Raw genomic sequence first — 45,461 nt, forward strand, 5'->3', positions numbered from 1 at the left:
CGCGGACGTCGGCATCAAGCACATATTGCCGGTGGACCCGAAGAAAATCGCCCTTGATCCTGCGATAGCGTTCCGGTGAAAGCATGTGCTTTAGCCGTATGAAGACGATCGGTGGCTGGGGCGCATCATGGTGCCCGGCCAGTGCCACGACCTGGCACCGGTAGAAGTTGATCGCATCGGTCAGGCATTGGACGTCGAACCAGAAGATGTCCTTCACACGGGCGATCGCGCCGACGCGCGCCCGCAAGACCTCGGCCGAGCGAAGCAATGCGCATTGCAGGATCGCGCCGCCGAGCGTGACAAAGACGACCCGCTTTCCCGCAAACAGGCTCGGCTCCCTTTCCACCAAAGTGCCGATCACCTGAGTGGCGATGCTTGAGCCCATGCTGTGGGAGCTGATGACGTATTCGTCGGCCGGCTCGCTGAGTGCCGCCCGCACGGACGCCAGGTTATCCTCAACCCACTGCTGGAAATAGGGTTTTTCCAGGCTGGCGACCGCGACGGCCAGCTCCCAATCGGAAAAAAGGTGCAGCGTATGCCACCGGTCCGACCAGGGAAGAAAGAGCCGGAAGAAGGCCATATGGGCAACGATTGCGCTTAGGATCAGAAGGGATGTGTCAAGCGCAAGCCAGTAGGGCGCGGTGACGATCAGCACGCTCAGAGCGAGCGCGATTGCCACCAGCAGGAATGGGAAGAGGAAGAACAACCCGAAGCGCCATGCATGCCTGAAGTAGGAAAAAGCACCACCTTCCCAGACGACGCGCGCGGCACTCGAATATCCCGCAACCATTCTGCGCAGCGTCGACCGGCCGTTCAGGCTTTTGACGATTTCGTCGTGATCGAATACATAGACGCGGCTCGACGTTTGCCAGTCGGCACCTTGACTGTCGACATCGAAGTAGCGGCTTTGCCCTTCGGTCTGTACCGGTCCCACCTCGACCTCGAAGTCCTGAAGCTTGGCGGTCTTCACCGCCGATCGCTTGTAGCGCGCCTGGTGCCTGACGGCATCCAAGGGCTCAAAGCCCGGAAAGTGCAGCACGATACGTTTCGTGACGCGCCCGGAGGGTTTGTCGTATGACAAGTGGATGATCTCTCGAAAGGCGCAAAACGCCCGCCCCTGCCTCCCCGAAAAGGAGGCGGAAGCGGGCGCTCGGTGAGCGCCGGGTGGTCCCAGCCTGCGGGAAGAGGTCGACAATCTCGGTGTCGAGAATATGGCCGAATGAAACGATACAACGGTGTTGGCAAGATTTTTTTGACGCAGCCGATCCGAAACGCGACCTTCCGCCGGTACTGCGGAGGCGCTGCCTGAAAACGCCACTATGCTCCAGCCTCTATGGGTTCTTTATGCCCCGCACCTGACTTCCCAAGCGATTTCCTACCTTGGTTCGAGCTAACAGGAGGCGGCGCGAACCCCGATGGCTCCGCCTTCTTAGCGCCGTTTTTCGATGGCTTGAGACGCGCCGTGCCGCCGGGAACATCGCCGGCATGCGGTACGTGTTATCTTTGCAATATGCGGCCTGGTTGCAGCGGTGGGTAGACGCCCATCGCGCCCCGCGTGGCAACGACGAGAGAAATGCATAGACGCCTCGGCACCGGTCCTCCCCGGTTCCGGAATGTCTCACGACGAGCAAGACAATGAAATTCACGAACGGGTTCAAGCCCAGCCCCAAGACCAGCCGCCGATTGCCGACGGAATACTTCATTCTGGCGGATATCGCATTTGAGGGCGCCGTGATCGGCTCCCTTGCCGGCAGGCCCATACGGGAAGCGGTAAGGGATGGCAGCGGCCTTTGCTATCGCTTCGTCGGCGTGGCTCCGCGGCTCGCGGGTGGCGGCTTTGACGTGTTGTCGCTTCGCTCCGGCGAGTGGATCGTGGAGCCCGGCCTTGTTTACGCAGCCGATACGGCCACATCAAAGAAAGAAGCGAATCTGGCCGCCTGAGCTGCACCGCCTCGCGGTCAGGAAGCCACCCAGTTCACGGCTCTTTTCCGGCAGGCGTCAAACATCTCCGCGATCTGACGCTGGCTTGTCTGCGGGCCACACGCCGCCCTCCCGCAATGTCCCTGTAATCTTGCCCCTTTAGCAGCGGATTGTCGCCGCCTCGACCCGAAATAACAATCGGGCATGCGGCAGGTCAAAGCACGACCGCAGGTTTTGTGCGTCCGGGTGGACGCCTGGCGATGCGGGACAAACCGGGATCCGTCATGTTCTTCAGCAAAGGGCGCCGCGCCCTCGCATGTTTTGCCGCTACCGCGCTGCTCCTCGCCGGCTGCGCTTCCGACACCATGAAAACCTATATCGGCCAGCCGGTCGAATCCGTCATCATCGACTACGGTCCGCCGACGAACATTCTTGATCTCAGTTGGAACGAACGGGCCTATCAATGGCGCAAGATCTCGACGAATGTCGTCTCCGGCACATCGAGTGGTGAAATCAAGGACACGCGCCGAGGAATGCGCTACGAGGAATACTCGACGCCGGGCTACGTCGAAGAGCAGGAATGCTTCTATACCTTCTACGCGCGCATGCAGCAGGGCCGCTGGTACATCACCAATTTCCGCCAGCCGAAGCTGGAATGCGAGTGATGGCTTCAACCTCACTGGCGAGGCGGATGGAATTCGTTGTAAGTATTTGAATTTGTGTATGTTTTCATTGAGTAACCTGCTCAGGAAGACCTGCAATCGGGAGAACTGGCATGCGCATCCTGCTGCTGGAAGACGAGCCGGAGATGGCCTCGGCCCTGAAGGCGGCGCTGGAGCGGCGTCAGGTGATCGTCGATCACGTTGCGACGCTGGCCGATGCCGAAGCCGTCGCCGAGCTCTGGCCCTATGACGTCGTCGTGCTCGATCGCCGTGTGCCGGATGGCGAGGGCCTGGACCTCATTCCGAAGCTGCGCGGCCTCGGTGTCGGCGCGCCCGTATTGATGCTGACGGCGTTGGGGTCGATCAACGACCGCGTCGCCGGGCTCGATGCCGGTGCCGACGACTATCTGTCCAAGCCGTTTGCCGTCGAAGAACTGATGGCCCGGCTGCGGGCGCTCGCCCGCCGCCCCGTCTCATTGAAAGCCGAGCAGACCAAGGTCGGACGCCTGATCTACGACTTCCATCACCGCGAAGCGGCCGTGGACGACAAGCCCCTCGATCTCCTGCGCAGAGAACGTCTTGCGCTCGAAGCCTTGATGCGTCGACCGGGCCGAACCGTGCTCAGGGCGACATTGGAGGAATCGGTCTACGCCATGGAAGACGAGATCGAATCCAATGCGCTCGACTCGCATCTTTCACGCCTGCGCCGGAAGCTCGATGATGTCGGTGCCGGCGTCGAGATCAGGGCCATCCGCAACCTCGGCTATCTCCTGCGCGCAACGACATGACGAAGGCTCGGCCCCGCTCGCTGCAATGGGTGCTCGTGCGCCGCCTCATCCTGCTGCAGGCGGCAACGCTGTTTGTCTTTATCGGCCTGCTTTTCGTGGCATTGTTCATCGTCCAGCCGCGCCTCCTCGTCGACAATGAAGCGGCGGTGGATGTTCTCGACCGCGCCGTCGGGCGCGATGCGAGCGGCGCGTTGATGGTGCGTGAGACCGAAGAGCTGCGCGAGCTACGCCAGGCCCACCCCAATCTCTGGTTCATCGTCCGCGACGACGCCGGTCAGTTTCTCCGACAGGGAAACGTTCCTCCTCCCTATGACGAAAGGGGCGGCGACCTGCTCCGACGTGTGGAGGGCGCGAAGCTGCTCTTCGATGATGGCGGAACGCTACCGGACGCGGTCCTCCACAACGCCGACACCGACGCCGGCCGCGTTCAGATCATCACCTCGACCGTTGCTTCGCGGCGCGACGATGGCCCGCTGGACGTGCAGATCAGCATCAATGTCGACATGGCACGCGACCTCGACGGCACGACGACCTGGACCGAGGTCGTACCGATGATTGCGCTGCTCATCCTCTGCTTCCTGCTGCCGATCGTTCTGGTCATGGGTGTGACCACATTGGTCACGGCACCGGCCGTCGTTCGGCGTTCCTTGGCGAGCCTCATATCGACCGCTGACCAGGCCGGCCGCATCGATATCGACAATCGCGCGGTTCAGCTCGAAACCGAACAGGTACCGACCGAGATCGCCCCCTTGGTGCGGGCCTTCAACAAGGCTCTGGCGCGGCTCGGCGAGGGATATGACCAGCGCAACCGCTTCCTCACCGACGCAGCGCACGAATTGCGCACCCCGATCGCGATCCTCAGAACCCGTGCCGAACTTCTGCAGGAAGCCCCGGAAAGCGCCCGCCTGAGGCTGGATATCGAGCGTCTGTCCCACCTCGCCCAACAGCTCCTCGACCGGCAGGTGCTCGAGCATGCCGGCGGCGCACTCGAAGTGGTAGACCTTGTTGCGCTCGCAAGAAACATCGCCGCCGACTTTGCGCCGTTGGCGTTCGAAGCAGGCTACGAGCTGGCGTTCGAAACCGAGGTGCCGGAGGCCCGTGTCAGCGCTCGGCCACGCCAGATCGAGCAGGCTGTCGCCAATCTCTTGCGCAACGCCATCGAACATGGCGGCGGCACCGGCACGATCACCGTGCAGGTAAATGCCGCGGGCGGGTTGGAAATCCAGGACGAGGGCCCCGGAATTCCTGTCGAGGAACGCGAGCGCGTATTCGAGCCTTTCTATCGCTTGCGTCCACGTTCCACCGGCGCCGGTTTGGGGCTCAATCTGGCACGGGAGATCGCCCGTCTGCATGGTGGCCGTGTCGACATCCTTGCCGGCCCGTGGCAGGGGGCCCGCGTCCGCTTGCACTTGCCGCTTCTCGACGGGAGCCACTTGGCGCACCAATCGGCGTGAATGCGGACGTAACTATCCCCTTTTCTCAAAAGCTATCGGCTTCCCCCTTATCAAGGCGCCGCCGATGCTCCACATTTGCAGCGATACATCGCGAACGTTCGCCGGAGGAACGGCTGAGCGTTCTACCAGCATGGAGAATTGCAAATGCAGATATCTTCGCAGCCCCCCTCCCCGTCGATCGAAGGAGAAAGCTGGCCGGCTCGGCGCCGGAGCGTGCTCGACTGGCTGATCATCGAAACCCGCAACGAGCGGTTTATCGACAATATCCTCGTTGACATGTGCGAAAGGCTACAGGCGGTCGGTGTCCCGGTTGCGCGCGCAACGTTGCATTTCCGGATCAACCACCCGCAGTGGCTGGGTGCCCGCATTCTGTGGCGCAAGGGCCTGGCGGAGGCCGAAATCGATCTCTACGACTATGGGACCCAAAACACCGCGCTCTACCTCAACAGCCCGCTCTATGTGATCAACAACGGCGGCACCGAGGTTCGCACGAACCTGGAAGCCCTGACGGAAGAGCAGTCTCAAAACTCCCTCTATGCCGACCTGAAGGCCGAAGGCCTGACCGAGTACATTGCCTGGCCGCTCGAACACACGCTGGGCAAACGCCATGTCGTGACCTTCACCACCGACCGAAAGGGCGGCTTCGAGGATGAGCACGTCGGCCTTCTCTCGGATCTTCTACCCGCCCTGGCGCTCGTCAGTGAAATCCGGCTGAAGAACCGGTTCGTGCGCACGCTGCTCGAAACCTATGTCGGCCCGCATGCCAGCGAGCAAATCCTCGCCGGCGCCACGACACGCGGCAGTGGCGTCACCGTCGGTGCCGCCATTTTGATCTGCGACCTGCGCGACTTCACGAAACTCTCCGACCTGTGGCCGCGCGACGACGTGATCGATCTGCTCAATGGCTATTTCGACGCCATGTCGGAGCCGATCGAACGGCACGGCGGCGAGATCCTCAAGTTCATGGGTGATGGGCTGCTGGCGATCTTTCCGCTCAGCAATGCCAATGCTGCCGAAAACCTGCTGCTGGCGATCCGTGAGGCGGAAGCGGCGATCGCTCTCCTCAACAAGGACAACGTCCAAAAAGGCCGTGAGCCCCTTGGCTACGGAATCGGCGTCCATGTCGGCGACGTGATGTACGGCAATATCGGCTCGCGCCGTCGGCTGGACTTTACGGTGATCGGCCCCGCGGTCAACATCGCCTCGCGGTTGGAGAGCCTGACCAAGGAAACGAAGCGGCCGGTGCTTCTGTCGCGGGCCTTCGTCGAACTGGCCGGTTGCGCATCCAGCATGGAGCATCTCGGCTCCTATCCGGTCAGGGGCATTGGCGAGCCGATCGAGGTCTTCGCCTTTTCCGGCAACGGCCCAGCCCCTGTCTTGCGCGTGGTTGGAGAATAGCCAGTTGTCCGCGGACAACTGGCATGTTGCCAGCCGGTAGCGGAGCGTTAGCCGGCTATCCGATCGGACTCGGCGCGAACTGAGCGACGAGTTCGTGGCGATCACCGGGATAGGTCAGCCGCACATGCGTGACCGGCGCACGACCGCTCCAGGTGCGGCGTTCGATGACCAGGCAGGCGGTGCCGGTCGAAATGTCGAGCGCCTGCGCCGCCAGTTTGTTCGCCGCAACGGCGCGAATGCGGTGTTCGGCCGTGCTCCACGGCACCTTGCCAAGCAGCCACGAACCGGGTGCGGCGGCCTCAAACAATTCCGCCTCCGCCTCGGGCACCGCCGCTAAGCTGATGAGGCGTTCTTCGAAGCAAAAGGGACGCCCACCGGCAAAATGCCGGCACGTTACATCCAGCAGCCTCGCCGATGTCGGAAGATCCAGGCGTTCGAAGTCCCGGCTCTCCACCTTGCGAACCTTTCGCTCGTCCAGCTGAAAACTATAGTCGAGCCCCAGAGATTGGACTTCGAGCTTGACGTCATGGATTTCCATGACCGCCGACTGTACCTGCGGAAACGTAACGTAGCTGCCCGACTTGCGTCGCCGCTCGATCAATCCGCGCTTGACCAATTCGGTCAGCGCCTTGTTCACGGTCATTCGCGAGCAGTCATACTGTTCAGTCAACTCGTGTTCGAATGGAATGCGGTGACCCGGCGGCCACTCCCCGGAGAGGATGCGTCCTTCCACATCCCCGAGGATACGCTGATGCAACGACAAGGGCTGTCCTTGGCTATTATCGTCGGGCTGATCGTTCGAAACGGTTCGGTCTTGCTTGGTGTCCATGACACCGAACTTAATCATTTCCCGGCGGTGAAACAGCCCTTCTCTCGCTGTTTCGCGCTTTTCCACCATGGCGGCGGATGCCGCGATACACCTGTGTTGACAGGTGTCAACAGCTGCAGCGGCAAACACCTCGCCGCCTGATGATCAATAAAGGAGATGCCAGGGCGTCAGGAACGCACGCGCCCATTCCTGATTGCGGTCAGACTCATCGCAGTCCGGCTTTTCAACCGGAGCCGTCCCGACCTCCACTCGCGATTGCCGTGTCGCCTTCGGTGGCGGCGGCGCCAGATAACCGAGGGTCATTCCACCAAGATAGAACATAGCGAACCTTCTCGCGTCACGTCTCTGATAAACACAATCGTGACACAATCCGCTCATCTGTCAATAGTCTATAAATTCTATACTCTATTAGAGCTTCTCGTCTCGACCGGAAAATGACCCGCCAAGCTGTGGCAACCTTCACCACGAAGTCGCAGTTGTCCGCGGACAACCGGCCGCGATCCCGGCTTCATTCGCAGCCAAATCAGGGCCTTGGGTATAGATCGCTATGCATTTGTAAAACCGAACCGAATCGGAGCATAGTGCATCTGCGCATATTGTTCCGATATGACGATTTTTGCGCAGTTTTCGGGGAACCCAATGTTGCAACAGAAAATTCAAGGTCACGACGAACAGGAGCATCTGCCGACGCTTCTGGCTGCCGATGCTTTGGAACTGGCGCATCAGCTGCAGCAGCATCAAAAGAAGATCTTCCCTCCGCAAGCCCAAAAGGCGATGCGCCTCTTCAGCCCTGCCGAAGCGGCCGCCTTCATTGGAATCGGTGAAGGCTACCTGAGGCAGGTGGCCTCAGAGGGCCACGGCCCGGCGCCCTTGTCAAACGGTCGGCGCATGTACGCCGTTGAGGACATCGAGCGCATCCGCCGCGTTCTCGACGAAGGCGGCAAATCCGGGAAATACGTCCCGCACCGCCGCGGCGACGAGAAGCTTCAAGTCATATCGGTCATGAATTTCAAGGGCGGGTCGGCGAAGACGACGACATCTGCCCACCTTGCCCAATATCTGGCCCTCCGCGGCTACCGGACGCTCGCGATCGACCTTGATCCGCAGGCTTCGCTTTCCGCCCTCTTCGGCCACCAGCCGGAATTGGACGTTGGTGAGGGCGAAACGCTTTACGGCGCGATCCGCTACGACGAGCCGCGACCGATCGCCGACATCGTCCGTTCGACCTACACGGCCAACCTTCACCTCATTCCCGGCAATCTCGAGCTCATGGAATTCGAGCATGAGACGCCAAAGGCAATGATGGTAGGTGGCGCTGCCGAAACCCTCTTCTTCGCGCGCATCGGCGACGTATTGGCGGAAATCGAGAGTTTCTACGATATCGTCGTCATCGACTGCCCGCCGCAACTCGGCTTCCTGACCATGTCGGCGCTCTGCGCCGCCACATCCGTTCTCATCACCGTGCATCCGCAGATGCTCGACGTCATGTCGATGTCGCAGTTCCTGTCGATGACGAGTGAGCTGATGAGTGTCGTCGAGAAGGCCGGAGGGCGCACAAGTTACGACTGGATGCGCTATCTCGGCACGCGTTTCGAGCCGAATGACGGTCCGCAGAGCCAGATGACCGGCTTTATGCGCGCCATTTTCGGCAACCGCATGCTGCAGAACGCGATGGTGAAGTCGACGGCTATCTCCGATGCCGGCGTGACGAAGCAGACACTCTACGAAGTCGAGCGCTCGCAATTCGTCCGCGGCACCTACGACCGCGCCATGGATTCGCTGAACCAGGTCAATGGCGAGATCGAAGAACTGATCCGTCAGGTTTGGGGGAGGAAGTAATCCATGGCCCGTAAGAATCTGATTGGAATTGCGGACGACACGGCCGGAAACGACGCTGAAGCGGCTCTCGAACGCCTGGCAACAGCCCGGCCGATCGCCGGCCTGAGTGTCGGGACGCGGCCAGCAAGCGCCGTCGGCGGCATTACGCGGTCCCTGTCGAATATCACCCAGAAAGTTGAGCGCGCCCAGGAATTGGAGCGCCAGCTTGCCGAAGGACTGACGATCGTCGATCTCGACCCTGCGCTCATCGACGCCTCTTTCGTCGTCGATCGTCTCGAGATCGGAGCAGATGCACAATCCGCTCTAGCAGAACAGATTCGCGAGCACGGACAACAGGTTCCAATCCTCGTGCGTCCGCATCCGGATGCCGAAGGGCGCTACCAGGTTGCCTACGGTCATCGCCGATTGGCAGCCGCACGCGAGCTTGGCAGCAAGGTCCGCGCGGTTGTCCGCGATCTCAGCGACGAACAGTTGGTCGTCTCTCAGGGGCAGGAGAACAACACTCGCACGGATCTGTCCTTCATCGAGCGATCACTCTTCGCCACGCGCCTTGAGGATCGCGGCTTCTCCCGCGAGATCATCATGTCCTCGCTTGGCGTCGACAAGGCCGCACTTTCAAAGATGATTTCCGTCGTTCGTCGGCTACCGACCGCCCTGATCGAGGCGATTGGGCCGGCGCCGACGATCGGTCGGCGTCGTTGGTTCGAGCTCGCCGACCTTCTGGACCAGGACGGAAGGGCCGAAGCTGCAGACGTCTTTGTCAAAGAAAAACAATTTCAGACGGTCGGGAGCGATCAGCGTTTTGATGCGCTTTGTGCCTTCCTGAGCGCCTCCAAGGCGCGCGCCAGAGCCATCTCGTGGGTGGCGCCCGACGATACAACCCCGGTCCGGATCCGTGAAACGGATGGCGAAACGACGCTGTCCTTCAGCAGGAAGAAGGCCCCGGGCTTTGCAGATTTCGTGAGGCAGAGGCTCAAATCTCTGTACCTCGAATACCAAGAGGAAACAGGAGACTAAACAGAGCAAAAGAAAAAGGCTTCCGAACGACTAGCGCTGCGGAAACCCTTCTCTCGTGTAGCAACTAGAGAATCCCATTTCCGCGAATCGGTGTCAAGAGTTTTCAACGTCGTTTCGGCGAACGAATTTCTTTTGCCTTGAAAAAGGTGAAGACAAATGGATTGTGGGATTGTCACGACGCCCTTCGGGCGGCGGGCGATGTCGCTTGGGATGTTGGCGCACCAACTTTCCAGCGCTTCGGCCGTCGACGAAGGCAAGGTCGATAAATGGAAATTGTTTCGAACGGTCTGCGCCGCCAAGTCGAACCTTGGCGTTTCCGATCGCTCTCTTGCCGTCTTGAACGCATTGCTGTCGTTCTACCCGAAGACGGAACTCGAGGCAGCCGACGGTCTCGTCGTGTTTCCCTCCAACGCTCAGCTTTCCCTGAGAACACACGGCATGGCCGAGACGACGCTCCGGCGGCATCTCGCCACCCTGGTCGAGGCTGGCCTCATTTTCCGGCGCGATAGCCCCAACGGTAAGCGTTACGCTCGCCGTGACCGCAAGGGAGCGATTGGCCAGGCATTCGGGTTCGACCTTGCACCGTTGCTTTCTCGCGCGGCCGAGTTCGAAGCTGAGGCTGCTCGTCTGGAAGCTGACCGGCGTTACCTTCAGATGATGCGCGAACGCATGAGCCTCTGCCGCCGTGACGTTGCAAAGCTGGTCGATCTGTTGCGCCTATCTGATGTCGCCTACGCTGAAGAGGCCGAAGCGCGCTGCCAGGCCGTCTCTATGTCCCTCTCGCGCAAGCCCTCCATCGCCGAAATCGAGCGCCTCCTCCCTGTTCTTGCCCTGCTGCAGGACGAACTGACTAATCGTCTGGAAAATCTACTGAAAACACAAAATACGGCTGCCAATGAACGCCAAAATGAGCGGCACATACAGAATTCAGAATCCGATTATCTTTCTGAATCTGAACCGGCTGATGAAAGACTTGGGGTGGAATTTTCGCGCAAAGCTTCGACGGAAGTGCTGCCGGTCGGCCAAAATGCGAGTGGTCTATCTGCAAATATCGAAGCTGCGCCGCTGCCACTCGTATTGAAGGCCTGCCCGCAAATCCGCGACTACGGCCCATCCGGTCGTATCGACAACTGGCGCGATCTCCTGACAGCCGCCACAGTCGTCAAAAACATGCTTGGGATCAGCCCTGACGCCTACAACGATGCCTGCGCCACTCTCGGACCGGAAACGACCGCCACCGTGCTTGCGTGCCTTCTGGAGCGGGCTGAGCACATTCATTCCGCCGGCGCCTATCTGCGTGACCTGACGCGCCGCGCGAAGAGCCAATCCTTCGCTGTCTCGGCAATGCTGTCGGCACGGCTACGCGCCCAGGCTTCGGTCGTTGGATGAATGGAGGACAGCCATTTGAAGGCAGCTGAGTGCGATGTTCTGATGTAGCCGTTACTTCTCTCGCCGATCGAAGCGAGCTTGTATAAGGCAACCAAATGCGGGAAACTGGGTGTGCAGGGATTCGTTGATATCTTTGGGATATTGTAGTGCTCAGGATTCAATTTGAGTCTCCCGCCATCTCCTCGATAACATTGTTGTTTTTGTCCCTTTTGGAAAGAAAAGGGGCGTTTGCTTCCGTCGCCCGGACGGCTTTGGGAATGGCCGGATGATCCGCTAGCGCGGGTTTTGCCGATGGCTCTCTACGATTGGAAACAGCTGCCTGCGAAGACGGCTCCACTGGTTAGGTTTCGAACGTTAGTGGGGCCGGAAGGGCGTCGGCACGTTGAGCTTCGGCGTGCGCGCGTCTCATGTTGACAGCTGTCAACGGAGCGGGCTGCGCTTGAGGCAAAGAGCAATTCGAGGCGGACGGGAACGAGGACTGCCAGAAATTCAGCCAGCAATCTCCGTGGATAAAAGAGCGATGTAGCCGCCTGCTCTCAAGATGGAGTGCTGAGTTCAGCCCTTGGTCCCGCACTCCACTTCCGCCAACAATGTTGGGGCACGAATCAACCGAGGGCCTTGGCCAATGTCTCATGTCGTAGTTATCAACGGGCCGGCCGGCGTTGGCAAGACGACGGTAAGTCGGGTTCTGGCGCGGAGCCATCCCGGTGCGATCAGCATCGCGGGCGACGCTTTGCGCGATTTCGCCCCGGAAGATGTTCGAAACTCACTGGGGGCTGGTTCGACATACCGGGCTGGCGCTGCACTCGCTGCTGCCTATCTGGCCATGGGTGCCACCAGGGTCATTTTTGACTATGTTTTTGACGACGCCGAGAAGCTCGATCTGTTTTGCAGCGGGCTACCTCATGAAACGCCGGTCTCTGTCTTCACGCTTTGGGCGCCAATCGATCGTGTCATTGATCGGGAAGCGAACCGTGTCGGGCGCGAACGAATGGGGCATGCTGTCGTGCGCACGCACGAGGCGATCGAGCGAAACCTGCATAAGCTCGGGCGGGTGGTTTCAAACACGGAAGCGCCGGAGCGGACAGCGCAGACGATCATGGAAGCGATAGCCAATCCGGCGAACCTCTGGCCGCGCCCTGCCCCGGAGAACTCGATGATGGTTTGATCATTCTCGCGTGAACCATCTGAGGTGTTCAGCGCATTTCTCCAGATGGATACTGGCTCATCACTTCGCAGCGCGTTGACAGCTGTCAACAGTCGATGCGCTTAGCCCACTGCAAGCCGACGGTAATTGCCACCAGAGTCCGACGCCTTGTCGTTCTGGTCTCAAATCGGAGAACGATTGAGCTGCATAAGTCCATATGCGGAGGCCACGCTATACCGGCGCACCGGCGGCGCGTTCTTTCAAATAGCCAAGACTGCGGTACCACGCATCTGTGACGGAAATGAATATCGTGTTACGTTCCATTTCGACACTGGCACCCTTAGTTTGAAATGCGATACCAGATCCCCGATCCCTATCATCCAACACTGCTTCCACTGCTGATTTCGGCAGAAGATGGCTTGGCGCGACTGGACGAGCGAACAAACCGCCATGCGGTCGAAGACGGCTTCCGCGAGCGTGGCCACTTCTTCGACGCTGCGGCTGCCCTATGGGTTGCCGGTGAACTCGTCCATGTCGAGGATCTCGTGCTGCACGATGCCCATATGGATGCCCGTGCCCCGACGCATGAATTGACGATTGCCCATTCGGTTATTCGCGCGCGGCGGCGCATCTGGCTGGCCGAACCCGCATGGGCGTTTACGCCTCAGGGTCTCGCCGCCCTTCGAGGCGAACAGCTTCCACCGGTGAGTGCCGGCGGTACGCCTGCAGAGGCCAGGCTGGAGCCTCAATCGACCGCCGCCGGTAACGATCGCCATCTTGAGGCGGACGACGAGGAGGACGCCAATCCCATGGCCGCTGAGTTTGCGGCCATCGATGCGGCGATCGCTCGGTCACAGCAGCTGCTGGAAGCGCACGACAAGGATACGCTCGAAGTCGCCGAGCGCGCGGCACGCGTGACCGCACAGGAGCCGATGGGGCAGCTAGGGCTGCTCTTTGACGAGGAATGGGACGAGGACGCACGTATGGACGAATGGCGTCAGGTGGTCGCGTCAGCGGATCAGCTGCCGGCCAGCCTTGGCGCCACCCTGCTCTTCGACGCCTGGGAGCGGCTCGAGCCGCTGCGCCGCCAACACTGGATGGGTTCGCTGCTCGTTGGCGCCTATCTGAGATCACGCGGCAAGGTTACCTCGCATCTCCTCTCCTTCAACGCCGGACAGAAGGTCGTCCGGCACGAACGACGCCGCTCGCAAGATCCAGTGACACGATGGGGCGCTTTCCTGGAAGCGATGACGGTGACCGCGGATCTGGGTCTCAAGGAACTCGACCGCCTATCGCTGGCCAAGACCCAGATGGAGATGCGCATCCGCGATCGCCGCTCCAACAGCAGCCTGCCTGCGCTGATCGAGCTGGTGCTGTCCCGACCGATCGTTTCAGCCACGCTCGTCGCGCAGCATGTCGGAGTAACGCCGCGTGGTGCGTTGAACCTCGTGCGGGAACTCGGCATCCGCGAAATGACCGGCCGCGGACGCTACCGCGGCTGGGGGGTGCTTTAGGCCATGCGCTGGATGGATCTAAAGCGCGTCGCAATCTTTCAGAATCACTCCTTGGGCTTCAAGGTTTTGATATTTCGGATGTCGTTTTCGCGAAATCGCTGCGCACTTTTGCGCGCAGCCATTAGCCCATGGTGATCAGGATCAGCAGCACGAAAACGACTGGCACAAGAACCAACGCCGGGATGATGATCGCCGGGTAGCCGAAGGCGACGATCGCGAGCAGCCAGATCAATGCGCAGTTGATCACAAACAGGACTTTTGCCGTCTGCGATCCCTGTACGGCTTCCTTCAGCATCCAGCCGAACACCGGCACGTTATAGACAAGTCTGGCAATCATTGTTCTTCCTTTTCTGGGGCAGTCCGGGCGGGGATGGACCGTTCGGAAATCTTCAATTCTGGGGATGCACGCCGCGGGTCGCACGCTGGCGGGTGAGGCCCGCTGCAGCTTTGAGGCGTTCGGGATCGAGCACGCGCATGGTCTTCGGATGGCTGAAATCGATAAGGCCTTCGCGCTTGAAGCGGTTGAGACAGCGGCTGACGGTCTCGACGGTAAGCCCGAGCCAGTCGGCAAGATCTGCCCGGGTGAGATGCAGGTGGAAGCTGAGCGGGGCAGGGACGCGGCTGCGATTGAACAGGCGCGACAGCTCGACCAAGGCACTTGCCACCTTCTCGCTCGCGGTCTTGCGACCAAGCAGGGTGGCATGCGTCTGTAGCCGATGCAGCGTCGTCTTCAACTCGCTGGCGACAGCCGGATTGGTTGCGTGAAGTTCGGCATCGCCCAGGGATTCGATACGCGCGATGCTCAAGGTCTCCGCCGTGGCGATGTTGCGTCCATCGACTGTGAAACCGAAAAGCCGGCCGGGACCGAGCACATCGGTGATTTGCCTGCGACCGTCGTCAAGCAGCTGAGAGAGGACGATACAGCCGCCGAGCACGCGAAAGAGCGAGCGGTTGCGGCCACCTTCAAAAAGCAGTGTGAAGTTTTCACTGACCACACGGCTGCGGGCAGGAAGACGCGGCGGTCTGCTCAAGGACGCAAGGGAGGGGCCGCTGAGGGCGCGGCTGTGGATTGGGTTTCGGGCATGGGGTAGGTCCGCATTGCGGATACAAGGAGGCACGACGCCTCGCTGCCATCCGACATCGAAGGAGGGCGTTGACAGCTGTCAACGCGGTTTCAAAGCCAGATGTTGGTTTTGGGCGGTCCGCGCGGACTGGAGTTCGGCGAATGAACCTGTGTTGGCGGCTGTACGGCGGTCACCGCAGCCGTGGGCGCAAGGCTTCCTTGCAGGCGCTCGCCGACGGTGTCATCCGGCGGCGTCAGCAGCGCCCAGAAGAACCGGCAGGCACTGCAGACATGTTTCTGCGCCGGCTTTTCCTTCCCGTCGGCGTCACTGCCGGTTTGACAGAAATCCGGCAGTGAACCGTCGGGAAGGGCGTAGAGCGCGTAGTCGGCTGACGAGATTGGGGCGGCGAGGGCAGGGCCGAGGTCGGCGAAACCCAGCAGGAAAAGAGCCATGGCGCACAGGGTGCGCAGGGCCTTGTCCCACCTTGATTTCGTGTGACGTGTCATCGCTCGGCTTCGTCCTCGTCTCTTTCTTCGATGAATGAGAAATAGGCGAGCGGCTTGACAAAGCTCAATGTGGCAAACCGCGCAGGGGCAGAATGCCGCAGCCAAGAGAACGCCGCGCGTCCGGTTGGAAGCGCTGCGTCTTAAGTTATTGATTTATATAGTTAATGTTGCGAAAATGGCTGGCAGCCATCATTCCTCCTCGACAAAGACCTCCTGCCGTTTGGCCTTTACGCTCGGCAGGAATACGACGACGAGCACCAACGCCGCGATCAGAAGCAGGATCGCGCTGATCGGTCGGGTGACGAAGGTCGTCGCATCGCCGCGCGACAGGATCATGGCGCGGCGAAGGTTCTCCTCAAGCAGCGGCCCGAGCACGAAGCCGAGCAGCAGCGGCGCCGGTTCGCAGCGCAGCTTCAACAGCAGGTAACCGACGAGGCCGAAGAAGGCGACGGCATAGAGGTCATAGACGTTCGAGTTGACGCTGTAGACGCCGATCGAGCAGAACGCCATGATGATCGGGAACAGCACGTAATAGGGGATCTTGAGCAGTTTCACCCAGAGCCCGATCAACGGCAGGTTGAGAACCACCAGCATCAGGTTGCCGATCCACATCGAGGCGATGATGCCCCAGAAGAGCGCGGGTTGCTCGGACGCCACGTTCGGACCGGGGACGATCCCCTGGATGATCATCGCTCCGATCATCAGTGCCATGACCGGGTTGGCCGGAATGCCAAGGGTGAGCAGCGGGATGAACGAGGTCTGCGCACCGGCATTGTTGGCGCTTTCCGGACCGGCGACGCCGGCGATGGCGCCATGGCCGAACTCTTCAGGACGGTCCGAGACGCGCTTTTCCACCGTATAGGAGGCGAAAGCAGCAAGGATCGCGCCGCCGCCCGGCAGAATACCGAGCGCCGAGCCGATGATGGTGCCGCGCACGACCGGTCCGAACATGCGCTTGAAGTCATCCCGCGTCGGCATCAGGTCCGTGACCTTGGCCATCAGCACTTCGCGGGTGCGTTCGCTTTCGAGGTTGCGCAGGATTTCGGCGATGCCGAAGACACCGACGGCGAGCGCGACGAAGTTCAGCCCGTCAGCATACTCCCGGATGCCGAGCGTGAAACGCGGCGTGCCGGAATAGATGTCGGTGCCGACCAACCCAAGCAGCAGGCCCAGCGCCACCATGGCCAGAGCCTTGGTGATCGATCCATGGGCGAGCGCGATCGATGAGACGAGGCCGACGATCATCAGCGAGAAATATTCGGCCGCGCCGAATTTCAGAGCGATCTCGGTCAACGGCGGCGCGAAGACTGCGACGAGGAACGTCGAGACGGTGCCGGCGAAGAATGAGCCGAGCGCTGCAATGGCGAGTGCCGCACCAGCACGGCCTTTGCGGGCCATCTGGTAGCCGTCGATCGCGGTAACCGCCGAGGAGGATTCGCCTGGCATGTTGATCAGGATGGCGGTGGTAGAGCCGCCATACTGCGCGCCGTAGTAGATGCCGGCGAGCATGATCAGCGACGAGACCGGTTCGAGCTGGAAGGTGATCGGCAGCAGCATGGCGATGGTCGCCGTGGCGCCAATGCCCGGAAGCACGCCGATCAAGGTGCCGAGCAAAACGCCGATCAGGCAGAAGAGCAGATTGGCAGGGGAGGCCGCGGTTGCGAAACCGAGGGCGAGATTGCTGAAGAGTTCCATCGCGCGTCTCCTAAAACTGGACCCAGGGGCCGAAGCGTTGGAAGGGCAGGCCGAGGCCATAGCTGAACACTGCGACCGAGAAGGCGGTCAGCGCCAGTGAAAGCGCCAGCGCCATGAGCGGTTTCATCCGGCCCGATGCGAAGCAGGCGATCAGCGCGGTGAAGAACAGCGCCGGCGCGAAGCCGAGGCCACGGACTGTCAGGCCGAAGAAGATGGGTGCCGGCAGGATGAAGGCCATGCCGCGCAGCGCGATCGGGCCGATGGGCTCGCCTTGGACGCGGGTGGACTGCACGAGGATCACGATGCCGAGCAGCGTCAGGATGATCGCGAGCACCAGCGGGAAGTAGCCGGGGCCCATGCGAAAGGCGGTGCCAAGCTCGAGATTGAAGGCCTGCCAGGTGAAGAACAGCCCGACCGCTGTCAATATCCCGCCGCAGAGCGCATTGGTGGTGTCGAAGGAGAGTGATTTCATCGTGTCCCCATATGTTCTGGGCGGGGCAGCCGGCCGAGGCTTTCCTGACCGCCTCCCGCATTGGCATTGCCGACGTCACGCCGGGTTCGCGCATTGGGCGGCGCACGTTGACAGCTGTCAACAGCGGTTGACGGCATTTGACCCCTCTCCGGGCACCGTCGCAGCTTCCCCAATGTCAAAGGCGCCGCGCTCCGGGGTGAACCGGGACGCGGCGCGACGAGCCATGGATCAGTCGGCGTACTGGCCGGCTGCTTCGATCACCGGCTTCCAGCGGGCGATTTCGCTCTCAAGCTTTGCCTTCAGCGCGGCCGGGGTCGCATCGGCGTCGGAGGAGGGTTCGGTGCCGAGTTCGCCGAAGCGGGCGACGACGTTCGGATCCTTGAGTGCGACCTGCAGCGATTTCGACAGGCGTTCGGTCACTTCGGCGGGCGTGCCCTTCGGGGCGTAGATACCGTGCCAGATGCCGACCTGAAGGTTCGGTAGGCCGCCTTCGGCGGTCGTCGGCAGATCGGGGAAGACCTTGAGGCGTTCCGGTGAGGTGACCGCATAGGCCTTGATCGTGCCGCCCTGGATCTGCTTCGCGGTGTTGGTGGTCTGGTCGCACATGATGTCGACCTGGCCGCCGAGAAGATCGGTCATGGCCGGGCCGGTGCCCTTATAAGGCACGGTCGTCAGCGGTGTCTCGATGGCGCTCATGAACATCATGCCGCAGAGATGCGAGGCAGCGCCGATACCGGCATTGGCGACGGTGACGGTGTCCTTGTTCGCCTTGACGTACTCGACGAGACCCTTGAGGTCGGCCGGCTCCAGATCCTTGCGGGCGACGATGGTCATCGGCACTTCGGTAACGAGGCCGACATATTCGAAGGAGTTCAGCGTATCATAGGCGAGCTTGCGGTAGAGCGTGGCGCTGGTCGCCATGCCGATATGATGCAGCAGCACGGTGTAACCATCCGGATCGGCCTGAGCGACGCGGCCGGCGCCAAGGGTGCCGCCGGCGCCGCCGACGTTCTCGACGATGATCTGCTGGCCGAGATCCTTCGACATGGATTCAGCTACGAGACGCGCGACGGTATCCGTGGGGCCACCGGCCGAGAACGGCACGACCATGGTGATCGAGCGTTCGGGATAGGTTTGTGCATTGGCGGAAACGGCGAAAAGCGACAGGGCGGCAACAGCGCCGAGCAGGGCATTTAGGGTTTTCATCTCTTCCTCCCGGATGAAATATCGGCCAGCCGGCAAGGTTTCCTCCCGCGCCGGTTCTGGGTACCCCCATTTGCAAACGCAATCGTAGAGCAGACAACGGCTTAGCGGGGTGACGGCGCGTATTTGTCGGGCGCGGGCATTGATTTGGGTGGATTTGGAAACATGCGGCCAATCGCGTGGGTGGATTTCCACCCATCAAGGGCGGCGTGGTACCGCGTCCTTGAGTTCAGGGGCGATCAGGTGTCTTCGCTTGTTTCTTGTGCCTGGGTGTGTTGGACTGCCCTCGGGGAGGCTAAAGCTTCACAGTGAGCGCTCGCCCATGGGAATGGTTGGATGCGCAAACTGACCGCTGTTCTCTGTATCGATATCGCCGGCTACAGCAAGCTGATGGGACGCGACGAGGCCGGTACACTTGCCCGCGTCAAGGCGGCCTTTGCGGCATTCGATCCGACGCTGGTGCGGCACCATGGCCGGATCGTCAAGCTGATGGGTGACGGCGCGCTGATCGAGTTTGCGAGTGCGGTCGATGCGACCCTATGCGCAATGGCGCTTCAGAGCGTGGCCGCGGCAACCGACTCTTCACTCCGCTTTCGCATGGGGCTCAACCTGGGTGACGTGATCGCCGAAGATGGCGATCTCTATGGGGAAGGCGTCAACATCGCGGCGCGGCTGCAGGCTCTCGCCGAGCCCGGTGGGATCATCCTCTCCGAAGCGGTCCGCGAGCACGTCGCCGGAAAGCTGAGCTTTGCCCTGGAAGACCTCGGGCCGATGTCGCTCAAGAACATCGAGCGCGCTGTCCGCGCCTTTGCCATCCACCGTGGCGGGCCGCCAGAGACCGGTGGCAAGCGCGAACGGATCGGCATCTGCGTCCTGCCCTTCACCAATATGAGCGGCGATCCGGAACAGGATTATTTCAGTGCCGGCGTTACCGAAGACATCATCATCGACCTCAGCAAGCTCTCGTCGCTCTCGGTCGTCTCGCGGGCGACCTCCTTCGGCATGAAGGCGCAGAGTGCGCGGATCGTCGCACAACAGCTGAACGTCGCCTACATCCTCGAAGGCAGCGTGCGTAAGGCCGGTGACCGAATGCGACTGGCGGCGCAGTTGATCGATGGCGCAAACGAGGCGACCGTCTGGGCCGAGCGCTTCGACCGAGAGATCAAGGACGTGTTGCTGCTGCAGTCAGACCTGGCAAGTGCCGTCGTCGAGGCGCTCCGGCTTCAGCTCCTACCTGCGGAGCGCCAGGCATTGGAGCGCAAAGCGCCGACCGATCCGGAAGCCTACAAGCTGTTTCTCCTGGCGCGCGAATACCACATCACCGGGTCCGAGCGACATCTGCCGCTGATCATCCGGCTCTGCCGTCGCGTGACCGAGCTGGAGCCCGGCAATGCACGGGCTTGGGCCCTTCTTGGCGAAACGCTCAACCGGCTGCGGCGCAGCGTCGGAGGTGCGGAAACAGGCGAGCTGGAAATCGACCGCGCCCTCGAACTCGATCCCGGTCTCGCCAGCGCCCATGCCGCAAAGGCGCTATTGTATCTATACCGAGGCCAGTTTGCGGAGGCGGAGCGGCAATGTGCCATTGCCCTTCAGCTCGAGCCCGACGACTACGCCACCAATCTCGCTGCCGGTCGAACCTTCATCATGCAGCGTCGCTATGACGACGCCATACGCCACTTTGAGCGGGCCGCGGCGCTGGCCCCCGCGGACTACAACGCCGCCGCCATGGCTATCCAATGTTACCAGGGCAAGGGCGACGCGCAGGCGGCACTTGAGGCCTGTCGCCGTGCCTTGGCCCGGATCGAGCGCATCGTCGCTGCTGAGCCGGATCACAGCGGTGCGATCGGGCATGGCGCCGGCATCCTCGCCCTCCTTGGCGATCGCGAGAGGGCCAACGAATGGGCATCGCGCGCCAGTCTGCTTGAGCCGGACAATATCCAGCTGCAGGCAAATCTGGTTTGTGCCTGGGCGATCAGTGGTGACGCCGAAGCGGCCCTGGACGCGCTTGAGCGTATCACGCCGAAGATGAGCCCCGAATTGTTGGTATGGATGGAAAACGACAACGATCTGGACAGCCTGCGTTCACTGCCGCGTTTTGGGGAGATAATGCGTGTGGCAAGGGCCCGTTTTGGAAACTGAGATCCGTCGTCTGCCGTCAAAGACCCGTGCGTCGCCTCAGATAGGCGACTTCCTCAGGGGCCAGGCTGCGGCTCGTCCCCTTCGGCAAATCGCCAAGAGCGATCGTCCCGATTGAAACCCGCAGCAGGCGCAACACCTCGAAGCCGAGCGCATCGAGCATGCGGCGGATCTGGCGGTTGCGCCCCTCTTCCAGCTCGACTTCGATCCACGTGTTCTTGTCGCCGCCCCTGAGGTGGACGGCCCGCGCTGCGTGCAAGGTTTCGCCGCCTTCCTCGATACCGGCAACCATCTGCTTGAGTTGGTCGTCACCGATCTGCCCGGCGACCTGCACGTGGTAGACCTTGCCGAGATGGGTTTCAGGATCAAGCAGGCGCTGGGCGAGTACCGTGTCGTTGGTGAAGAGCAGAAGTCCTTCGCTCGCCTTGTCGAGGCGACCGACCGGGGACAGGAAAGAGGTGTCTATATCCCTCAGGCAATCGAAGACGGTCGGCCGGCCTTCCGGGTCGTGGCGGGTCGTGACCAGTCCACGCGGTTTGTTCAGCATCAGATAGATCTTCTCTTCGGCAAGCACCGGCTTGCCGTCGACCGTGATGCGATCCTTGTCGACGGCGACCCAGTGTGAAAGGTCCGTGATCTTGCGTCCGCCGACGCTGACGCGCCCTTCGAGCACGAGCTTTTCGGCCTGCGTGCGCGAACAATAGCCGAGCTTGGAAAGTGCGCGGGCAACCGTCACGCGCTTGCCGGCATCGGCCCCGGCGTGGCGTCCGGTTTCTCGAGCGGCTGTCGGTCGCTTCTGCTTCACGCTGTGATCTTCCGGTTCCTGGTCGTGTGCGGCCCGCTGCCGTACCCCTGCTTAAAATATCCGGTCGCTTCGACCGCGGCGTCAGCCGATCTTCGTGTAGTCGATCCGTCGGGCGAGCCAGCAGCCGATGGTGAGGCCGGCCACGTTGCCTTGCTGGTCGCGTCGGACAAGCACGGTCCAGTCTCCCGGTGCCGGTGCATCCATCGAGCGCTTGCAGCGAAGAAGCCAGACGTCTTCGGCCAGTGGTCGCATGGCGTGCATCGCGCCGGTCCCGAGCGAACCGTCGAAGCCACCGTAGAAGACACCATTGGTGGAAGCGATGTCGAGATGGGCGTCGAGTTCAACTGAGTGATAGCGACCGGCGATATCGGGAAGTGCCGTGCCGGAAACGCGGTCAGCGCTCACCGTCAGATTTTCGCGAGGCCGCTCCATGCGAAGCGAGGCGCCTTGTGCTGTCAGGGTCACTGCTGCCGAACCGGCGCTGCCGTCGGCGCTGACGGAAAGCGACTCGGGAGAGGTAGCAAACTGCAGTTCGACGCGGGACGATCCGCTGGGCCTGGTGACAAGGGCGAGGCCCGTTTCGGCATCCAGATAGTTGCCGGTGCCCTTGGCGTCCCAGCTTCCGGATGTGGTCTCGGTATCCTCGTGGCCGAGGGCGATCTTCATCAGCGCGACCGCCGCCGCATGGGCATCGCCTTCGTGATTGAACATCACCACGACAGAGAGGCGCTCGGCCGGCGCGTAGAGCCTGCGGCAGCGAAAACCGCGAAGCGCACCGCCATGGCCGCTGATGACGGCATCGCCGATCGTCTCGTGTGCGAGGCCGAAGCCGTAGGGTGCCGGGCGGCCATCGGCATAGGTCTGCGGTGCAGAAAGGCGCCGGTAGAGCCCGTCCGCATCGTCATGCGTCCTGTCGATAAAACACTCCCAGGCAAGCATATCGTCGAGCGAGGCGGAAACACCGGCGTCACCGGCCCAGTAGATGCGGTTCAGCGCCTCGAAATAGCCTGTTGTCTCGTTGCCCTCGTAACCGACGACGCCGTCCGGCGGCAGGCTCGTATCCGGTGTCAGGGCGGCGGTCTGCATGGCCGCGGGGCCAAAGACGGAGCGCTGATAGAGTTCCGCCATCGAGCGGCCGGTATGCTCCTCGATGAGATCGGCGAGAATGCGGAAATTGCCATTGGAATAGGAATAGCGGGTGCCGGGCTCGAAGTGTGTCGAGCGCGCCTTGGAGAGCAGCGGGCGTGCATCCTCGCGGCGGAAGACGCCGTCGTGGCTGGCGCCCTGCAGCACCGTCAATGCCCAGTAGTCGCGAAGTCCGGACTGGTTGTGACAGAGATGGGCAGCGGTCGGGCGCTTGCCTTCGAGCAAGGGGAGATAGACGTCGAGCGCCCGATCGAGCTTCTCGGGATCGCCGACCGTATCCAGCAGAACGGCGCAGGTCAGATGCTTGGTGATCGAGCAGATCGGTATCCGCGTCGCCATCGTCATCGGCTTGCGGGCCGTCAGGCCGGCATAGCCCCAGGCGTGGCGAAAGAGGACCTTGCCATCTCTGACCACACCGGCAACGCCGCCCGGTCCGGGGTAGTGCTGCGGCAAGGCTGCGAGGGCGCGTTCAAGGACGGAAAGATCAGGAGTGTTCATGGCGCTGAAGGTCTATGGGACGGAGGGTAGGGGACGTTGTGTGCCGTTCGTATCGCCCCCTCCTTCCGCATGCAATGCCTGCAGCTCCGCGGCTTTGTCAGCCGGCGCCTGCCTGGGCGTGATAGAGGCGGCTATAGGCGCCCTTGGCGGCGAGCAGCGTTTCATGCGGCCCCTGTTCGCGAATGCCGCTGCCGTCGACGACGACGATGCGGTCCGCATCGCGGATCGTTGCCAGCCGATGCGCGATGATCAGCGTCGTCCTGCCCTTGGAAAGTTCGGCCAGCGACTGCTGGATCGCCCTTTCCGTTTCGGTGTCGAGCGCTGAGGTCGCCTCGTCGAGGATGAGGATCGCCGGGTTCTTCAGGAACATGCGGGCAATCGCCAGCCTCTGCTTCTGCCCGCCGGAAAGCTTGACGCCGCGCTCGCCGATCACCGTGTCCATGCCGTCCGGCAATGCCTGGATCGTGCCGTCGAGCTTGGCGCGCCGCGCGGCATCCAGGATGTCCGCTTCACTCGCGCCAAGCCGCCCATAGGCGATGTTGTCGCGGATGCTGCCGGCAAAGAGGAAGACATCCTGCTGCACGATGCCGATCTGGCCGCGCAGCGACGAGAGCGTGATGTCACGGATGTCGATACCGTCGACGGTGATCGAACCCTCGCTGACCTCGTAGAAGCGCGGCAGCAGCGAGCAGATCGTCGTCTTGCCGGCGCCCGAGGGGCCGACGAAGGCGATCGTCTCGCCGGCATGGATCGTCAGGTCGATGTTCTGGATGATCGGCTTCTCGGCGCTATAGCCGAACGAGACGCCGCGATAGGTGATGTCGCCCTTGAGGCCGGAGACGTCGGCAGCACCCGGCCGGTCCTCGATATCGGGTTCGGTTTCCATGAGTTCGAGGAAGCGTTTGAAGCCGGCAATGCCCTTGGGGTAGGTCTCGATGACTGAATTGATCTTCTCGACCGGGCGGAAGAACACGCCGACCAGCAGCAGGAAGCTGACGAAGCCGCCATTCGTCAGTTCGCCCGTCAGCACGAAGTAGCAGCCGGTGATCATGACGATCAGCTGCGTCAGCCGCATGCTCATGTAGCTGAGCGACGTGCTCGCGGCCATGATGCGATAGGCTTCGAGCTTGGTGCGGCGATAGTTCTGGTTGTCGGTCTCGAACAGGCTGCGCTCATGGGCTTCGTTGGCGAAGGCCTGCACTACTCGCATACCGCCGACATTCTCCTCGATGCGGGCGTTGAAATCTCCGACCCGACCATAGAGGTTGCGGAAATTCCGCGTCATACGGCCACCGTAACGGCTGGTGACCCATGCGGTCATCGGCACCACAGCGGCCGTAATCAGCGCCAGCTGCCAGTGCACCATCAGCATCAGCAACAGCGCGCCGATGAAGGTCATGATCGCTATGAACAGGTCCTCCGGCCCGTGGTGGGCAACTTCGCCGATTTCCTCGAGGTCCTTCGTCAGGCGTCCGACCAGATGGCCGGTCTTCTGGTTGTCGAAGAACGAGAAGGAGAGCTTCTGCAGATGGTCGAAGGCCATCCGCCGCATGTCCGTCTCGATGTTGATGCCGAGCATGTGACCCCAATAGGTAACTGTCGCCATCAGGCCGGTGTTGAGCAGATAGACCAGCAGAAGGCCGGCCGAGGACAGGAGGATCAGCGTCCATTCCTGGCTCGGCAAAAGCTGGTCGACGAACAGCTTCACCGCGATCGGGAAACCGAGTTCGAGCAGGCCGGACAATACGGCGCAGGAGAAGTCGAGAATGAACAGGCCGCGATAGGGGCGGTAAAACGCGAAGAAACGCTTCAACATGCAGGTGCACTCACTGGGGGGCGGCGACCGAGGGTCAGCAGAAATATGATTTCCAATGTCATGTTTTGTGCCGGAAACCAACCCAGAAAAGCGGAAAACCGTGTCGTGTGTTTGACGGGGCCGACATCTTCCGTCTCGCAAAGGATCAATCCGCACCTGGCGGCGTCGGCGGGAAGGAAACGTTAACCATAAGCTTCGTAGAACAGGAATCACCAGAGTGCTTCGCCTTCGATTGGGGACATCGGAGGCATCTGAGGTGCTCGATATCGACAAGCGTAGGGCGTCTTCAAGCGTTCGCGTCAACGCACGAAGTTCCAGGGGGCGAATGAGACGATGGCAGGCAATCAATCAGTGAAAGCCACGGAATCCGATGTGAGCACGATCGTTCCGTTTCCAGTGGCGAGGAGATTGACCGCCATCCGCACCGCTGCCGCCGAGCTCGAGGACCTGCATGGCGCCGAAGCGCTGCAATTCTGGCGCCGCCGGTGCCGCGCCCTTGCCGACGAACTTTTTGCCTGCGGGTGCTCGGAAGACGAGGTACGCCGGCAGGTAATGGACTTCCAGGGTGAAGTTCAGGCCGAACTGCAGCACCGCCACCTCTCGCGTGTCTCTCAAGGCGTGATGAGCCAGTAACGGCGCGCCTTTTCAATTCATCGGCAATTCCGGATCCCAGGTGAACAGTTCCTTTGCCCGGGCGATGCCGCGCAGCGCGAAACGACCCAGCGACACCGCATGAACCTGATGTTCCGGCGGGCAGGCCTCGACGAAATCAGAGGACATGATCATGTGCCGCTCGACCGAACGGCACATCGACGAAATGCGGCTCACTTCGTTGACGGCCGGGCCGACGACGGTGAAATCGAGCCGGGTCTGGCTGCCGATATTGCCGTAGAAGACTTCGCCGATATGGAGGCCGAGATAGACGTCGGTCGTCGGCTTGCCCTCCTCTTGCCGGCGTGCGTTGAGCTCGGCCAGCATGCGGCGCAGCTGCCGTTCCGCCGCAATCGCGTTGGCGCAGGCGATTGCCGGATCGTCGGCGTTGAAGATCGCAAGCACGCCGTCGCCGATGAGCTTCAGCACGCTGCCGCCGTGGTCGTGAACGGCGGTGATTACCGTGCCCGAATAGTCGTTGAGGAGCGGGATGATCTCGTCGGGGGCGGCGGTGTCCGAGATGCGCGTGTAGCCGCGCAGATCTGAGAACCACATGACCGTTTCGATGCGTTCCGCCGAGCCGCGGGCAATGCTGCCCTTGACGACGCGCTGGCCAGCGTCGGCGCCGAGATAGACGTCTGCGAGCGTGCTGATGATGCGCACGCATGAGCCGGCCTTCACCGCAAGCGCAAGGGTAGGCAGCAGGATCCGGAGCGCAGCAATGTCATCCTCGCTGAAGCCGCTGTCGCTCCGCGTGGTCCAATAGGAGTAGAAGCAATCCATCTCGCCGACACGGCCCTGCTCGGTGAAATGGTGGATCATGCTGATGCAGTCGGTGTGACCTTCATCTTTCAGTTTGTCGATTATGTTGTAGGTGGTGCCTTCATCGGCTGAGAGCCGGATGCGGCGCTCTGCCGCTCGGTCGCGAAGCATGTGGTAGAAGATCGAGTTCTGCCAGTTCAGCAGCGCTTCGCCCGTGGTCGTCGAGCCGTACTGGATGACTTCGGGCGTGACCTCGCTCTCGTCGTTCCACTGGAAGGCGCGACCCTCAAATTCCGGATGCAATGTGTCGATCAGCCCGAGCGCGCGGGCCAGATCCAGGCCGGCCGCGCGGCATTGCTCGCAGAAGCCGGCAAACAACTCCGGCTCTTCCAGGCCTTTCAGGCCCTGTTCGGAAAGCCAGAGCACGATATCGCGTATCTGTTGGTCGTTCATGGCGCATCCCGCTCGGTCGACGTCAACTGCCTGATGATGTGGTGCATCATCAATAGCCGAACCAGAGCTCAGAGCGAAAGATGCAGTTTGCGTTCCTCGCCGTCCGCCGGAACGGCGCAGCAGATCAGCGCCTCGCCCTCTGCCACCGGGAAGGAGGGCAGCGACGGGTAGGTCACCTTCCCCTCGAGCACCGGCGTTCTGCAGGAGCCGCAACTGCCGTTGCGGCAACCGAACTCGGGCGTCAGCCCGCGCGCTTCGGCGAGATCGAGGAGGTTGCCGTCGCCCGGCTGCCAACGGGTCTCCTTGGCGGATCTCGCGAAGACGACGTGCACGGGAGCGCTGGCGGGCGGTGGCATGATCGGCCCAACACCGCCGTCCGGCCGCCGGGTCAGCGACGAGAGCCCGAAGGCTTCCGCATGGATGCGGGCATCGGCCACATTAAGCCCGCGCAATCCGTCATAGAGCGACTGCGTGAAAGCCGCCGGGCCGCAGAGATAGAAGTCGTAGTCGTCGAAGGGCAGGGTGGACTTGAGGTGGCTGATATCGATCCGGCCGCCGACGTCATAGTCCTGCCCTTCGGTCGCGGTCTCCGGCTGGCTGAGCGCGCGTATGAGGCGGATGTTGCCCTCGCCTTCCTCGACCAGAGCGGCAATTTCCCGCTCGAAGGCGCGTTCGTCTCGGGACCGAGCGGCCTGGAAAAGCCAGGTTGGGCGCGTGCGGCGCTTGCGGCGCCCCTCGTGGACGATGTGCTGCAACATGGCGACCATCGGCGTGATGCCGACGCCGGCGCCGATCAGCACCGCCGGTCGCCGCTCGGTGCCATCGATCGTGAAGCTGCCGGCCGGCGCGCGCGCCTCGATCCGGTCGCCGGGTTTCAGCCCGTGCAGGTATTGCGAGACGGTGCCGTCATTCTTGACACTGATGCGATAGAAGGCGTCGGTCGGGGCGGAAGAGAGCGTGTAGCTTCTGACAAGCGCCTTGCCGTCCGCGTCTATCCTCACCCGAATCGGCAGGTGCTGGCCGGCCTGGTGAGCCATGAGACCGACGCCATCGTCCGGCGCGAGGTAGAGCGAGCGGATCGTCGTGCTTTCCTCTTCGACGCGCGCCACGCGGAATGGGCGCCACTCCTCGGCAAGGGCCGCGGCCTGCAGGTGCACCTTCGCCTGTTCCCAGTCACCCGTTGTCAGCAGGCTGGGCGACCAACCGCCATCCTCGAAGGCCCAGCGGAGCGGCAGGCCGTCCTGGCGATAAACGATCTGTTGGGGACGGAACCGCCACAGGCGTTCTGCGCCTTGAAAGGCGGCGACTTCGGGCGACGACAGGATGACCTCGGCGCTGCCGGTCATCTGCAGCATGTCGCCGGTCGCAAAGTCGACAAACAGCAGGCCGGCGCGCGGATTGACCATGAAGTTGCCGAGCGTGTTGAAGAACAGGTTGCCGGAGAAGTCGGGGATCGTCAGAACGTCATCTTCGCCGAGCTCAACGAAGCCGGCCTTTCCGCCGCGATGGGAGACATCGACCTGCCGCTCGCCGGTATCGCGGTCGACATAGGAGGCGACGAAGAAGGTGTCGGCATTGGCGATGATCGCCCGGGCGCGATCGTCGAGGGCCGCGTAACGGATCGGCCGTTCCGATGCCGGCTCATATGGATCGCGGGAAAAGGAGAACTGCCGGAGCTGGATATACTGCGGGCAGTTGCCGAAGCTCTGACGCACGCGAATGGTGAAACCGTCGTCGCCGTCGCGCAGGATCGCGCCATTGAGCCGGTTCCGGCGCCGGGTTTCGAGCTGGATGCCGAGCATGCCGATCGAGTGTGCGTCGCCCATGCCGGCATCCGCCGGATCATCTGGATCACGGGGCAGCCGTATGTCGAGGTTCCAGGCGTCGGGCGCCTGCATGAAGCCGGGGGCCGCGGCGCGCATCGTCGCCCAGACGTCACCCTGCGCATCGACTGCGCCGAAGACGGCGAAAGGCAGCATCGGGAAAAACTGCTGGTGCTGCTCGGGCATGAAGCTGCGGACGAAATTGCGCCCCGTCGCATCCATGCGCTCGACGACGCCGAGGCTGCGCTGGATGGCGAGTTCGCCTTCGTGCCAGGGAGACTCCGGCCGTTTCTGTTGTGCATTGTCCGGCATGATCTGAAACCTCGTTGGGGTGAGGCGCGGGGCAGTGTGACCGCCCCGGGCCGGTTCGTCAGGCGGCGAGGCCGACGGCCGTCTTCTCAAAGCCGACGAAGCCGGGCAGACGCTCGATGCGGGCAAGCCAGGCCCGGACTTGCGGGTAGTCGGATAGATCCACATTACCCTCGGGTGCGGCGGAAACGTAGCTGTAGAGGGAAACGTCGGCGATGGTCGGCCGGGCGCCGAGCAGGAAGTCGCGGCCGGTCAGTTCCGCATCGATCTGCGCCAGCACGCGATGGGCCCGGGCGATAGCCTCTTCCGCCCGCAGATTGGCACCGAACACGGTGACGAGCCGGGCAGCCGCCGGACCGAAGGCGATGTCGCCGGCAGCAACCGAAAGCCACTTCTGCACCCTGGCGGCCAAAGCCGGATCTTCCGGCAGCCAATCGATGCGGCCGAGCTTCTTGGCGAGATAGACGAGGATGGCGTTGGAGTCGGCAACGACGGTGCCGTCGTCATCGAGGACCGGAACCTGGCCGAACGGGTTGAGCTTCAGGAACTCCGGCTCCTTGTGCGCCCGGGCCTTGAGATCGACGTCGACCAGTTCGTGCGGTACGCCGAGCAGCGACAGGAAGAGCTGAGCCCGGTGCGAATGGCCGGACAGCGGATGGCGATAGAGTTTCATGGGAGATGTCCCTCGAAGAGCATGAGAACCGTCGCGGCCCTCCGACGGTTCGGGATGAACCGCCTTCGAGATCAATCTATGACTTTCCAATTTTTGGCAGTAGACTGCGGGAACGATAGACTGATTCCCGTTTTTTGGAAGGAAAGATGGATCGCCTCGACGCCATGGGGGTTCTGCTCGCCGTCATCGACAGCGGCAGCCTGTCGGCTGCCTCACGGCAGCTCAAGATGCCGCTTGCCACAGTCAGCCGAAAGGTCTCGGAGCTCGAGGCGCATCTGGGCGCCCAGCTCATCACTCGCACGAACCGCAAGATTCTCTTGACTGAAACCGGCCGCTCCTATGTCGAGGCCGCCAAGGAGATCCTGGCGCGGGTCGAGGAGGCGGAAAGGGTGGCCGCCGGCGAATACAGCGCGGTCAAGGGCGACCTGACGATCTCTGCCCCGATCGTCTTCGGTCGCCTGCACGTTCTTCCCGTCGTCGTGGACTTCCTGAAGGCTCATCCTGAGATCGATATGCGGCTGGCGCTGGGTGACCGGTTTGCCAATCTCGTTGACGACCATATCGACTTGGCACTTCGGATCGGCAACCTTCCCGATAGCAACCTGGTGGCGACCAGGCTCGGCTCAGTCCGCCGCGTGGTCTATGCAAGCCCCGGCTATGTTGCGCAGCACGGCGCCCCCGGGCATCCGAACGAACTCGCCGAGCACGACTGCATCACGTTCGAAAACGTCACGGCCGCCCATGTCTGGCGCTTCCTTGACGATGGACGCGAACTGGCGGCGCCGATCCGGTCGCGGTTGATCGTAAACACGGCGGAATCGGCCGTCGATGCCGCCATCTCCGGCCTTGGCCTGACGCGGGTGCTTTCCTATCAGGTGGCGCGTCCCGTCTCGGAAGGGTTGCTCGTTCCGTTGCTGGAGGCATTCGAACACCCGCCGCTTCCGGTCCAGCTGGTCTATCTCCCGCAGGGCCTCGTGCCAATGAAGCTCAGGGCCTTCGTGGATTTTGCGGTGCCGCGGCTGCGCGGCGTCTTGCGCTAAAGCCGATCCATCGCCCCGGTTTCGGCCCTCAGTCCGCTTGCGGGCGCTCGCCGGTGGTCGGCCGGATATGGCGCGCATAGGTTCGCCCGACGCGAATTTCGCTGCCGTCGGAAAGAAGGGCAATGAGGGCTGCGAAGGGGGCCTGCTTCAGCCCCACGATACAGTCGCGGCGCACGATCGAGCTGCGGTGAAGCCGCAGAAACTCTGCCGGGTCGAGCCGGCGTTCAAGCGAAGCCAGGCTTTCGTGATGCAGATAGGACCGGCCTTCGATGTGGATGCGGACATAATCGCGCTCCGCCTGGAAACGCACGACCCGGTCGAGCGCGACACGAACGAATTCTCCGCGGGATTTGATCCAGAGATCGGCCGACTGGGTTTCGTGTTTGCGCAGCGCCTGTCGCAGCGCCCGCACGGTTTCGTTGAGTTCCACCACACGTTCGATGCTCGTTCTTGCCGCAATCGCCACGCGTGCCCGCTCGATTGCGGTGCGCAGGCGGTTCGCCTCGATCGGCTTGGTGACATAGTCGACGGCAGCCGCCTCGAAGGCGCGAAGCGCATAGTGATCGAAGGCGGTCACGAAGACGACCGCGGGCGCGTTGCTGCCCACTTGCTCCAGGATGTCGAAGCCGGTGCCGCCAGGCATCTGGATATCAAGCAGGATCACGTCCGGCTGCAGCTCGGCGATGAGACTGCAGGCCTGCTGGACATTGCCGGCCGTCCCCAAGACCTCGACCCCTGGCATCGCGCCGAGCAGGCGCAGCAAGCGGCGTCTGGCGAGCGGCTCATCGTCGATGATGAGGATCGAAAGGGAGACTGTCTGGATTTCGTTCATGCAAGCCTCAGGGGCATTGTGATTGCGGCTCTGAAACGCCTGGGCGTCACGAGCCCGGATACACAGGCCCCGACCCCCGGAAACCGCGCCTGGACGCGATCGGCGACATTCTTGAGGCCGATCCCGGTGCCGGAGGACTGGCGCCGCCCACTATTGGTCTCCGCGGCGATATCGTTCTCGACGGCAATCTCAAGCGACTGACCGACCTTGGCGGCGCTGATGACGATCTCGACCTGTTCAGGCGAGCGGCCAACGCCGTGTTTGACCGCGTTCTCGATCAGGGGCTGCAGGATCAGGCTTGGCACCAGTGCCTCTTCCAGGCCGCTGGCAATGTCCATCCTGAGTTTCATCCGGTCGGAATAGCGCTCGCCTTCGATGTGAAGGTAGCCGGCTTGCAAGGCCAGTTCATCCGCCAGCCGCACGTCGTGCAAAGGATCGAGCTCCAGGGTCGTACGCAGAAAGTTGGAAAGCGACATCACCATGCGGGTCGCGGCAACGGTCTGCCCTTCCTCTATGAGCCCGGTGATGGAGTTCAGCGTATTGAACAGGAAATGCGGATTGATCTGGTAGCGCAGCGCGCGCATTTGCGCGGCCAGTGCTTCCTCGCGCGAGATCGCCAGGCGCCGTTCGCGCTCACGCAGCTCGAAGCTGTAGAGCAGCGCGACGAAGAAGAACGACCACCCGACGAACGTCGCCATGCTGTAGACGAGCGTATAACCGATGCTGGTCCAGTCGACCGTGACCGGATCGGCACGCACGATGAGAAGGTAGAGCAGAAAGTCGACGCCGGTGTTGGCAAAGGCGGCCACGAGCGAGGTGGCGAAGCCGACGACGATCTTGACCGCGATGTGCTGGTGCCGCACGCCAAACATCGCCGCGGCGATGCCATAGGAAAAGGTCATGCCGCAGATCATCAGCAGCAGTTTTCCCGGCGCCGACATGATCGGATCGATCCCGAGTATGCCCCACAGGATGCTGCTGATGATGAATTCTACGAACCAGTAGAGGAATCCGAGCCAGAGCGTCGCGCGCCGCACGCTTGCGCTATAGGCGCTTTCGTCCACCGATTTGGTCTCATCCTCTGGTTTCATTCCATTTTTATGGTTCAAGCAAGCGCCGATGTCGATTGCCGTTCGTCGGCGAATTCAAGCCGTTTGCAGAAAGCTCAGGTGCCTCGGTCGCGATTCCGCGCCGTTTGTGGAATGCGGTTATCCCAGGCTTTGCCGGTTTGCCGCTTCGAAGTCGGGATCAGGGGCACACCACCCGCAAGGGCATGATGATCGATGTGCGAAACCGGCGCGGCGTCACCAGACCCGATATGAAGGCGCCCATCTTGGAGAGCGTTGCCCGGCGAACGTCCGCGACATACTCTGCTTCATCCGCCGACATCGTGCCATTTGTTCGCGCCATGCAAGGCTTTATCCGCGAAGTCGGCACGCTTGTCGATTGACGCTCGTCGGCGAAATCAAGCCGTTTGCAGAAAGCCACAGCCCTTCAGCGCTGCAATTTGCCGTTTGCAGAAAGCCGAATTCTCCCCCTTCGCGGGCTTGCTATAGCCGGCCCATGACCGCGCTTTCCCGGCGTCACCGTTCGCCTGGGAGTTGTGCGCCCATCGATGCAAAGGAAAAGGGGCAGACATTGAATATCTGTGCAAAGGCGGACGTTTCGAGAATCAACCTTCTGAGTTCGACAGCGCTAGGCCGCGTCGGTCTCGTCTCGATGATGCTGGCGGCTGTGCCGCTCATGCCGTCGCCGGCAAAAGCGGCCGGACTGCTTGTTCCAAACGATGAGACTTGGTCCAGCGATCATACGATCAACGGCAATCTCGTGATCCGCGGCCGTCCCGCTGGCGCGACCCTGACCATCAACAACGGTGCCGTCGTCAAGAGCCTCAACGGCTACATCGCCGACGGGAGAGGTAGCGTAGGTACGGTCGTGGTCTCCGGTTCCGGGTCGACCTGGGACATTGTCGATGCCAATCCGAATGGGTACCGCGTGCTCTATGTCGGCGGTTTTGAGGGTGGCATCTACGGCGGCCGGGGCACTCTGATCGTCGAAAACGGCGGAAAGGTATCGGCCAAGGAGACCCATGTCGGCGCTCTGCAGGAGGGAGACGGAACGCTCGTGGTGCGCGGAGCCGGCTCCATGCTCACCACCGACTATCTGGGTGTCGCCGACGGCGCCCTGACGCTCAACACGGCTGCGGTCAGGATCGAGAACGGCGGCCTTATCAACTCCAAGACGGCTTACTTCGAAAACGGCACGGTTCTGGTGACCGGTGAAAATTCGCGTTGGATCAACACGGGCGAGCTCACGGTCGGCGACAGCCTCACGATCGAAAGCGGCGCCGTGGTCTCGACCAACACTGCTGTCCTGCGCGAGGATGAGAGCGTCGACACCATTCAGGTGTATGTCGATGGCGCCGGCAGCGAGTTCAAGGTCGCCGACAAGCTGACGATCGGCGAAGCCGGACGGGTCAACCTTTCCGTCGCCAACGGCGCCAAGCTTTCGGCCGGCGGCGGCATCGTGCTTTCCGATATCGGTGGCATAAGCAACGAAGGCATGGGCAACCTGACGATTGGCGGCAAGGTCGACCTGAATAATATCGCCGAGCCACGTGCTCGGCAGGCGCAGGCGGCAGGCACGGTCGATCCGTCGACGAAGATCGATTTTGGCCCGCGAAAGGGTTACGTCAACTTCAACCACACGAACACCGGCTATGAGTTTGCCAACACGCTCGCCGGCAAGGGTACGATCAGCAATTTCTCCGGGGAAACCATCGTCAACGGTGACCTTACGAAATTCAACGGCAAGGTGAACGTTTCCGGTGGCAAGCTGGTTCTGAAGAGCAACCTCGACACGATCGATAACGACCCGGATAACGGCCCCCTGGACTACAGCGAGACCCGGTTCGAAGTGACCGGTGGCACGCTCATCGTCGATGGTGAGACGGGACGGGTACAGGGCGATCGCTTCTATACCAATGAGGTGAACGTGTTCGGCGAGATGAACCGCATCCGCGATCCGAGCTCGACCTCTTTCGGTAGGCTCGGCGGCTCCGGCACGGTTGGCGACACGTATATCGACTCCAAGGCGATCATTTCGCCCGGCAACAATTCCACCGGCACGCTGACGGTCATGGGCCGACTGGATATGGCGACCGGTTCGATCTACGAGGCGGATGTTGCCGGTGACGGCCGTTCCGACAGGATCGTCGTCAAGAGCATTGGCACCAACGAAAACTCCGGTATCGCCAAGATCGGCAGCGGCACGAATGTCCAGGTGACCGCCCTCGACCCCAACACGAGCTACAAGACCGGGCAGACCTATACGATCCTGACAGCCGACCGTGCGATCGAAGGAAAGTTTGCCGAGGCTATCTCGAAATCGGCGTTCCTTGAGGTCTCGCTTGACCAGAAGGAGAAGCAGGTCGACCTCAAGATCAAGGTCAAGAACGGCGGTACAAAGCCAGGCGAAGAGCCGAAACCCGGCGAAGAACCCAAGCCCGGTGAACCGAAACCAGGCGAGCCGAAGCCCACCGAGCCCGGCGTCTTCGAAGGCGAGGCTGCGACCGGCAACCAGCGGCAGACGGCACTTGCGCTCAACACACTTGCCCAGAGTGGCCCATCGCTCGGGCTCTACAATGCGCTGACCATCCTCGACGGCGACGCGGCACGTCGTGCCTTCGACCAACTGTCCGGCGAAGTCCATGCTTCGGCGCAGACCGCGCTGATCAACGACAGCAGCCTGCTGCGCAATGCGGTGAACGACCGCATCCGCGACGCCTTCGGTGACGTGGGTGCTGCGAGCGTTCCGGTCCTTGCCTATGGTCCGGAAGACAAGATCACGACCGGTGCCGTCGCCGCCGTCAACGCCGTTCCCGCCGCGCCGCCGGCGATGGTCGGCTGGGGCCAGGTGTTCGGCTCGTGGACCAATACCGACGGCAACGGTAACGCCGGCAGCCTCGACCAGTCGACGGGCGGTTTCGTCACTGGCTTCGATGCAGCGGTCTCGGACAATGCCTTGATCGGCATCATGGCCGGCTACAGCCGGACGAACTTCGACGTCGACAGCCGTGCCTCCAGCGGTGACAGCGACAACTACCACCTGGGCGTCTATAGCGGCGGTCGCTGGGGCGATGTCGCGCTCAGGTCCGGCCTCGCCTACACTTGGCATTCGATCAACACGTCGCGCAGCGTTGCCTTCCCCGGCTTCACCGATCAGCTGAAGGCCGATTATGACGCCGGGACGTTCCAGGCATTCGGCGAAGTCGGCTACCGCATCGACCTGCCTGATGTGGCGCTCGAGCCCTTTGCGAACCTCGCCTATGTCAGCCTGCACACCGACGGCTTCACCGAGCGCGGTGCCGCGGCCGCCCTGTCGAGCAAGAGCAACACGACCGACACGACCTTCACGACGCTCGGTCTGCGCGCTTCTGCTCCGCTCAGCCTCGGCGCGACAGATACGAAGGTGCGCGGCATGCTCGGCTGGCAGCACGCCTTCGGCGACACGACGCCGTTCTCGACCATGGCCTTCGGCACGGGCAGCGCCTTCTCGGTTGCCGGTACGCCGATTGCCGAAGACGCGGCAATCATCGAGGCCGGCATCGATTTCGCGCTGACCGGCAATGCCAGCCTTGGCATCACCTACACCGGACAGTTCGGCTCCGGCACGACGCAGAATGCGGTCGATGCCAAGCTTGATGTGCGCTTCTGATGCGTCGGCTCGTCTGGCTATCGACAGTGCTGATGGCGACCTTCGTCGCCATCACGCCGCTTTACGGAGAGGACGCGGCGGCCGGGACGGCTGCCGCGCCCTCTCAGCTTTCTGAAACCTATGAGGACTGGAGCGTCGCCTGCGCCGAGGCCGAGGGTAAAAAGCATTGCATCCTGTCGCAACAGCAGTTTCACAAGAGTGGCCAGCACGTGCTGACGCTCGAACTTCGGCCGGCTGAAAACGCCGCTCTGGCGGGGAGCCTCGCGCTTCCCTTCGGCCTCTATCTGGAAAAGGGCGTAACCCTCGGTGTTGATGAGGCGACCGGCGGCAAGCCAACGCCCTTCCGCACCTGCCTGCCCATCGGCTGCATCGTGTCGTTGACGTTTACCGAGGGGACGGTCGCATTGCTGCGCAGCGGAACGGCCCTGAAGATCGGTGCCTTTGCGAGCGATACGGAAAAGAACGTGACATTCTCCGTGTCGCTCAAGGGATTTGCCGCAGCATTGGATCGTGTGCTTGTGCTCTCCGGCAGGGCGTAAGCCGCTACCGGGCGCGATGCTCGGGGGTTGCCCATGCGCCGTTAGGGTGCGGTGGGTTCGTCCCACCCACTTTGCAGGGCCGCGTCGACCGAGCACACCAGGCCCGTGGGATGGTAGCTGATCTCCACCTGGCCATTCAGTTCGGCAGCCAACAGGGTTTGAATCAGGCGCGAGCCGAATCCTTTGCGCGATGGCTGCTTTACCAACGGCCCGCCGGATTCCTGCCAGCGCAGCGTCAGCCGGGTCGGCGTGCCGGCCTGGAGCGACCACGTGATGGAGACCCGCCCGTTCCCGGTCGAAAGTGCGCCGTATTTGGCGGCGTTCGTGGCGAGCTCATGCAGCGCCAGGGACAGCGATACGACCATCCTCGGCGGAACCTGGATCGGCGGGCCGGAAACGACGAACGTCTCCTGCGAGTAGGGGGAGATCGCCTGGTTGATGATCGCCTTCAACTCCGCCCTTTCCCAGTTGCCATGGGTGAGCAGGTCGTGCGCCCGTGCCATCGAAACCAGCCGCGCTTCAAAAGCCTGCACCTCTTCGGCGTCCGTGCTGTCGCTGCGACCGAGCGTCTGCCGGGCAATGGCCAGGACGGTTGCAAGCACGTTCTTGATGCGATGGTTCAGTTCACCGACCAGGACGGTCTGCAGGCGCTCCGCCTCCTTCCGCACGGTTATGTCGTGGGCCAGTTTCGAAGCGCCGACGATGCTGCCATAGGCGTCGTAGATCGGCGAAACGCTGAGCAGGACATCGACGCTTCGACCGTCCTTGTGGAGCCGTTTGGTCTCATATGGCTCGACCTTGAGGCCCGCATTGACCTGCCTGAGGATCGCAGGCTCTTCGTCAATCCGGTCTTCGGGAACCAGCGTCATGACGGAGCGGCCGACCATTTCCTCGGCCGAATAGCCGTAGAGCCTTTCGGCCCCGGCATTCCAGGTCGTAATCCTCATCCGGAGATCGATGCCGAGAATGGCGTCGTTGGAGGATGCGATAATGGCCGCAAGGCGACGCTCGACCTCCTGGGCTCGCTTGCGCTCGGTGATGTCGACGATGACGGCGGCCGCCTCGCGAAAATTGCCGCGCTCATCGCGAAGCGCGGAGACCGAACTCGTCACCCAGACAAGACCACCATCCTTGCGCAGATAGCGCTTTTCGATTTCGTAGCTTTCGCCGGTGCTCGCCATCGTCTTGAACAGGCGAGCGCTTTGGGCGACGTCTTCGGGAAACGTGATGTCGTGCATCCGCATCGTCAGCAGTTCGGCTTCGCTATAGCCGACGATTTCGCAGAACCGATTGTTGACCAGGAGGAAGCGGCCCGTCAGGTCCATCTGGCAAATGCCGGCGGCCGACTGCGAGAAAATGGCGCGAAGCCGCTCTTCGTTGGCTTGCAGCGCGCCCTCGAATTTCACGCGTTCCGTCGTTTCATTGACGATGCAGAACACGCCCCGAACCCTCTCTTCTTCGTCCCGGACGGGCGAATAGGAAATATCGAAGTAAGCCGTTTCGGGATAACCGTGTCGCTCGATGTAGAAGGGACGGTCTTTCGCGACCACCGTCTCGCCGCGTTCCAGCACGCGTCGCAGCAGAGGTTCGAGGTCGCTCCAGAGTTCACCCCAGTTTTCGCGCGCCGGGCGCCCCAATGCGCGAGGATGCTTGTCTCCGATGGTCGGCGCATAGGCATCGTTGTAGAGAGCGACGAACTCCTCGCCCCAGAACATCACGATCTGCGCCTGCGCCGGCAACATGATGTCGACCGCAGCCGCCAGGCATGGCGGCCAAGCCTCCATGGGGCCGAGCGGGCTGTCGTCCCAGCGGTAAGACTGGATCAACCGACCCATCTCTCCTGCTGCTGTGAAAGGGGCGCTGCTCTGCAGGGTGAAGTACCTCGCTTGAATGGCCAGAGCACTTCAACCCTTTGAGAAACTTAGGTCAATACGCAAAGTGAAAAGCTTTGCGGGCGCAGCCTGCGCAATACGCCCCTATGGCGCGAGATGTTGCTCCGTCGCAAGCATCTTCTTTGCGCAGGTGGGCGATACGACGGTTAGACCAGAAAGCCGGAAACGCCGTCCCATAGTAGTTTCAGCGCCACCAGAACCAGCAATCCATAGCAGGCGCGATAGACCTGCCGTTGGTCGAGCATGCCCTGGAGCCGCCAGCCGAGCGTAACGCCGCTTGGAATGGCGAGCAGGCAGATCGCCATCAGCACTCCGAGATCGGCGGTTGGCTTCGCCAGCAACAACCACGGCAGGGCCTTGGTTGCATTGCCGACGGTAAAGAAGAGGCTCGTCGTTCCCGCGTAGACCTCCTTGCTGAGACCGAGCGGCAGCAGATACATCGCCAGCGGCGGTCCGCCCGAGTGGGCGACCATCGTGGTTATGCCTGAGGCGAGACCGGCAGAAATCGCCTTCGGGGTCGAGCGTGGGCGTGCCGTGACCTCTGCGCCCCTTGCCAGCCACAGGCCGACGAAAAGCAAGGTGGTTGCCGCCATCACGATCGCGACGGTGCGGTGATCGAGAAAGCGGAACAGCAGATAGCCGAGCCCGATGCCAATCACGAGCCCCGGAAGCAGCAGCGCGAGGTCGGGGCCAGACCAGGTTGCCCGCTTGAAGTAGCGCAACCCATACAGATCCATCGCCACGAAGAGCGGCGCGAGAAGGCCGCCAGCGGTGACCGGGTCCATCACGACCGACAGCAGCGGGATGCCGACTATGGAGAAGCCTCCGCCAAACGCCCCCTTCATGAAGCAGATCAGGAATACCCCGGCAAAGGCGACCAGGATCGTCGGGACGGTCAGTTCCATCGGAGTGCCTCCGCATTCGCGCGCGTTGAACGCGACAGTGGTCGGTTGGTTGAGAAATACAGGCATTGTCTCGTTTCCAGCCCTTGCTCCGGGCGTGCGATGCCGCCAGCCTGAGCGCGCTTCGAAAAGAGCGCTCGGGCCTGCGAAACCGTCGCGGTTCCGGGCGAATGGGATTTGATGAGAATAGAATGTTCCGATATAATTCTCGGTGCAATTGAAACATTGTACTCGGTGCAATAATGTCGAGGTCGGAATACCTGAAGCTTGCCGACACGATCGCCGCGGAAATTGCGGTTGGGTCGCTCAGGCCGGGCGACCGCCTGCCGCCGCAGCGTAGCTTTGCTTATGAACGCAAGATTGCCGTATCCACGGCAAGCCGCGTCTATGCCGAGTTGTTGCGCCGCGGTCTCGTCGTCGGCGAAGTGGGCAGGGGCACCTTCATCTCCGGGGAGGCGAGGCGAGGCGTGGCGGCGCTCGCAGAGCCGCGTGGTGTCCGTACCGACTTCGAGTTCAACTACCCGATCTTGCCCAACCAGACAGCGCTTATCGCAAGAAGCCTGGAGGGGTTGGCTGCTCCTGCCTTGCTCGACGTTGCATCGCGCCAGGCGATCAGCATCGGAACGCCGGCGATCAGAAACATTGGAGCAGCGCATCTCTCCAAGGGCGGCTGGTCGCCCAGTCCTGAACACCTCGTTTTCACCGGCAATGGCCGGCAGAGCATTGCTGCGGCTCTCGCGGCTGTGGTTCCGGCGGGCGGGCGCTGCGGTGTCGAGGCTTTGACTTATCCCTTCGTCAAGGGCATTGCCGCTCGGCTCGGAATTGCGTTGGTGCCGCTTTCGATGGACGAAGGCGGGGTGCGCCCCGACTCCGTTGAAAAAGCGCATCGCGAGGCGCATCTCTCGGCCATCTACATCCAGCCGGCGGTCCAGAATCCGCTGGGCGCGACGATGAGTGAGGCGCGCCGGGCCGATCTTCTGCGGGTCGTCGAGATGCTTGATCTTCCTGTTATCGAAGACAATGTCTATGGGTTCCTTGACGACGAGCCGCCGCTTGCCGCCCTCGCACCGGATCGCTGCATTGTCGTCGACAGCCTCTCCAAGAAGGTGGCGCCCGGCCTGGCGCTCGGCTTCATCGTGCCGCCCGAGCGGCTACGGGAAAGTGTGATCGCCTCTGTGCGTTCGGGTGGATGGACCGCGACGGGATTTGCCTTTGCGGCGGCCGAGCGGATGATGGCCGATGGCACCGTTGCCGCGCTCATGACGATGAAACGCCTTGATGCGCAGGCGCGGCAGAAGCTGGCCGCCGCTCATCTCCAGGGCTTCGAGGTCAAGGCCAACCCAAAGTGCTACCATCTCTGGCTGACGCTGCCGCCCCATCGGCGTTCGCAGACGTTTGTTGCGGCTGCCGCCAGGCGCGACATTGCATTGACCCCGTCGACGACCTTCGCCATCACGCCGGGCCACGCGCCCAACGCGGTCCGGCTCGCGCTGGCCAGTCCGGCAATGGATCAGCTCGACATTGGCCTCCGCACGCTGGCGGCGCTGCTGAACTCTCGGGAGGACGATTTCGTCTCGACGGAATGAAAGTCGCCCGCCTCTGCATATTCGAGCTAAATCGGCGTCAACCCGCCGCTTTCCGCTGGAGGACGAGTTTGGCCTTGAGGTTCTGCACCACTTCCCCGTGCTGGTTGATGGTGCTGCTGAGAACGACGGCGATGCCTCGATCAGGCTTCGAGCGGGAAGGTATGATCTCCAGGACCTCGCTTTCCACATGCAGCGTGTCCCCGGGGCGCGTCGGAGCCGGCCAGTTGATTTCTCCGCCGGCGCCAATGAGACCGCCGGCAAATGGCAGGCCCGTCTCGACATTGAGACGCATCGTGATGGCGGCGGTGTGCCATCCGCTTGCAGCCAGACCCCCAAAGAGCGTGTCCTTGGCCCTCGCCTCGTCGATGTGAAACGGCTGCGGGTCGAACTGCAGAGCGAAAGCCTTGATCTGTGCTGCGTCGATCGTGTGGGTCCCGCTTGTAAAGCGTTGGCCCACATAGAGGTCGTCCAGAAAGAGACGACCGGGCGTCGAATTGCTCATAACCTGCCTCCTTTCAGTGCACGTCTTTTGACCTGCAGACATTCAATGGGCGCCGCCCGCACCTGCGCCGCCAAGCTGGATCTTCCGGGTGAAAAGCAGGGCGATGGCGGCGAGCGCCAACACAGTGCCGATCACCGCGAAGGTATCACTGAACCCCAGGATAAGCGCCTGGCGGTGAACCGTCGCGCCGATCACGGCGATCGCCTTGTGTTGTGCAACCGCGACGTCGGATACGCCATGGGTCATGAAGTGCTGGGTCAGATCGCTGATCCGGTCACGGACCTCATCGCGGGAAAGCGTGACGGACTGGCCGATGATGTTAGAATGGAACTGCTCCCGCTTGGTCAACACAGTCGCGAGCGTGGCCGTTCCAACCGCGCCGCCGAGATTGCGCAGCATGTTCGACAGGCCGGAGGCGGCGGCCGCGTCGCCAGGCGCGATGCCGGCGGTCGTGATCACCGTGATCGGCGTCAGCACCAGTGCCTGGCCGATGGCGCGCACGATATTGGGCACGAAGAACTGGTCGCCGGCGCTGTCGAGCGAGAGCGTCGTGTTCATGAAACAGCTCGCTGCGAAGATGCTGATGCCGACGAAGCCGACGTAGCGCGCGTCGAACCGCTTCATCAGTGCCGGCACGAGCGGAATGATGAGGAGCTGCGGCAAGCCGGTCCAGGCCAGCACGAAGCCGATCTGCTCGGCATTGTAGCGCTGCACCTGGCCCAGATACTGCGGCAGGATGTAAACGGTGCCGAACAGCGCCACGCCGACCAGCACGTTGACGAGAACGCCGACACCGAAGTTGCGCTGCTTGAGCAGGCGTAGCTTGACCAGCGGCTTTTCGACCTTTAGCTCGATGATGACGAAGGCGGTCAGAAACACGGCTGCGATCATGGCGAGCTTGACGATGAACGGCGACTGGAACCAGTCGTCCTTATTGCCTTCCTCGAGCACGGTCTGTAGAGCCGAGAGCCCGATCGCCATGGTGACGATGCCGGCCCAGTCGCCCTCTTTGAGCAAGGACAATTGCATCGGCTTCTTCTCGAGCGTGAAGTAGAGCGCAACCACCATGATGATGCTTGGGGGCGTGTTGACGAAGAAGATCGACTGCCAGCCGTAGTTCTCGGTGAGGTAGCCGCCGATCGTCGGGCCGATCGCCGGCGCGAAGGTGACGGACAGGGCGAAGAGTGCCAATCCGAACGGCTGCTGCGTCTTGGGCAACCGGGTCAGGATCATTGTGAAAGCCATGGGGATGAGCACGCCGCCCGCAACGCCTTGCAGACCGCGCAGCACGATCATCGAGCCGAGGTCATGGGCGAAGGCGCAAGCCGCGGAAAAGATCGGGAACAGGATCGCATTTGCCAGGATATAGCGCCGGAACGAGAAGACGCGGCTGAAGTAGTCGGTAAGGGGGATCACCACGATCTCGCCGATCAGGTAGGAGGTCGATATCCAGGCGCCGTTGTCGACGCCGGTGCCGATCCCGCCCTCGATGTCGAGCAGCGAGGCGTTGGTGATCTGGATGTTCAGGATCGCCATGAAGGCACCGATCAGGCCGGCGAGCACTGCGATCCATGCCGTCGTGCTCGCCTTTTCCGATGGCTCCGCAGCGGCTGGCAGCGAACCGGGCGCAACTGTATCAGCAATGGTGGACATAACACCCTCCTGCCTTGTCTATGCGTTCACTTGAACGCACGGCGCTCTAGTAGATCTTTCCCGACTTTGACGCGACCTCGGTCGCCGTCGGGTTGGTGGCGATGGTCGGGTAGACCGACATGCCGGGCCGCAAGGTCACCGATCGTGGGGTTCCGCGGTCGAGCACGATCTTGACCGGGATGCGCTGCACCACCTTGGTGAAGTTGCCCGTCGCATTGTCCGGCGGCAGCAACGCAAATTCCTGGCCGCTCGCCGGCGCGATGCTGTCGACGTGACCCTCGAAGACCTGCCCCGGGAAGGTGTCCACTTCGACCGTCACCTTCTGGCCGGGATAGACGTCGGTGAGCTGGGTCTCCTTGTAGTTGGCGACGATGTAAGCCGCCTCCGTCGGGACGACCGCCATCAGTTGGGTGCCGGCCTGCACATATTGACCGACCCGCAGGGTGCGGTTGCCGATCACGCCATCGATGGGGGCGGCAAGAGCGGTGTAGGAGAGGTTCAGGCGAGCCTGGTCCTGCGCCGCCTTGGCGCTGTCGAGTGCTGCCTTCGCCTGGGCGACCTCGGCCCTGATCACGTCGAGCTGCTTGGTTTCATTGGCAAGTGCCGCCGTGTCACGCGTTACCGCTGCACGGGCGGCCATGATGCGCGAGGCCGCCTGCTGGGCATTCTGGATGGTGCCGAAGCCCTGTCTGGCAAGCTCGGAGTAACGCTTGTCGTCCTGTTCAGCAAAGGTCTGGTCGGCCTTGTCGGCCTCGACAGTCGCCCTTGCCGCGTCGATCGCGGATTGCTGAGCCACCAGGGCCGACTGCTTGTTGGCGATGTTGGCTTCCGCTGCCTCGACCTCGGCCATGGCCCGTTCGAGGCTTACCTTGAAATCGCGGTCGTCGATGCGGGCGAGGATCTGTCCTGCCTTTACCCGCTCGTTGTCGGCCACGAGCACCTCGGCGATATGGCCGGAGACCTTGGGCGCAATCGTCGTGCTGTCAGCCTTCACATAGGCGTCGTCGGTCGACACCTGGAAGCGGCCTGTCGTCCAGTACCCCCACCCGAAATCGGCAGCGGCCGCCACGGCCGCGACGGCCACGGAGGCGAAGAGCAGGCCGCGCAGCCACCGCTTTGCAGGCATGTTCGAGGCCGGAGTCACGGCAGGCAAGATCGCAGGCAGTTCCTCGGGGAGCCGAATGGTCGGCATTGTCTCCGCAGTAGGCGAGGGGTTTTCGATGATGGCGATTGGCGTGTGCTGGTTCATGGCCGGTTCCTTTCCCCGGTGTGGCGGGGCGGTCCAAAACGCCCGTCGCCAAATTAGGAAAACTATTGTTTTCTAAAATGCGCGAGAGGATCCAAATTGTCAATCGAATTTGGAAAGCAGTTGTATTCCTTAATGCCAAGGTCGCAATCGAGCGCCCGCGACAGGGCTTGCGACACGAGGTGACCCAAGCTGGATCACCACCAGAAAGCCCTAGCCGCTGTCCTGCTGCTGCGCGATCCCAGGCCGCAGAACCAGGGCGGGCTTCCGCCCCAGGTGACGCTCGCGAGCTTCCTGCATCTTCTTTTGACGATGACATCGCATAAACGGAGAGGCCGGCCCCCTGCGGGGCCAGCCTTGCCATTCACGCCGAAGCGATTGCGGATGTTCGCTGGTCCGGGCCGGGATCACTTCGCCGGGTTGGGGCCGATCGTCTTGCCGTGGCGGACGCGTTCGTCGCCGTTGTGAACCATGGTGACGGCGTAGTCGATGCCCATGCCGTAGGCGCCGGAATGCTCCTTCACCAGCGTGGTGACGGCATTGTAGGTTTCCTTGTGGGCCCAGTCGCGCTGCCATTCGAGCAG

General features: G+C 62.2%; 38 protein-coding genes and 1 pseudogene (1 of these 39 running past the window's edge). 17 read left to right on the plus strand and 22 right to left on the minus strand.

The genetic code is table 11. The features are described 5' to 3' along the window. On the minus strand, nucleotides 1-1,081 hold the 5' portion of the coding sequence (locus ASE60_RS14375) for a hypothetical protein (RefSeq protein ID WP_057251243.1). Its footprint begins 68 nt before the window's first position; 1,081 of the gene's 1,149 nt are visible here — the first part of the coding sequence; it begins with the start codon at nucleotides 1,079-1,081; its stop codon lies beyond the left edge, outside the window. 554 nt (nucleotides 1,082-1,635) lie between these two features. Here ASE60_RS14375 and ASE60_RS14380 point away from each other — a divergent pair. The 5 genes from ASE60_RS14380 to ASE60_RS14400 all read left to right on the plus strand — a co-directional run bounded on the left by ASE60_RS14380 (nucleotide 1,636) and on the right by ASE60_RS14400 (nucleotide 6,222). Further along, nucleotides 1,636-1,941 carry a hypothetical protein gene (locus ASE60_RS14380; protein WP_057251244.1) on the plus strand — a complete coding sequence of 102 codons (306 nt, stop codon included), beginning with the start codon at nucleotides 1,636-1,638 and terminating at the stop codon, nucleotides 1,939-1,941. Between the two features lie 263 nt (nucleotides 1,942-2,204). Next, on the plus strand, nucleotides 2,205-2,585 hold the full coding sequence (locus tag ASE60_RS14385; RefSeq protein ID WP_057251245.1) for a hypothetical protein: 381 nt from the start codon (nucleotides 2,205-2,207) through the stop codon (nucleotides 2,583-2,585). 110 nt (nucleotides 2,586-2,695) lie between these two features. Continuing rightward, complete coding sequence (locus ASE60_RS14390; RefSeq protein WP_057251246.1) at nucleotides 2,696-3,370, plus strand: response regulator transcription factor; 675 nt, start codon at nucleotides 2,696-2,698, stop codon at nucleotides 3,368-3,370. Further along, nucleotides 3,367-4,824: a HAMP domain-containing sensor histidine kinase gene (locus ASE60_RS14395; protein WP_057251247.1), complete on the plus strand. Its 1,458-nt coding sequence runs from the start codon at nucleotides 3,367-3,369 to the stop codon at nucleotides 4,822-4,824. The genes ASE60_RS14390 and ASE60_RS14395 overlap by 4 nt, the downstream gene beginning before the upstream one ends. A 144-nt stretch (nucleotides 4,825-4,968) precedes the next feature. After that, nucleotides 4,969-6,222, plus strand: coding sequence for an adenylate/guanylate cyclase domain-containing protein (locus ASE60_RS14400; RefSeq protein WP_057251248.1), 1,254 nt, complete (start codon nucleotides 4,969-4,971; stop codon nucleotides 6,220-6,222). Nucleotides 6,223-6,277: 55 nt separating this feature from the next. Here ASE60_RS14400 and hutC read toward each other — a convergent pair whose 3' ends face one another. Further along, the gene (gene hutC, locus ASE60_RS14405; protein ID WP_057251249.1) at nucleotides 6,278-7,051 is read right to left on the minus strand and encodes a histidine utilization repressor; all 774 of its coding nucleotides are present in this window, start codon (nucleotides 7,049-7,051) and stop codon (nucleotides 6,278-6,280) included. Between the two features lie 639 nt (nucleotides 7,052-7,690). Between hutC and repA the strand changes: the two genes are divergently transcribed. From repA to ASE60_RS14430, 5 genes are all read left to right on the plus strand, one after another. After that, entirely contained in the window at nucleotides 7,691-8,890 is a 1,200-nt protein-coding gene (gene repA, locus ASE60_RS14410; protein ID WP_057251283.1) for a plasmid partitioning protein RepA, read from the plus strand. A 3-nt stretch (nucleotides 8,891-8,893) separates the two neighbouring features. Next, a complete protein-coding gene (gene repB, locus ASE60_RS14415; protein ID WP_057251250.1) occupies nucleotides 8,894-9,907 on the plus strand; it encodes a plasmid partitioning protein RepB in 1,014 nt (337 codons plus the stop codon). A 156-nt stretch (nucleotides 9,908-10,063) separates the two neighbouring features. Then, complete coding sequence (gene repC, locus ASE60_RS14420) at nucleotides 10,064-11,296, plus strand: plasmid replication protein RepC (protein WP_057251251.1); 1,233 nt, start codon at nucleotides 10,064-10,066, stop codon at nucleotides 11,294-11,296. A gap of 625 nt (nucleotides 11,297-11,921) precedes the next feature. After that, entirely contained in the window at nucleotides 11,922-12,464 is a 543-nt protein-coding gene (locus ASE60_RS14425) for an AAA family ATPase (protein ID WP_057251252.1), read from the plus strand. Between the two features lie 329 nt (nucleotides 12,465-12,793). Next, entirely contained in the window at nucleotides 12,794-13,957 is a 1,164-nt protein-coding gene (locus ASE60_RS14430; RefSeq protein WP_057251253.1) for an RHE_PE00001 family protein, read from the plus strand. 121 nt (nucleotides 13,958-14,078) lie between these two features. On the opposite strand, the gene ASE60_RS14435 is transcribed toward ASE60_RS14430, so the two are convergent. From ASE60_RS14435 to ASE60_RS14460, 6 genes are all read right to left on the minus strand, one after another. Then, nucleotides 14,079-14,294: a hypothetical protein gene (locus ASE60_RS14435; protein WP_057251254.1), complete on the minus strand. Its 216-nt coding sequence runs from the start codon at nucleotides 14,292-14,294 to the stop codon at nucleotides 14,079-14,081. A gap of 52 nt (nucleotides 14,295-14,346) precedes the next feature. Then, on the minus strand, nucleotides 14,347-14,988 hold the full coding sequence (locus ASE60_RS14440) for a helix-turn-helix domain-containing protein (protein WP_162261295.1): 642 nt from the start codon (nucleotides 14,986-14,988) through the stop codon (nucleotides 14,347-14,349). Nucleotides 14,989-15,131: 143 nt separating this feature from the next. After that, nucleotides 15,132-15,527: a hypothetical protein gene (locus ASE60_RS14445; protein WP_156414642.1), complete on the minus strand. Its 396-nt coding sequence runs from the start codon at nucleotides 15,525-15,527 to the stop codon at nucleotides 15,132-15,134. A 189-nt stretch (nucleotides 15,528-15,716) separates the two neighbouring features. After that, nucleotides 15,717-17,222, minus strand: coding sequence for a tripartite tricarboxylate transporter permease (locus tag ASE60_RS14450; protein WP_057251257.1), 1,506 nt, complete (start codon nucleotides 17,220-17,222; stop codon nucleotides 15,717-15,719). A 10-nt stretch (nucleotides 17,223-17,232) separates the two neighbouring features. Continuing rightward, entirely contained in the window at nucleotides 17,233-17,694 is a 462-nt protein-coding gene (locus tag ASE60_RS14455; protein ID WP_057251258.1) for a tripartite tricarboxylate transporter TctB family protein, read from the minus strand. A gap of 228 nt (nucleotides 17,695-17,922) precedes the next feature. Then, nucleotides 17,923-18,900, minus strand: a complete 978-nt coding sequence (locus ASE60_RS14460; RefSeq protein WP_057251284.1) for a tripartite tricarboxylate transporter substrate-binding protein — start codon at nucleotides 18,898-18,900, stop codon at nucleotides 17,923-17,925. Between the two features lie 333 nt (nucleotides 18,901-19,233). Between ASE60_RS14460 and ASE60_RS14465 the strand changes: the two genes are divergently transcribed. Continuing rightward, the gene (locus ASE60_RS14465) at nucleotides 19,234-21,036 is read left to right on the plus strand and encodes an adenylate/guanylate cyclase domain-containing protein (protein WP_057251259.1); all 1,803 of its coding nucleotides are present in this window, start codon (nucleotides 19,234-19,236) and stop codon (nucleotides 21,034-21,036) included. A 16-nt stretch (nucleotides 21,037-21,052) separates the two neighbouring features. Here ASE60_RS14465 and ASE60_RS14470 read toward each other — a convergent pair whose 3' ends face one another. The 3 genes from ASE60_RS14470 to ASE60_RS14480 all read right to left on the minus strand — a co-directional run bounded on the left by ASE60_RS14470 (nucleotide 21,053) and on the right by ASE60_RS14480 (nucleotide 25,298). Then, the gene (locus tag ASE60_RS14470) at nucleotides 21,053-21,838 is read right to left on the minus strand and encodes a pseudouridine synthase (RefSeq protein ID WP_057251260.1); all 786 of its coding nucleotides are present in this window, start codon (nucleotides 21,836-21,838) and stop codon (nucleotides 21,053-21,055) included. 81 nt (nucleotides 21,839-21,919) lie between these two features. After that, on the minus strand, nucleotides 21,920-23,482 hold the full coding sequence (locus ASE60_RS14475; protein ID WP_057251261.1) for a D-aminopeptidase: 1,563 nt from the start codon (nucleotides 23,480-23,482) through the stop codon (nucleotides 21,920-21,922). A gap of 97 nt (nucleotides 23,483-23,579) precedes the next feature. Then, a complete protein-coding gene (locus ASE60_RS14480; protein ID WP_057251262.1) occupies nucleotides 23,580-25,298 on the minus strand; it encodes an ABC transporter ATP-binding protein in 1,719 nt (572 codons plus the stop codon). A 372-nt stretch (nucleotides 25,299-25,670) separates the two neighbouring features. Here ASE60_RS14480 and ASE60_RS33770 point away from each other — a divergent pair, with 372 nt between their 5' ends. Next, the gene (locus tag ASE60_RS33770) at nucleotides 25,671-25,931 is read left to right on the plus strand and encodes a DUF6074 family protein (protein ID WP_244495613.1); all 261 of its coding nucleotides are present in this window, start codon (nucleotides 25,671-25,673) and stop codon (nucleotides 25,929-25,931) included. Nucleotides 25,932-25,943: 12 nt separating this feature from the next. Here ASE60_RS33770 and ASE60_RS14490 read toward each other — a convergent pair whose 3' ends face one another. The 3 genes from ASE60_RS14490 to ASE60_RS14500 all read right to left on the minus strand — a co-directional run bounded on the left by ASE60_RS14490 (nucleotide 25,944) and on the right by ASE60_RS14500 (nucleotide 29,969). Further along, nucleotides 25,944-27,164, minus strand: a complete 1,221-nt coding sequence (locus ASE60_RS14490) for an adenylate/guanylate cyclase domain-containing protein (RefSeq protein ID WP_057251264.1) — start codon at nucleotides 27,162-27,164, stop codon at nucleotides 25,944-25,946. Between the two features lie 68 nt (nucleotides 27,165-27,232). Continuing rightward, nucleotides 27,233-29,299, minus strand: coding sequence for a pyridoxamine 5'-phosphate oxidase family protein (locus tag ASE60_RS14495; RefSeq protein WP_057251265.1), 2,067 nt, complete (start codon nucleotides 29,297-29,299; stop codon nucleotides 27,233-27,235). 58 nt (nucleotides 29,300-29,357) lie between these two features. Further along, nucleotides 29,358-29,969, minus strand: a complete 612-nt coding sequence (locus ASE60_RS14500; protein ID WP_057251266.1) for a glutathione S-transferase — start codon at nucleotides 29,967-29,969, stop codon at nucleotides 29,358-29,360. Between the two features lie 146 nt (nucleotides 29,970-30,115). Between ASE60_RS14500 and ASE60_RS14505 the strand changes: the two genes are divergently transcribed. Further along, nucleotides 30,116-31,009 (plus strand): LysR family transcriptional regulator, encoded by an 894-nt coding sequence (locus ASE60_RS14505; protein ID WP_057251267.1) that lies wholly within the window; start codon nucleotides 30,116-30,118, stop codon nucleotides 31,007-31,009. A gap of 28 nt (nucleotides 31,010-31,037) precedes the next feature. Here ASE60_RS14505 and ASE60_RS14510 read toward each other — a convergent pair whose 3' ends face one another. Together ASE60_RS14510 and ASE60_RS14515 are read right to left on the minus strand one after the other, a co-directional pair. Then, a complete protein-coding gene (locus tag ASE60_RS14510; protein WP_057251268.1) occupies nucleotides 31,038-31,841 on the minus strand; it encodes a LytTR family DNA-binding domain-containing protein in 804 nt (267 codons plus the stop codon). Continuing rightward, on the minus strand, nucleotides 31,838-32,932 hold the full coding sequence (locus ASE60_RS14515) for a histidine kinase (RefSeq protein ID WP_057251269.1): 1,095 nt from the start codon (nucleotides 32,930-32,932) through the stop codon (nucleotides 31,838-31,840). Before ASE60_RS14515 ends, ASE60_RS14510 begins: the two co-directional genes overlap by 4 nt. A 35-nt stretch (nucleotides 32,933-32,967) precedes the next feature. Here ASE60_RS14515 and ASE60_RS35025 point away from each other — a divergent pair, with 35 nt between their 5' ends. The 3 genes from ASE60_RS35025 (at nucleotide 32,968) to ASE60_RS14530 (ending at nucleotide 37,096) form a co-directional block, all read left to right on the plus strand. Beyond that, complete coding sequence (locus ASE60_RS35025; protein ID WP_057251270.1) at nucleotides 32,968-33,291, plus strand: hypothetical protein; 324 nt, start codon at nucleotides 32,968-32,970, stop codon at nucleotides 33,289-33,291. Between the two features lie 188 nt (nucleotides 33,292-33,479). Beyond that, nucleotides 33,480-36,557 (plus strand): autotransporter domain-containing protein, encoded by a 3,078-nt coding sequence (locus tag ASE60_RS14525; protein WP_057251271.1) that lies wholly within the window; start codon nucleotides 33,480-33,482, stop codon nucleotides 36,555-36,557. Further along, the gene (locus tag ASE60_RS14530) at nucleotides 36,557-37,096 is read left to right on the plus strand and encodes an invasion associated locus B family protein (RefSeq protein ID WP_057251272.1); all 540 of its coding nucleotides are present in this window, start codon (nucleotides 36,557-36,559) and stop codon (nucleotides 37,094-37,096) included. The genes ASE60_RS14525 and ASE60_RS14530 overlap by 1 nt, the downstream gene beginning before the upstream one ends. 41 nt (nucleotides 37,097-37,137) lie before the next feature. Here the strand turns inward: ASE60_RS14530 and ASE60_RS14535 are convergent, their stop codons facing one another. Next, nucleotides 37,138-38,880, minus strand: a complete 1,743-nt coding sequence (locus tag ASE60_RS14535; RefSeq protein WP_244495614.1) for a PAS domain S-box protein — start codon at nucleotides 38,878-38,880, stop codon at nucleotides 37,138-37,140. Nucleotides 38,881-39,134: 254 nt separating this feature from the next. Then, a complete protein-coding gene (locus ASE60_RS14540) occupies nucleotides 39,135-39,893 on the minus strand; it encodes a sulfite exporter TauE/SafE family protein (protein WP_057251285.1) in 759 nt (252 codons plus the stop codon). 239 nt (nucleotides 39,894-40,132) lie between these two features. On the opposite strand from ASE60_RS14540, the gene ASE60_RS14545 reads away from it, so the two are divergent. After that, nucleotides 40,133-41,476 (plus strand): PLP-dependent aminotransferase family protein, encoded by a 1,344-nt coding sequence (locus ASE60_RS14545; RefSeq protein WP_057251274.1) that lies wholly within the window; start codon nucleotides 40,133-40,135, stop codon nucleotides 41,474-41,476. 37 nt (nucleotides 41,477-41,513) lie between these two features. Here ASE60_RS14545 and ASE60_RS14550 read toward each other — a convergent pair whose 3' ends face one another. The 4 genes and pseudogenes from ASE60_RS14550 to ASE60_RS14565 form a co-directional block, all read right to left on the minus strand. Further along, nucleotides 41,514-41,978: a MaoC family dehydratase gene (locus ASE60_RS14550; RefSeq protein ID WP_057251275.1), complete on the minus strand. Its 465-nt coding sequence runs from the start codon at nucleotides 41,976-41,978 to the stop codon at nucleotides 41,514-41,516. 42 nt (nucleotides 41,979-42,020) lie between these two features. Further along, nucleotides 42,021-43,631: an MDR family MFS transporter gene (locus ASE60_RS14555; RefSeq protein WP_057251276.1), complete on the minus strand. Its 1,611-nt coding sequence runs from the start codon at nucleotides 43,629-43,631 to the stop codon at nucleotides 42,021-42,023. A gap of 46 nt (nucleotides 43,632-43,677) precedes the next feature. Then, entirely contained in the window at nucleotides 43,678-44,880 is a 1,203-nt protein-coding gene (locus tag ASE60_RS14560; RefSeq protein ID WP_057251277.1) for an HlyD family secretion protein, read from the minus strand. A gap of 404 nt (nucleotides 44,881-45,284) precedes the next feature. Further along, a pseudogene (locus ASE60_RS14565) lies at nucleotides 45,285-45,461 on the minus strand (hydrolase); the annotation flags it as partial.

Origin of the sequence: Ensifer sp. Root278 (genome assembly GCF_001429285.1) — a bacterium.
Taxonomy (GTDB): Bacteria; Pseudomonadota; Alphaproteobacteria; order Rhizobiales; family Rhizobiaceae; genus Ensifer.

Excerpts from the sequence above, each read along its gene's own strand:
- ASE60_RS14555 (WP_057251276.1), bottom strand. The coding sequence starts at position 43,631 with ATGTCCACCATTGCTGATACAGTTGCGCCCGGTTCGCTGCCAGCCGCT.
- ASE60_RS14540 (WP_057251285.1), bottom strand. The coding sequence starts at position 39,893 with ATGGAACTGACCGTCCCGACGATCCTGGTCGCCTTTGCCGGGGTATTC.
- ASE60_RS14445 (WP_156414642.1), bottom strand. The coding sequence starts at position 15,527 with ATGACACGTCACACGAAATCAAGGTGGGACAAGGCCCTGCGCACCCTG.
- ASE60_RS14495 (WP_057251265.1), bottom strand. The coding sequence starts at position 29,299 with ATGCCGGACAATGCACAACAGAAACGGCCGGAGTCTCCCTGGCACGAA.
- ASE60_RS14515 (WP_057251269.1), bottom strand. The coding sequence starts at position 32,932 with ATGAAACCAGAGGATGAGACCAAATCGGTGGACGAAAGCGCCTATAGC.
- ASE60_RS14425 (WP_057251252.1), top strand. The coding sequence starts at position 11,922 with ATGTCTCATGTCGTAGTTATCAACGGGCCGGCCGGCGTTGGCAAGACG.
- ASE60_RS14380 (WP_057251244.1), top strand. The coding sequence starts at position 1,636 with ATGAAATTCACGAACGGGTTCAAGCCCAGCCCCAAGACCAGCCGCCGA.
- ASE60_RS14430 (WP_057251253.1), top strand. The coding sequence starts at position 12,794 with ATGCGATACCAGATCCCCGATCCCTATCATCCAACACTGCTTCCACTG.
- repC (WP_057251251.1), top strand. The coding sequence starts at position 10,064 with ATGGATTGTGGGATTGTCACGACGCCCTTCGGGCGGCGGGCGATGTCG.
- ASE60_RS14400 (WP_057251248.1), top strand. The coding sequence starts at position 4,969 with ATGCAGATATCTTCGCAGCCCCCCTCCCCGTCGATCGAAGGAGAAAGC.
- ASE60_RS14560 (WP_057251277.1), bottom strand. The coding sequence starts at position 44,880 with ATGAACCAGCACACGCCAATCGCCATCATCGAAAACCCCTCGCCTACT.
- ASE60_RS14475 (WP_057251261.1), bottom strand. The coding sequence starts at position 23,482 with ATGAACACTCCTGATCTTTCCGTCCTTGAACGCGCCCTCGCAGCCTTG.
- repB (WP_057251250.1), top strand. The coding sequence starts at position 8,894 with ATGGCCCGTAAGAATCTGATTGGAATTGCGGACGACACGGCCGGAAAC.
- ASE60_RS14385 (WP_057251245.1), top strand. The coding sequence starts at position 2,205 with ATGTTCTTCAGCAAAGGGCGCCGCGCCCTCGCATGTTTTGCCGCTACC.
- ASE60_RS14550 (WP_057251275.1), bottom strand. The coding sequence starts at position 41,978 with ATGAGCAATTCGACGCCCGGTCGTCTCTTTCTGGACGACCTCTATGTG.
- ASE60_RS14490 (WP_057251264.1), bottom strand. The coding sequence starts at position 27,164 with ATGAACGACCAACAGATACGCGATATCGTGCTCTGGCTTTCCGAACAG.
- hutC (WP_057251249.1), bottom strand. The coding sequence starts at position 7,051 with ATGGACACCAAGCAAGACCGAACCGTTTCGAACGATCAGCCCGACGAT.
- ASE60_RS14530 (WP_057251272.1), top strand. The coding sequence starts at position 36,557 with ATGCGTCGGCTCGTCTGGCTATCGACAGTGCTGATGGCGACCTTCGTC.
- ASE60_RS14545 (WP_057251274.1), top strand. The coding sequence starts at position 40,133 with ATGTCGAGGTCGGAATACCTGAAGCTTGCCGACACGATCGCCGCGGAA.
- ASE60_RS14455 (WP_057251258.1), bottom strand. The coding sequence starts at position 17,694 with ATGAAATCACTCTCCTTCGACACCACCAATGCGCTCTGCGGCGGGATA.
- ASE60_RS14450 (WP_057251257.1), bottom strand. The coding sequence starts at position 17,222 with ATGGAACTCTTCAGCAATCTCGCCCTCGGTTTCGCAACCGCGGCCTCC.
- ASE60_RS14435 (WP_057251254.1), bottom strand. The coding sequence starts at position 14,294 with ATGATTGCCAGACTTGTCTATAACGTGCCGGTGTTCGGCTGGATGCTG.
- ASE60_RS14390 (WP_057251246.1), top strand. The coding sequence starts at position 2,696 with ATGCGCATCCTGCTGCTGGAAGACGAGCCGGAGATGGCCTCGGCCCTG.
- ASE60_RS14535 (WP_244495614.1), bottom strand. The coding sequence starts at position 38,880 with ATGGAGGCTTGGCCGCCATGCCTGGCGGCTGCGGTCGACATCATGTTG.
- repA (WP_057251283.1), top strand. The coding sequence starts at position 7,691 with ATGTTGCAACAGAAAATTCAAGGTCACGACGAACAGGAGCATCTGCCG.
- ASE60_RS14505 (WP_057251267.1), top strand. The coding sequence starts at position 30,116 with ATGGATCGCCTCGACGCCATGGGGGTTCTGCTCGCCGTCATCGACAGC.
- ASE60_RS14500 (WP_057251266.1), bottom strand. The coding sequence starts at position 29,969 with ATGAAACTCTATCGCCATCCGCTGTCCGGCCATTCGCACCGGGCTCAG.
- ASE60_RS14510 (WP_057251268.1), bottom strand. The coding sequence starts at position 31,841 with ATGAACGAAATCCAGACAGTCTCCCTTTCGATCCTCATCATCGACGAT.
- ASE60_RS14395 (WP_057251247.1), top strand. The coding sequence starts at position 3,367 with ATGACGAAGGCTCGGCCCCGCTCGCTGCAATGGGTGCTCGTGCGCCGC.
- ASE60_RS14460 (WP_057251284.1), bottom strand. The coding sequence starts at position 18,900 with ATGAAAACCCTAAATGCCCTGCTCGGCGCTGTTGCCGCCCTGTCGCTT.
- ASE60_RS14480 (WP_057251262.1), bottom strand. The coding sequence starts at position 25,298 with ATGTTGAAGCGTTTCTTCGCGTTTTACCGCCCCTATCGCGGCCTGTTC.
- ASE60_RS14465 (WP_057251259.1), top strand. The coding sequence starts at position 19,234 with ATGCGCAAACTGACCGCTGTTCTCTGTATCGATATCGCCGGCTACAGC.